This window comes from Cellulomonas sp. ES6 (genome assembly GCF_030053835.1).
GTDB lineage: Bacteria > Actinomycetota > Actinomycetes > Actinomycetales > Cellulomonadaceae > Cellulomonas.
In genome coordinates this window covers 284,660-338,589 of the sequence record NZ_CP125655.1, presented here as the reverse complement: position 1 = coordinate 338,589, position 53,930 = coordinate 284,660, and the positions used below count along the sequence as shown (strand labels likewise).

At 74.7% G+C, this 53,930-nt stretch carries 65 protein-coding genes (1 of these 65 cut by a window edge); 43 read left to right on the top strand and 22 right to left on the bottom strand.

Going from position 1 to position 53,930, the window contains the following annotated elements; translation table 11 throughout:
• Positions 1-883, bottom strand: the 5' portion of a protein-coding gene (locus P9841_RS01685; RefSeq protein ID WP_349306950.1) for an ATP-dependent DNA ligase. The gene continues 50 nt to the left of window position 1, outside the view; the window shows 883 of its 933 coding nt (coding positions 1-883); the start codon lies at positions 881-883; its stop codon lies off the left edge, out of view.
• Between the two features lie 76 nt (positions 884-959).
• Here P9841_RS01685 and ku point away from each other — a divergent pair, with 76 nt between their 5' ends.
• The 5 genes from ku to P9841_RS01660 all read left to right on the top strand — a co-directional run bounded on the left by ku (position 960) and on the right by P9841_RS01660 (position 5,608).
• Positions 960-2,069 (top strand): non-homologous end joining protein Ku, encoded by a 1,110-nt coding sequence (gene ku / locus P9841_RS01680; protein WP_283320396.1) that lies wholly within the window; start codon positions 960-962, stop codon positions 2,067-2,069.
• Between the two features lie 3 nt (positions 2,070-2,072).
• On the top strand, positions 2,073-3,116 hold the full coding sequence (locus P9841_RS01675) for a PHP domain-containing protein (RefSeq protein WP_283320395.1): 1,044 nt from the start codon (positions 2,073-2,075) through the stop codon (positions 3,114-3,116).
• A gap of 139 nt (positions 3,117-3,255) precedes the next feature.
• A complete protein-coding gene (locus P9841_RS01670) occupies positions 3,256-3,537 on the top strand; it encodes an HU family DNA-binding protein (RefSeq protein WP_222169356.1) in 282 nt (93 codons plus the stop codon).
• Between the two features lie 152 nt (positions 3,538-3,689).
• Complete coding sequence (locus tag P9841_RS01665) at positions 3,690-4,085, top strand: Fur family transcriptional regulator (RefSeq protein WP_283320394.1); 396 nt, start codon at positions 3,690-3,692, stop codon at positions 4,083-4,085.
• Positions 4,086-4,549: 464 nt separating this feature from the next.
• Complete coding sequence (locus tag P9841_RS01660) at positions 4,550-5,608, top strand: threonine aldolase family protein (protein ID WP_283320393.1); 1,059 nt, start codon at positions 4,550-4,552, stop codon at positions 5,606-5,608.
• Positions 5,609-5,669: 61 nt separating this feature from the next.
• Here the strand turns inward: P9841_RS01660 and P9841_RS01655 are convergent, their stop codons facing one another.
• Together P9841_RS01655 and P9841_RS01650 are read right to left on the bottom strand one after the other, a co-directional pair.
• Positions 5,670-7,520 carry a DEAD/DEAH box helicase gene (locus P9841_RS01655; RefSeq protein ID WP_283320392.1) on the bottom strand — a complete coding sequence of 617 codons (1,851 nt, stop codon included), beginning with the start codon at positions 7,518-7,520 and terminating at the stop codon, positions 5,670-5,672.
• 244 nt (positions 7,521-7,764) lie between these two features.
• Complete coding sequence (locus tag P9841_RS01650) at positions 7,765-8,190, bottom strand: CoA-binding protein (RefSeq protein ID WP_283320391.1); 426 nt, start codon at positions 8,188-8,190, stop codon at positions 7,765-7,767.
• 208 nt (positions 8,191-8,398) lie between these two features.
• Between P9841_RS01650 and clsA the strand changes: the two genes are divergently transcribed.
• From clsA to P9841_RS01610, 8 genes are all read left to right on the top strand, one after another.
• A complete protein-coding gene (gene clsA / locus P9841_RS01645) occupies positions 8,399-9,010 on the top strand; it encodes a cardiolipin synthase ClsA (RefSeq protein WP_283320390.1) in 612 nt (203 codons plus the stop codon).
• Positions 9,007-9,984, top strand: coding sequence for a DUF881 domain-containing protein (locus P9841_RS01640; RefSeq protein WP_283320389.1), 978 nt, complete (start codon positions 9,007-9,009; stop codon positions 9,982-9,984). Before clsA ends, P9841_RS01640 begins: the two co-directional genes overlap by 4 nt.
• The gene (locus P9841_RS01635; RefSeq protein WP_222169362.1) at positions 9,981-10,313 is read left to right on the top strand and encodes a small basic family protein; all 333 of its coding nucleotides are present in this window, start codon (positions 9,981-9,983) and stop codon (positions 10,311-10,313) included. The genes P9841_RS01640 and P9841_RS01635 overlap by 4 nt, the downstream gene beginning before the upstream one ends.
• Positions 10,314-10,316: 3 nt before the next feature.
• Positions 10,317-11,084, top strand: a complete 768-nt coding sequence (locus P9841_RS01630) for a DUF881 domain-containing protein (RefSeq protein ID WP_283320388.1) — start codon at positions 10,317-10,319, stop codon at positions 11,082-11,084.
• A gap of 119 nt (positions 11,085-11,203) precedes the next feature.
• On the top strand, positions 11,204-11,716 hold the full coding sequence (locus P9841_RS01625) for an FHA domain-containing protein (RefSeq protein WP_283320387.1): 513 nt from the start codon (positions 11,204-11,206) through the stop codon (positions 11,714-11,716).
• Positions 11,713-12,519 carry a transcriptional regulator FtsR gene (gene ftsR / locus P9841_RS01620; protein WP_283320386.1) on the top strand — a complete coding sequence of 269 codons (807 nt, stop codon included), beginning with the start codon at positions 11,713-11,715 and terminating at the stop codon, positions 12,517-12,519. Before P9841_RS01625 ends, ftsR begins: the two co-directional genes overlap by 4 nt.
• 79 nt (positions 12,520-12,598) lie before the next feature.
• The gene (locus tag P9841_RS01615) at positions 12,599-13,162 is read left to right on the top strand and encodes a bifunctional nuclease family protein (RefSeq protein WP_283320385.1); all 564 of its coding nucleotides are present in this window, start codon (positions 12,599-12,601) and stop codon (positions 13,160-13,162) included.
• Positions 13,163-13,303: 141 nt separating this feature from the next.
• A complete protein-coding gene (locus P9841_RS01610; protein WP_283320384.1) occupies positions 13,304-13,888 on the top strand; it encodes a MerR family transcriptional regulator in 585 nt (194 codons plus the stop codon).
• A gap of 388 nt (positions 13,889-14,276) precedes the next feature.
• On the opposite strand, the gene P9841_RS01605 is transcribed toward P9841_RS01610, so the two are convergent.
• Positions 14,277-15,041, bottom strand: a complete 765-nt coding sequence (locus tag P9841_RS01605; RefSeq protein ID WP_283320383.1) for a ParA family protein — start codon at positions 15,039-15,041, stop codon at positions 14,277-14,279.
• Between the two features lie 113 nt (positions 15,042-15,154).
• Here P9841_RS01605 and P9841_RS01600 point away from each other — a divergent pair, with 113 nt between their 5' ends.
• The gene (locus P9841_RS01600) at positions 15,155-15,829 is read left to right on the top strand and encodes an MBL fold metallo-hydrolase (RefSeq protein WP_283320382.1); all 675 of its coding nucleotides are present in this window, start codon (positions 15,155-15,157) and stop codon (positions 15,827-15,829) included.
• 46 nt (positions 15,830-15,875) lie between these two features.
• On the opposite strand, the gene P9841_RS01595 is transcribed toward P9841_RS01600, so the two are convergent.
• The 3 genes from P9841_RS01595 to P9841_RS01585 all read right to left on the bottom strand — a co-directional run bounded on the left by P9841_RS01595 (position 15,876) and on the right by P9841_RS01585 (position 18,551).
• Positions 15,876-17,153, bottom strand: a complete 1,278-nt coding sequence (locus P9841_RS01595; RefSeq protein WP_283320381.1) for an endo-1,4-beta-xylanase — start codon at positions 17,151-17,153, stop codon at positions 15,876-15,878.
• A 125-nt stretch (positions 17,154-17,278) separates the two neighbouring features.
• Positions 17,279-18,274, bottom strand: coding sequence for a LacI family DNA-binding transcriptional regulator (locus tag P9841_RS01590; RefSeq protein WP_283320380.1), 996 nt, complete (start codon positions 18,272-18,274; stop codon positions 17,279-17,281).
• 121 nt (positions 18,275-18,395) lie between these two features.
• A complete protein-coding gene (locus tag P9841_RS01585) occupies positions 18,396-18,551 on the bottom strand; it encodes a hypothetical protein (RefSeq protein ID WP_283320379.1) in 156 nt (51 codons plus the stop codon).
• A 350-nt stretch (positions 18,552-18,901) separates the two neighbouring features.
• On the opposite strand from P9841_RS01585, the gene P9841_RS01580 reads away from it, so the two are divergent.
• The 4 genes from P9841_RS01580 to P9841_RS01565 all read left to right on the top strand — a co-directional run bounded on the left by P9841_RS01580 (position 18,902) and on the right by P9841_RS01565 (position 21,355).
• Complete coding sequence (locus tag P9841_RS01580; RefSeq protein ID WP_283320378.1) at positions 18,902-20,017, top strand: AI-2E family transporter; 1,116 nt, start codon at positions 18,902-18,904, stop codon at positions 20,015-20,017.
• A gap of 79 nt (positions 20,018-20,096) precedes the next feature.
• Positions 20,097-20,432: a cupin domain-containing protein gene (locus tag P9841_RS01575; RefSeq protein WP_283320377.1), complete on the top strand. Its 336-nt coding sequence runs from the start codon at positions 20,097-20,099 to the stop codon at positions 20,430-20,432.
• Positions 20,433-20,551: 119 nt separating this feature from the next.
• A complete protein-coding gene (locus tag P9841_RS01570) occupies positions 20,552-20,998 on the top strand; it encodes a hypothetical protein (RefSeq protein WP_283320376.1) in 447 nt (148 codons plus the stop codon).
• Between the two features lie 63 nt (positions 20,999-21,061).
• Positions 21,062-21,355: a hypothetical protein gene (locus tag P9841_RS01565; protein ID WP_283320375.1), complete on the top strand. Its 294-nt coding sequence runs from the start codon at positions 21,062-21,064 to the stop codon at positions 21,353-21,355.
• An 11-nt stretch (positions 21,356-21,366) separates the two neighbouring features.
• Here P9841_RS01565 and P9841_RS01560 read toward each other — a convergent pair whose 3' ends face one another.
• Positions 21,367-22,251 carry an alpha/beta fold hydrolase gene (locus P9841_RS01560; protein ID WP_283320374.1) on the bottom strand — a complete coding sequence of 295 codons (885 nt, stop codon included), beginning with the start codon at positions 22,249-22,251 and terminating at the stop codon, positions 21,367-21,369.
• Positions 22,252-22,342: 91 nt separating this feature from the next.
• Between P9841_RS01560 and P9841_RS01555 the strand changes: the two genes are divergently transcribed.
• The 6 genes from P9841_RS01555 (at position 22,343) to arr (ending at position 26,519) form a co-directional block, all read left to right on the top strand.
• Positions 22,343-22,828, top strand: a complete 486-nt coding sequence (locus P9841_RS01555; protein WP_283320373.1) for a MarR family winged helix-turn-helix transcriptional regulator — start codon at positions 22,343-22,345, stop codon at positions 22,826-22,828.
• Positions 22,829-22,880: 52 nt separating this feature from the next.
• Positions 22,881-23,390 carry an RNA polymerase sigma factor gene (locus P9841_RS01550; RefSeq protein WP_283320372.1) on the top strand — a complete coding sequence of 170 codons (510 nt, stop codon included), beginning with the start codon at positions 22,881-22,883 and terminating at the stop codon, positions 23,388-23,390.
• A complete protein-coding gene (locus P9841_RS01545) occupies positions 23,387-24,517 on the top strand; it encodes a hypothetical protein (protein WP_283320371.1) in 1,131 nt (376 codons plus the stop codon). Before P9841_RS01550 ends, P9841_RS01545 begins: the two co-directional genes overlap by 4 nt.
• 284 nt (positions 24,518-24,801) lie before the next feature.
• On the top strand, positions 24,802-25,347 hold the full coding sequence (locus P9841_RS01540) for a hypothetical protein (RefSeq protein WP_283320370.1): 546 nt from the start codon (positions 24,802-24,804) through the stop codon (positions 25,345-25,347).
• A 153-nt stretch (positions 25,348-25,500) separates the two neighbouring features.
• Positions 25,501-26,100, top strand: coding sequence for a VanZ family protein (locus P9841_RS01535; protein ID WP_283320369.1), 600 nt, complete (start codon positions 25,501-25,503; stop codon positions 26,098-26,100).
• On the top strand, positions 26,097-26,519 hold the full coding sequence (gene arr, locus P9841_RS01530; protein ID WP_283320368.1) for an NAD(+)--rifampin ADP-ribosyltransferase: 423 nt from the start codon (positions 26,097-26,099) through the stop codon (positions 26,517-26,519). The genes P9841_RS01535 and arr overlap by 4 nt, the downstream gene beginning before the upstream one ends.
• A 70-nt stretch (positions 26,520-26,589) precedes the next feature.
• On the opposite strand, the gene P9841_RS01525 is transcribed toward arr, so the two are convergent.
• The 4 genes from P9841_RS01525 to P9841_RS01510 all read right to left on the bottom strand — a co-directional run bounded on the left by P9841_RS01525 (position 26,590) and on the right by P9841_RS01510 (position 30,793).
• On the bottom strand, positions 26,590-28,053 hold the full coding sequence (locus tag P9841_RS01525; RefSeq protein ID WP_283320367.1) for an MFS transporter: 1,464 nt from the start codon (positions 28,051-28,053) through the stop codon (positions 26,590-26,592).
• Between the two features lie 142 nt (positions 28,054-28,195).
• On the bottom strand, positions 28,196-29,296 hold the full coding sequence (locus P9841_RS01520) for an epoxide hydrolase family protein (protein WP_283320366.1): 1,101 nt from the start codon (positions 29,294-29,296) through the stop codon (positions 28,196-28,198).
• 52 nt (positions 29,297-29,348) lie between these two features.
• Complete coding sequence (locus P9841_RS01515; protein ID WP_283320365.1) at positions 29,349-29,852, bottom strand: CGNR zinc finger domain-containing protein; 504 nt, start codon at positions 29,850-29,852, stop codon at positions 29,349-29,351.
• Positions 29,853-29,956: 104 nt separating this feature from the next.
• Entirely contained in the window at positions 29,957-30,793 is an 837-nt protein-coding gene (locus P9841_RS01510; protein WP_283320364.1) for an oxidoreductase, read from the bottom strand.
• A 52-nt stretch (positions 30,794-30,845) separates the two neighbouring features.
• On the opposite strand from P9841_RS01510, the gene P9841_RS01505 reads away from it, so the two are divergent.
• Positions 30,846-31,391, top strand: a complete 546-nt coding sequence (locus P9841_RS01505; protein ID WP_283320363.1) for a TetR/AcrR family transcriptional regulator — start codon at positions 30,846-30,848, stop codon at positions 31,389-31,391.
• Between the two features lie 72 nt (positions 31,392-31,463).
• On the opposite strand, the gene P9841_RS01500 is transcribed toward P9841_RS01505, so the two are convergent.
• From P9841_RS01500 to P9841_RS01465, 8 genes are all read right to left on the bottom strand, one after another.
• A complete protein-coding gene (locus tag P9841_RS01500; RefSeq protein ID WP_283320362.1) occupies positions 31,464-32,462 on the bottom strand; it encodes a hypothetical protein in 999 nt (332 codons plus the stop codon).
• Positions 32,462-32,740 carry a sigma-70 family RNA polymerase sigma factor gene (locus P9841_RS01495; RefSeq protein WP_283320361.1) on the bottom strand — a complete coding sequence of 93 codons (279 nt, stop codon included), beginning with the start codon at positions 32,738-32,740 and terminating at the stop codon, positions 32,462-32,464. The genes P9841_RS01500 and P9841_RS01495 overlap by 1 nt, the downstream gene beginning before the upstream one ends.
• Entirely contained in the window at positions 32,724-33,059 is a 336-nt protein-coding gene (locus tag P9841_RS01490; protein WP_283320360.1) for an RNA polymerase sigma factor, read from the bottom strand. Before P9841_RS01490 ends, P9841_RS01495 begins: the two co-directional genes overlap by 17 nt.
• A gap of 145 nt (positions 33,060-33,204) precedes the next feature.
• A complete protein-coding gene (locus P9841_RS01485; protein WP_283320359.1) occupies positions 33,205-33,867 on the bottom strand; it encodes a response regulator in 663 nt (220 codons plus the stop codon).
• The gene (locus P9841_RS01480) at positions 33,861-35,114 is read right to left on the bottom strand and encodes a sensor histidine kinase (RefSeq protein ID WP_283320358.1); all 1,254 of its coding nucleotides are present in this window, start codon (positions 35,112-35,114) and stop codon (positions 33,861-33,863) included. The genes P9841_RS01485 and P9841_RS01480 overlap by 7 nt, the downstream gene beginning before the upstream one ends.
• 356 nt (positions 35,115-35,470) lie before the next feature.
• Positions 35,471-36,340 (bottom strand): AraC family transcriptional regulator, encoded by an 870-nt coding sequence (locus P9841_RS01475; protein WP_283320357.1) that lies wholly within the window; start codon positions 36,338-36,340, stop codon positions 35,471-35,473.
• Positions 36,341-36,428: 88 nt separating this feature from the next.
• Positions 36,429-37,898, bottom strand: a complete 1,470-nt coding sequence (locus P9841_RS01470; protein WP_283320356.1) for an MFS transporter — start codon at positions 37,896-37,898, stop codon at positions 36,429-36,431.
• 108 nt (positions 37,899-38,006) lie between these two features.
• On the bottom strand, positions 38,007-38,690 hold the full coding sequence (locus P9841_RS01465; RefSeq protein ID WP_283320355.1) for a MarR family winged helix-turn-helix transcriptional regulator: 684 nt from the start codon (positions 38,688-38,690) through the stop codon (positions 38,007-38,009).
• A 234-nt stretch (positions 38,691-38,924) separates the two neighbouring features.
• Here P9841_RS01465 and P9841_RS01460 point away from each other — a divergent pair, with 234 nt between their 5' ends.
• Positions 38,925-39,722, top strand: coding sequence for a DUF4184 family protein (locus P9841_RS01460; RefSeq protein WP_283320354.1), 798 nt, complete (start codon positions 38,925-38,927; stop codon positions 39,720-39,722).
• On the opposite strand, the gene P9841_RS01455 is transcribed toward P9841_RS01460, so the two are convergent.
• On the bottom strand, positions 39,719-40,327 hold the full coding sequence (locus P9841_RS01455) for a TetR/AcrR family transcriptional regulator (RefSeq protein WP_283321822.1): 609 nt from the start codon (positions 40,325-40,327) through the stop codon (positions 39,719-39,721). The two genes, P9841_RS01460 and P9841_RS01455, sit on opposite strands and share 4 nt — an antisense overlap.
• Before the next feature lie 113 nt (positions 40,328-40,440).
• Here P9841_RS01455 and P9841_RS01450 point away from each other — a divergent pair, with 113 nt between their 5' ends.
• The 8 genes from P9841_RS01450 to P9841_RS01415 all read left to right on the top strand — a co-directional run bounded on the left by P9841_RS01450 (position 40,441) and on the right by P9841_RS01415 (position 46,790).
• Entirely contained in the window at positions 40,441-41,232 is a 792-nt protein-coding gene (locus tag P9841_RS01450) for an SDR family oxidoreductase (RefSeq protein ID WP_283320353.1), read from the top strand.
• A complete protein-coding gene (locus tag P9841_RS01445) occupies positions 41,225-41,698 on the top strand; it encodes a nitroreductase/quinone reductase family protein (protein ID WP_283320352.1) in 474 nt (157 codons plus the stop codon). Before P9841_RS01450 ends, P9841_RS01445 begins: the two co-directional genes overlap by 8 nt.
• A gap of 80 nt (positions 41,699-41,778) precedes the next feature.
• A complete protein-coding gene (locus P9841_RS01440; RefSeq protein WP_283320351.1) occupies positions 41,779-42,648 on the top strand; it encodes an MBL fold metallo-hydrolase in 870 nt (289 codons plus the stop codon).
• Positions 42,645-43,130, top strand: coding sequence for a MarR family winged helix-turn-helix transcriptional regulator (locus P9841_RS01435; protein WP_283320350.1), 486 nt, complete (start codon positions 42,645-42,647; stop codon positions 43,128-43,130). Before P9841_RS01440 ends, P9841_RS01435 begins: the two co-directional genes overlap by 4 nt.
• Positions 43,127-43,540, top strand: a complete 414-nt coding sequence (locus tag P9841_RS01430; RefSeq protein ID WP_283320349.1) for a carboxymuconolactone decarboxylase family protein — start codon at positions 43,127-43,129, stop codon at positions 43,538-43,540. The genes P9841_RS01435 and P9841_RS01430 overlap by 4 nt, the downstream gene beginning before the upstream one ends.
• 762 nt (positions 43,541-44,302) lie before the next feature.
• Positions 44,303-45,358: a DUF262 domain-containing protein gene (locus tag P9841_RS01425; protein WP_283320348.1), complete on the top strand. Its 1,056-nt coding sequence runs from the start codon at positions 44,303-44,305 to the stop codon at positions 45,356-45,358.
• Positions 45,348-46,070: a hypothetical protein gene (locus tag P9841_RS01420; protein ID WP_283320347.1), complete on the top strand. Its 723-nt coding sequence runs from the start codon at positions 45,348-45,350 to the stop codon at positions 46,068-46,070. Before P9841_RS01425 ends, P9841_RS01420 begins: the two co-directional genes overlap by 11 nt.
• Positions 46,071-46,376: 306 nt before the next feature.
• Positions 46,377-46,790, top strand: coding sequence for a hypothetical protein (locus tag P9841_RS01415; RefSeq protein ID WP_283320346.1), 414 nt, complete (start codon positions 46,377-46,379; stop codon positions 46,788-46,790).
• A 1-nt stretch (position 46,791) separates the two neighbouring features.
• On the opposite strand, the gene P9841_RS01410 is transcribed toward P9841_RS01415, so the two are convergent.
• Complete coding sequence (locus P9841_RS01410; RefSeq protein ID WP_283320345.1) at positions 46,792-47,514, bottom strand: hypothetical protein; 723 nt, start codon at positions 47,512-47,514, stop codon at positions 46,792-46,794.
• Positions 47,515-47,651: 137 nt separating this feature from the next.
• Here P9841_RS01410 and P9841_RS01405 point away from each other — a divergent pair, with 137 nt between their 5' ends.
• The 9 genes from P9841_RS01405 to P9841_RS01365 all read left to right on the top strand — a co-directional run bounded on the left by P9841_RS01405 (position 47,652) and on the right by P9841_RS01365 (position 53,902).
• Positions 47,652-47,900 carry a hypothetical protein gene (locus tag P9841_RS01405; RefSeq protein ID WP_283320344.1) on the top strand — a complete coding sequence of 83 codons (249 nt, stop codon included), beginning with the start codon at positions 47,652-47,654 and terminating at the stop codon, positions 47,898-47,900.
• Positions 47,897-48,022, top strand: a complete 126-nt coding sequence (locus P9841_RS01400; protein ID WP_283320343.1) for a hypothetical protein — start codon at positions 47,897-47,899, stop codon at positions 48,020-48,022. Before P9841_RS01405 ends, P9841_RS01400 begins: the two co-directional genes overlap by 4 nt.
• Before the next feature lie 416 nt (positions 48,023-48,438).
• A complete protein-coding gene (locus P9841_RS01395) occupies positions 48,439-48,561 on the top strand; it encodes a hypothetical protein (RefSeq protein WP_283320342.1) in 123 nt (40 codons plus the stop codon).
• A 40-nt stretch (positions 48,562-48,601) separates the two neighbouring features.
• On the top strand, positions 48,602-48,808 hold the full coding sequence (locus P9841_RS01390) for a hypothetical protein (RefSeq protein WP_283320341.1): 207 nt from the start codon (positions 48,602-48,604) through the stop codon (positions 48,806-48,808).
• An 88-nt stretch (positions 48,809-48,896) separates the two neighbouring features.
• Positions 48,897-50,768, top strand: coding sequence for a hypothetical protein (locus tag P9841_RS01385; RefSeq protein ID WP_283320340.1), 1,872 nt, complete (start codon positions 48,897-48,899; stop codon positions 50,766-50,768).
• A gap of 85 nt (positions 50,769-50,853) precedes the next feature.
• Entirely contained in the window at positions 50,854-51,096 is a 243-nt protein-coding gene (locus tag P9841_RS01380) for a hypothetical protein (RefSeq protein WP_283320339.1), read from the top strand.
• Between the two features lie 9 nt (positions 51,097-51,105).
• A complete protein-coding gene (locus P9841_RS01375) occupies positions 51,106-51,264 on the top strand; it encodes a hypothetical protein (protein ID WP_283320338.1) in 159 nt (52 codons plus the stop codon).
• The gene (locus P9841_RS01370; protein WP_283320337.1) at positions 51,261-52,325 is read left to right on the top strand and encodes a hypothetical protein; all 1,065 of its coding nucleotides are present in this window, start codon (positions 51,261-51,263) and stop codon (positions 52,323-52,325) included. Before P9841_RS01375 ends, P9841_RS01370 begins: the two co-directional genes overlap by 4 nt.
• Positions 52,326-52,561: 236 nt before the next feature.
• Positions 52,562-53,902, top strand: coding sequence for a rolling circle replication-associated protein (locus P9841_RS01365; RefSeq protein ID WP_283320336.1), 1,341 nt, complete (start codon positions 52,562-52,564; stop codon positions 53,900-53,902).
• The last annotated feature ends 28 nt before the right edge of the window (positions 53,903-53,930 follow it).

Here is a 53,930-nt window from a genome sequence, read left to right as displayed (position 1 = left end):
CGACGGGCTGGCGCAACCGGCCGGACGGTGTGCGGGTGAGGTAGCGGACGTCGACCACGACGCGCGGCTCGACCCAGGTGCTGCCGCGCGCGTCGACGGGCTCCAGCCGCTCGGCGAAGGGGGAGGTGTCCCGCTCGAGCAGGGCCGTCGCGGCCGTCAGGTCGCGTGCCAGCCCGCCGCTCAGGCCGCTGCCGGCCCGGCAGAGGAACCGCAGCCCGCCGTCCGCGTCGGGCGCCCCGAGCAGCAGGGCCCCCAGGCGGCCGCTGCCGGTGCTCTCCGGTCGCCACCCGCCGACCAGCGCGGCGCGGGTACGGTGGTGCACGGCCTTCAGCCAGTCGCCCGAGCGCCGCCCGGGCTGGTAGCGGGAGGTCGCCCGCTTGGCGACCACGCCCTCGAGCCCCTGCGCCGAGGTCGCCTGCCAGAGCAGGGATCCGTCCTCGTAGACGGGGGACAGGCGCGCGGGCTCGGGCAGGTCGAGCGACTCCAGGGCGGCGCGGCGCTCGGTGAAGGGCCGGCCCGTCAGGTCCGTGCCGGCCAGCACCGGGACGTCGAACACCAGGTACGACACCGGCACGCGGCGGGCGAGCGCGGCGGCCCGCTCGCGGTCGCGCACGTGCATCCGCTCGGCCAGCGCCGGGAACGACGGCACCCCGTCGCGCAGGGCCACGACCTCCCCGTCGAGCACCGTGCCCGGGGGCAGCGCGCCGGCCAGCACCCCGAGCTCCGGGTACGCGTCGGTGGCGTCGCGGCCGTTGCGGCCGAGCAGCCGCAGGCGGTCCCCGGTGGTGTCGGCGAGGACGCGCACGCCGTCCCACTTCACCTCGAACCGCCACCCGGGACCGTCCGGGAGCAGGCCGGGAACCGCCGTCGGGGTGGCGAGCATGGGCTGCACGGGTCCATCCTGCCCAGGACACGACGTTCCGTCGCGGGGAGGCGCCGCGCCGGGGAGGGAGGCGACCGTGCGCGCGATCTGGAAGGGCGCCGTCGCGTTCGGGCTGGTCAACGTGCCCGTGAAGCTCTACGCCGCGACGGGCGAGCACGAGGTGCCGCTGCACCAGGTCCACAAGAAGGACGGCGGCCGCATCCGGTACAAGAAGTTCTGCTCCATCGAGGACGAGCAGGTCGAGTACTCCGAGATCGCGAAGGGGTACGAGACCGACGACGGGCAGCTCGTGGTCCTCACCGACGAGGACCTGGACCGGCTGCCGCTCGCGACCGAGCGCGAGATCGAGGTGCTCGAGTTCGTGCCGTCCGAGCAGGTCGACCCGATCCTGCTCGCCAAGACGTACTACCTGGAGCCCGACCGCACGGCCGCCAAGCCGTACGCGCTGCTGCGCGAGGCGCTCACCAGCACGGACCGCATGGCCGTGGTGAAGGTCGCGCTGCGGCAGCGGGAGTCGATGGCGGTGCTGCGGGTGCGCGACGACGTCATCTGCCTCCAGACGCTGCTGTGGCCCGACGAGGTGCGCGAGGCGGACTTCCCGATCCTCGACCAGGACGTGACGGTGCGGCCGCAGGAGCTGGCGATGGCGTCCTCGCTCGTCGAGTCGCTGGCGGGGGACTTCGACCCGTCGGGCTTCGAGGACCGGTACCGGGCGGCGCTCGAGGAGGTCATCGAGCAGAAGGTGTCCGCCGGCCGCACGCAGTCCGTGCCGCAGCCGGAGGAGCCCGCGGAGGAGGGCGGCAGCGGCGAGGTCGTCGACCTGCTGGCCGCGCTGCAGCGCAGCGTCGAGAAGGCGCGCGCGGGACGCGGCGAGGGCGCGGGGGCGGCGGCGGACGCCGGCACGGACGGCGCGGCGGCAGACACCGGCACGGACGCCGAGGAGGCGACCGGCACCACGGGCCGGTCGCGGTCCCGCAAGCCCGCCGCGTCCGGCGGCAAGGCCTCGTCGTCGGGCCGCTCCTCCGGGAGGACGGCCTCCGCGGCGAAGAAGCCGGCCGCGAAGAAGCCCGCGACCCAGGACGGCGAGGCGGCGCCGAGCGGGCGCGGCAGGTCGCGCTCCCGGGCGCAGGAGGAGGCCCCGGCCGAGGAGAAGCCCACCCGCACGCGCCGCAAGCGGGCGTCCTGACCCGTGGCCGACGGCACGCTGGAGACCGTCGTCGCCGCACTGCGCCGGGCGGCCTACCTGCTGGAGCGGGGCGGTGCGACGTCGTACCGCGCGGACGCGTTCCGCGCGGCTGTGCGGTCGCTCGAGCGGGCGGGGGAGGACGAGGTCCGGGCGCGGCTGGCGTCCGGCACCCTCACCGACCTGCCCGGCGTCGGCGCCCGCACCGCCGAGGTCGCGCAGGCCGCCGCGGCGGGCGGCCCGGTGCCGTACCTGGCCGACCTCGAGGAGCGGTACCCGGAGGCGGACCCGGGCGAGGGCGCGGCGCTGCTGGCGGCGCTCCGCGGGGACCTGCACGCGCACACCGAGGCCAGCGACGGCTCGACGTCCGTGCAGGAGATGGTGCTCGCGGCCCTGGACCTCGGGCACGAGTACCTCGCGGTCACGGACCACTCGCCGCGGCTGACGGTGGCGAACGGGCTGTCCGCCGCCCGGCTGCGGGCGCAGCTCGACCAGCTGGAGGCGCTCAACCGCGCGATCGCCCCGTTCCGGGTGCTCAGCGGCATCGAGGTCGACGTGCTCGACGACGGCTCGCTCGACCAGGAGCCGGAGCTGCTCGACCGGCTCGACGTCGTGGTGGCGTCCGTGCACTCCAAGCTCCGCATGGACGGCGAGGCGATGACACGCCGGATGCGTGCCGCCGTGGCGAACCCGCGCGTGGACGTGCTCGGTCACTGCACGGGACGGCAGCTCACCGGCCGGCGGCAGCGGCCCCCGAGCGAGTTCGACGCCGCGGCCGTGTTCGCCGACTGCGCGGAGCACGGGGTCGCCGTGGAGGTGAACTGCCGCCCCGACCGCCTCGACCCGCCGCACGCGCTGCTCGAGGTCGCGGTGGACGCCGGCTGCCTGTTCACGGTCGACACCGACGCCCACGCACCCGGTCAGCTCGCGTGGCAGGCGGCGGGGTGCGCCCGGGCGGCGGCCCACGGCATCGGGCCCGAGCGGGTCCTCGACGCGTGGCCGCTGGACCACCTCCTGGGGCACCTGCGGGGCCGCGACGTCGCTCCCTGAGCGACACTCCGACCGCGTGGCGTTGGGGGAAGCGCCCTGCCTGCCGTTATGGTCGTCCGCGTCGGTCCGCCGGATGCTGACGCCCCACGCAGGCGCCGAGCGGCCCGCGCACCCCGTTCGAACACATAGGAGCACATCCGTGAGCGTGAACCGCACCGAGCTCGTCCAGGCCATCGCTGCCAAGGCCGGGCTCACCAACACCGCTGCCGACGCGGCCCTCAAGGCCTTCCAGGAGGTCCTGGTCGAGCAGCTCAGCGCCGGCGAGAGCGTGACCATCCCGGGTCTGCTCGCGGTGTCCCGCGCCGACCGCGCCGCCCGCACGGGCATCAACCCGCAGACGGGCGAGAAGCTCGAGATCCCCGCCGGCTACCGCGTCAAGCTCACCGCCGGCAGCGCCCTCAAGCGCGCCGTCGCCAGCTGAGCGACCCGCACCCGCACCGCGAGCCGGGGTCCCCACGGGGGTCCCGGCTCGCGGCGTCCCCGGGGACTGCCACCGGGTCGCGCGATGTTGAGTATCATGGTCAGTCGCCCGTTCGGGGCGGTGCCGGAGGGAGAGCAGCCACGATGGCGGTCATGCAGCGCAACACCAGGCAGCGCGCCGAGATCCTGACGCTCCTGGACGACCTCGACGAGTTCCGCAGCGCCCAGCAGCTCCACGACCTGCTCAAGGGCCGCGGGTCCACCACCGGGCTGGCGACCGTCTACCGCGCGGTCCAGACGCTCGCCGACGCCGGCGAGGTCGACGTGCTGCGCTCCCCGGAGGGCGAGGCCGTCTACCGGCGCTGCGTCCGCCGCAGCCACCACCACCACCTCGTGTGCCGCTGGTGCGGCAAGGCCGTCGAGATCGACGGCCCGGGCGCCGAGGCCTGGGCCGAGCAGGTCGGGGCCGCCCACGACTTCTCGGACGTCGAGCACACCATCGAGCTGCTCGGCACCTGCGCGGACTGCCGCGCCGCGCGCACCGCGTAACCCGCACGCCCTGTGTAGCGCGCACACCCTGTGTAGCCCGCACGCCCCACCCCGCGCGCACCGTGCAGCCCGCGCCCCGGGCACCCGCACGCCCCGCCCCGCGCGCACCGCGTAACCCGCGCCCCCGTACTCGCACGCCCCGCCCCGCGCGCACCCCCCCGGCCCGCCCGCGCGCACCCGCCCGCCTGCCTCCCTCGAGATGACAGGACACGCGCGGGTTCCGCGTCCGCGCGTCGGCGTGTCCTGGCATCTCGGCGATCCGCACCGCGGACGGGCCGCGCGGACCACCCCCGCACGCTCAGGCCGCGTGGCCCCCGCGCGCACGTCCGCGCGCCTGCCTCCCTCGAGCTTCCTCGAGACTCCAGGACACGCGCGGGTTCCGCGTCCGTCCGTCGGCGTGTCGTGGCATCTCGGCGGTGCGTGCCGCGGGCGGGCCCGATCCCGGGCTGCGGCAGGATGGGCGCGTGGACAGACTGCACGACGCCGACCGACGCGAGCTGGGCTCCGACAACTACGCCGGGGTGCACCCCGAGATCCTGGCGGCGCTGGCCGTCGCCAACGAGGGCCACGTGCCCGGCTACGGCGCGGACCCGTACACCGCGCACCTGCAGGACGTGCTGCGCGGGCACTTCGGGCCGGACGCCGCCGCCTACCCGGTGTTCAACGGGACCGGCGCGAACGTCCTCGCCCTCCAGACGATGCTGCCGCGCTGGGGCGCCGTGATCTGCGCGGAGACGGCGCACATCAACACGGACGAGAACGCGGCCCCGGAGCGCGTCGGCGGGCTCAAGCTCCTCACGGTGCCGACGCCGGACGGCAAGCTCACGCCCGAGCTGGTGGCCACGCGGGCGCACGGCTGGGGCGACGAGCACCGCGCCCAGCCGGGCGTCGTGTCGATCACTCAGGCCACCGAGCTCGGCACCGTCTACACGCCCGACGAGATCCGCGAGCTCGCCGACCACGCCCACTCCCTGGGGATGCGGGTCCACCTCGACGGCTCGCGGCTCGTGAACGCCGCCGCCGCTCTCGACGTCCCGCTGCGGGCCCTCACCACGGACGTGGGCGTCGACGTCGTCTCGCTCGGCGGGACCAAGAACGGCGCGCTGTTCGGCGAGGCGGTCGTCGTGCTCACCCCGGACGCCACGCCGGGCATCGGGTTCCAGCGCAAGGTCGACATGCAGCTCGCGTCGAAGATGCGCTTCGTGTCGGCGCAGCTGATCGCCCTGTTCGAGGGGGACCTGTGGCTGCGCTCGGCGCGGCACGCGAACGCGATGGCCGCCCGGCTCGCCGCCGGGGTCGCCGACGTCCCCGGTGTGCGGGTCGTGCAGCCGCGGCAGGCGAACGCGGTGTTCGCTGCCCTGCCGCCCGGCTGCGCCGACGCCCTGCGCGAGGTCCGGCGGTTCTACGACTGGGACGCCGCGACGGGCGTGGTGCGCTGGATGTGCGCGTTCGACACCCGCGAGGAGGACGTCGACGCGTTCGTCGACGCCGTGCGCGAGGTCGTCGGCCGGTCCGCCGCCTGACGCGCGGACGCCGGGCCGCACCGTGCGGTGCGACCCGGCGTCCCGGTCGGGCGGTGGCCGTTCAGCGCGGCGTGGCGGTGCGGCGCGGCCGCGCGTCCCGGGCACCGGCACGCGGGTCGCGGGCGTGGTGCACCGGTCCGCGGGACGCCCCGCGCTCCGGGCGCGCCGCGCGCGGGCCCTCGTCCACGCGGATGCGCAGCGGGCGGCCGGCGACGCGGGCCCGGCCGATGCGGTCGAACGCCTCGGGCGTCAGGCCCGCGGGGATCTCCACCAGCGAGAACGTCGAGAAGATGTCGATCTTCCCGAGGTCCTTGCCCTGCAGGCCGCCCTCGTTGGTCAGGGCGCCGACGATGGCGCCGGGCTGCGCGCCGTGCTGCTGCCCGACGGCCAGCCGGTAGCGCAGCGCGCCGGTCGGCCGCGCCGGGTTGCGGCGGCGGTCGCCGTCGGGGCCGGCACCGCGGTCGGAGCGCGGACCCCGCTCGCCGCGCTCGGGGGCCAGGCGCGCCCGCGACAGCGCGTCGTCGAGGTCGTCGCCGTCCGCAGGCCGGGGCGCGGGGCCCTCGTCGCCGACGGCCAGCGCCGCGAGCACGGCCACGAGCTCGGCGGTGTCGACACCCGGGTTCGCCGCGAGGAAGTCCGCGACGGCCGTGCGGTACAGGTCCAGCCGGCCGGCCTCGGCGCGCGCGGGCACGCGGCCCAGCAGCGCCGCGACGCGGTGCGCGGAGACGTCGGCGGGGGAGGGGATCTCGATCTGCGCGAGGCGCTGCCGGGTGGTCCGCTCGATCGCCCGCAGGCGGCCCTGCTCGTTCGGCGTCACGAACGTCAGCGCCTCGCCCGTGCGACCCGCGCGGCCGGTGCGCCCGATGCGGTGCACGTACGCCTCGGGCTCGCCGGGCACGTCGAAGTTCACGACCAGGCCGATGCGGTCGATGTCGAGGCCGCGCGCGGCCACGTCGGTGGCGACCAGCACCGTGATGGCTCCGCTGCGCACTCGCTCGACGATCTTCTCGCGGTCGGACTGCGCGACGTCACCGGAGATGTAGGCGGCGGCCACGCCGCGCTCCACCAGCGACACCGCCACGTCCTCGGCGGCGCTGCGCGTCCGCACGAACACGATGGCCGCCTCGGCGGACGAGACGGCGAGCACGCGGGCGAGCGCGCCGGCCTTGTGACGGAACGGCACCACCGCGTACGTCTGGTGGACGCTCGAGACGGTGGACGACTGCCGGGCCACGCTGATCTCGACCGGGTCGGTCAGGTGCTGCGCGGCGACGCGGCGGATGGCCTGCGGCATGGTCGCCGAGAACAGCGCCACCTGCTTCTGGGCGGGCGTGGCGGACGCGATGCGGTCCACGTCCTCCGCGAAGCCCATGCGCAGCATCTCGTCGGCCTCGTCCAGCACGAGGAACCGCACCGCGTCGAGCGTCAGGGAGCCGCGGTCCAGGTGGTCGATGACGCGCCCGGGCGTCCCGACGACCACCTGCGCGCCGCCGCGCAGCGCGCGCTGCTGCGGCAGATAGGGCGCGCCGCCGTACACCGGGACGACCTCGAGCCCGGGGATGCGGGCCGCGAACGACTCGAGAGCCTCCGCCACCTGCATGGCGAGCTCGCGGGTCGGGGCCAGGACGATCGCCTGCACCTCGCGGCGCTCCGGGTCGACGGCCGCGAGCAGCGGCAGGCCGAACGCGGCGGTCTTGCCGGTGCCGGTCTGGGCGACGCCGGTGATGTCGCGGCCGGCGAGCAGCGCGGGGATCGCCTCGGCCTGGATGGCGGTCGGGGTCGTGAAGCCGAGCTCGTCCACGGCGGCGCGCAGGGCGGCGGGCAGCTCGAGGTCGGCGAAGGTGACCGAGGGGCCGTCCGCGGGGGTCGCGTCGGCGGAGGAGGGCAGGGCAGGGTCGAGCACGGACGTCATCGGGTCAGCACCGTTTCGTGTCGCTGGGGGAGCTGCTGGTCCGGCCCGGACGGCCGGTCGCGGTCGCACTCCCACACCCACACATCACGAGGCCGCGCGGGGACCGGGAACGGTCGGGCGGGACCTCGGCACGCACATCACGGGAACCTGCGACGAACTCCGAGTCCTCCCATGGTACCGCCGCGGGGCGCCGGGGCCGGGGAGCGGGCGTGGTGACCTCGGGCACAGCGCCCGCCCGCGCACGTCAGCCGAGCCCGAGCCGGCGCCCCTCGATGGCCGGGCACGCGTCCATGACGACGTCCAGCCCGGCCGCGGCCGCCCGGGCCGCCGCGGCCTCGTCGACCACCCCGAGCTGCAGCCACACGGCGCGGGCACCGGCGGCGACGGCCTGGTCCACCACCTCGCCCGCGAGCGAGGAGTTCACGAACACGTCCACGACGTCGACCGGTCCCGCGGCGGCGACCGCCTCGGCGACGGTCCGGGCACCCGGCGCCCCGTGCACCGTCTCGGCGCGGGGGTGGACGGGCACGATCCGGTGCCCGAGGTCCTGCAGGTAGGCGGCGACGCCGTACGCGGCGCGTGCCCGGTTGCCGGAGAGCCCGACCACGGCCCAGGTGCCGGGCGTCGTCAGCAGGCGGCGCACCACCGCGGGGTCGTGGACGTGGGCCATGCCCGTCAGGGAACCACACGGTGCGGGGCGGCGCGCGGGACGGTCGTCCGGGCCGGGGGCGGCGCGGCGACGCGGCGGCCTGCGGCGCGGCGGCGTGTCGGGCGCCCGCCTGCTCCGCGCCTGCCGCCGGCGTGGCGCGGTGGCCCCGGGCGGTCCGGGCCGGTGCGTAGGATGGGGCGTTGATCAGCAGCGACAGGCAGGAGCGGGCGTGGCCGAGCGCGACGTGGTGAGCGACCGCGTGCTCACCGTGCCGAACCTGATCAGCCTGGTCCGGCTGCTGATGGTGCCGGTGTTCGCGGTCCTCATCGCCGCCGGGCACGACGGCTGGGCGCTGGTCGTCCTGGCCGTGTCGGGCGCCAGCGACTGGCTCGACGGCGTGCTCGCGCGCCGGCTCGGTCAGGTGTCGCGGCTCGGGCAGGTGCTCGACCCGGCCGCCGACCGTCTCTTCATCCTCGTCACGCTGCTCGGCCTCGCGGCCCGCGGCGTCGTGCCGTGGTGGCTCGTCGTCGTCCTGCTCGCGCGCGAGGCCATGCTCCTCGTGATGCTCGTCGTGCTCGCGCGGCACGGCTACGGCCCGCTGCAGGTGCACCTGGCCGGCAAGGCCGGCACGTTCGCGCTCCTGTACGCCTTCCCGCTGCTGCTGCTCGCGCATTGGGGCGGCATCGTGGGCGACCTCGCGTCCGTGCTCGGCTGGGCCTGCGCGTGGTGGGGCATCGCGCTCTACTGGTTCGCCGGGATGCTGTACGTCCGGCAGGCGTGGCTGCTCGTCGGGCGCCGGGGCGGTGCGGACGCGGGGGAGCCCCGCACGGTGGCCGTGTGACGTCCACGGGCGGCGACGGGGGCACCCCGCCGTCGGGGGCCGCGACGCCGTGGCCCCGGCGCCCGGACGCCTCGATGTCGCTGCTGACGGAGGTCACGCGCAACCCGCTCGACCCCGAGTACCGCGAGGCCGCCGAGCGCCGCGCGCTGGCCGGCCACCCGCGCCGCCGGTGGGGCCCGGGCACGGTGGCGGTGGTGGCGATCGCGGTGCTGCTGGGCGTCGCGACCACCTGGTCGGTGCTCGCGCTGCGGGCCCCGCAGCCGTCCGCCCTCGCCGCGCGCGAGGTGCTCGCCGGCCAGATCGACGAGCGCAGCGCCGAGGTCGAGCGGCTGCGGGAGCGCAGCGCCGAGCTCTCCGCGGAGGTCGCGACGCTCCAGGAGCAGGCGCTGTCGGCGGCCGAGTCCCCGCTGCTCGACCGGCTCGCCGCGGACTCCGTCGTCTCCGGAGCGGCCGCGGTCCGCGGCGAGGGGCTGCGCATCACGCTCGAGGACGCCGCGCAGGTGGCCGGCGACGAGGACCCGGACTCCCGGGTGCGGGACTCCGACCTGCAGATCGTGGTGAACGGCCTGTGGGCGTCGGGCGCCGAGGCGATCGCGGTCAACGGCCAGCGCCTCGCCACGACGACGGCCATCCGCACCGCCGGTGACGCCATCCTGGTCGACGTCGTGCCGCTGGTCGGCCCCTACACGATCGAGGCGATCGGCGACCCGCAGGACCTGCAGACACGGCTGGCGCGGACGTCGGGCGGCCAGCTGCTCGCCGTGCTGCAGTCGACGTACGGCATCCGCACGCAGGTGTCGTCGCAGCGCGAGCTCGACCTGCCGTCCGCCGCGACGACGACGCTGCGCTCCGCGCGGCTGCCCGAGGGCGTGGAGATCGTGCCCGGCACCCAGGACCCGGGACCCTCCGGGGTGGCGCTCGGGTCGGGCACACTGGCACCGGACGACGCGCACGACAGCGAGGGGGACCTGTGATCGCGGTCATCGGACTGCTCATCGGCGTGGTGGCGGGCCTCGTGCTCGAGCCCACCGTGCCCGCGGCCCTGCAGCCTTACCTGCCGATCGCGGTGGTCGCGGCGCTCGACGCGCTGTTCGGCGGCCTGCGTGCGGTGCTCGACGGGCTGTTCGACGACCGGGTGTTCCTGGTGTCGTTCCTGTCGAACGTCGTGGTGGCGGCGCTGATCGTCTTCCTCGGCGACCAGCTGGGCGTGGGCTCGCAGCTCTCGACCGCCGTGGTCGTCGTCCTCGGCATCCGGATCTTCTCCAACGTCGCGGCGATCCGCCGCCACCTGTTCAAGGCCTGAGCGGTGTCGACGCCCGACGCCACGCCGGCCGCCCGCCCCGCCACGCCGGTCGTCGGCTGGCGCGCGCTGGCCCGCGCCCTGCGCCCGCGCGCGACACCGGCCCAGGCGCTGACCGGTGTGCTCTGCGTCATGCTGGGCTTCGCGATCGCGGTGCAGGTCCGCCAGACGAACACCGCCAGCCTGTCCACGATGCGCGAGACCGAGCTGGTGTCGCTGCTCGACCAGACGACGCGGCAGGCGGACGAGCTGCAGGACCAGGTGTCCGAGCTCGAGCGGACGCAGCAGGAGCTCCGGTCCGGCTCGACGAGCCGTGAGGCGGCGCTCGACGCCGCGACCCGCAGCGCCGCCGCGCAGGGCATCCTGTCCGGCCGGCTGCCGGCGGAGGGCCCGGGCGTGACGGTGACCGTCCGGGACCCCGAGGCCCAGGTGTCCGCCCTGACGCTGCTGAACCTGCTGGAGGAGCTCCGGAACGCCGGGGCCGAGGCCGTGCAGCTCAACGACCAGCGCCTGACCGCGTCCTCGTACGTGCTGGGCACGGACGCCGGGATCGAGGTGGACGGGACGCTGCTCTCGCCGCCGTACCGCTGGGTCGCCATCGGGGACCCGGACACGATCGCGACGGCCCTGGCGATCCCCGGCGGTGCGCTGGCGAAGGTCCAGATCGACGGCGGCCAGGCGTCGGTGCAGACGCAGGACCTCGTCCAGGTCACCGCCACCCGCACCGTGCCGGAGCCCCAGCACGCCACCCCGCGGTCGCCCGAGCAGGGGTGACACCCGCAGGGACGCACGCCACCCGACCGCGGGCTGTGCCGGGCGGCCCTGCGGCATCTAGGCTGTCGGGGACCCCGGTGCAGGTCGGGGCCGGTGCAGCAGCAGGTCTGGAGACTGGCATGAGCGACGAGCAGCAGGCGCGGGGCGTCACGCCCCCGGCGGCGCCCGACGGGGCGACGGCGCCCGCGGCCCCTGACACCACGATCAGCTTCGGCTCCCTCGGGGCGCTGGACCACGAGGCCGGCGGCCCCGTCGGGCTGACCGCCGAGCAGGCGGCTGCCGTGCAGGCGCTGCCCCCGACGTCCGCGCTCCTGGTGATGCAGCGGGGGCCGAGCAGCGGCGCGCGGTTCCTGCTCGACGCCGATCGCACGCTGGCGGGCCGCAGCCCGAGCGCGGACATCTTCCTGGACGACGTCACGGTGTCGCGCAAGCACGCCGAGTTCGTCCGGGAGCTCGACGACTTCGTGGTCCGCGACGTCGGTTCGCTCAACGGCACGTACGTGAACCGCGAGCGGATCGACTCGGCGGTGCTGCGTGCCGGCGACGAGGTGCAGATCGGCAAGTTCCGCATGACGTTCCACCCGAGCCCCGCGGCGCGCCCCGGAGCGCAGCCGGCCGGTCCCGCGCAGTGAGCCCGGCGCGTCCCGCCCGGCGCCCGGAGCCCGACCAGCAGCAGCCCGGCACGGGCGCGCACGAGCAGCCCGCCGACGGTCTTCGCGAGTCGACCGGTCCGTGGCCGCGCGGGCTGTCCCGGCACGCGACGATGCGGATCTCCGACGTGCTGGCCGCGCTGCGGATCGAGTTCCCGGCCGTCACCAACTCCAAGCTGCGCTTCCTCGAGGAGCAGGGTCTCGTCGAGCCGGTGCGGACGCCCTCGGGCTACCGGCAGTACAGCCCGGCGGACCTGGAGCGGCTGCGCTTCGTGCTGCGCGAGCAGCGCGACCGGTACGTGCCTCTCAAGGTGATCGGGGAGCGCCTCGCCGCGCTCGACGCCGGCACGGAGACCGAGCCGCTGGCGCCGTCGCTGATCGTCACCGAGGACGGCGTCCCGCGCACCGGCGCCGTCGACGCCCGGTACACCACGGCGGCCCTGGCCCGGGACGCGGCGGTGGACGAGAGCCTCGTCACCGACCTGGTGCAGGCGGGCGTGCTGCGGCCGTCGCCGTCGGGCCACCTCGACGCCTGGGCCAAGGACGTCGTGGTCGCGGCGGCGGCGCTGGCGGAGCACGGGATCGAGGCGCGGCACCTGCGGGCGTTCCGCAGCGCCGCCGACCGGCAGGTCGACATGGTCGAGGCCGTGGTGGCGCCGTGGCGGGGGCAGTCGTCGCCGTCGGCGCGCGGCCGGGCGAGCACCGTCGCGGCGGAGGTCGGGGAGCTGTGCACGCGGCTGCACACCGCGCTGGTGCGCGCGGGGGTCGCGGACCTCACGCCCTGACCGCGTGCGCCCGCGCCGTCCGGGCTCGGCCGGGGCTCGACCGGTGCGCCGAGGGTCGGACGGTCGTAGCGTGGGGTGCATGCACGAGGACGACCTGGTCGAGCTGGAGGTCCTCGGCGTGCGCCGGCACCCCGGCGACGACGAGCTCGTCGTGCTGCTCCTGGAGCCGGTGGGCGAGCTGATCGTCCCCATCGCCATCGGGCCGGCGGAGGCCGGGGCGATCGCGACCGCCCAGGCCGGTGTCGTGCCGCCGCGGCCGATGACGCACGACCTGCTGCGCGACGTGCTGGCCACGCTCGGGGTGCGGGTCCGCCAGGTGGAGATCACGGAGCTCGTCGGCGGCGTGTTCCACGCGGCGCTCGTGCTGGGGGACGGGTCCACGCGGGTCGACGCCCGGGCCTCGGACGCGATCGCGCTGGCCGTACGGGTCGGCTGCCCGGTGCTGTGCGCCACCGACGTGCTCGCGGAGGTCGGCGTCGAGGCGGCACCGGCCGACGACGAGGACCAGGAGGCGGGCAGCCCCGAGGAGCAGGTCGCCCAGTTCCGCGAGTTCCTGGACCAGGTCTCGGCCGAGGACTTCGAGCGCGGAGAGCCCGGAGAGCAGGGGGACCAGGGCCGGGGTTCAACCTCAGGTGGAGGGTGAGACACACCGTGCGCGACACGCCGGGAACCGCGGGTGGCGCGGTCGTTGACCGCCCCCTGACCCGGCCCTAGCGTTGCACCAGGACAGCACAGATCCGTGGCGCCGCACCGGCGGCTGCGGGCGCGACGAGCGGAGGACCCCGTGACCGGCACCGAGCAGACCGCAGAGGCGGCCGGAGGGGTCCCCCAGCGCGCACAGGGTCTGCTGTTCGGGGACGACCTCCCGGACCTCGACGTGACCACCGGCTACCGCGGGCCCACCGCCTGCCGGGCCGCGGGGATCACCTACCGCCAGCTCGACTACTGGGCCCGCACCGGCCTCGTCGAGCCGTCCGTGCGTCCCGCGACCGGGTCGGGCACGCAGCGCCTGTACTCGTTCCGCGACATCCTCGTGCTCAAGGTCGTCAAGCGGCTGCTCGACACCGGGGTGTCCCTCCAGCAGATCCGCACCGCGGTCGGCCACCTGCGCGAGCGCGGCGTCGAGGACCTCGCGCAGATCACGCTCATGTCCGACGGCGCGAGCGTCTACGAGTGCACCTCCGCGGACGAGGTCATCGACCTCGTGCAGGGCGGCCAGGGCGTCTTCGGGATCGCGGTCGGCCGGGTCTGGCGCGAGGTCGAGGGCACGCTCGCCGAGATGCCGACCGAGCGGGCGGAGGACGACCACCCCGTGGCGCACGCCCACGACGAGCTCGCCGCCCGCCGCGCCGCCCGCACCGCCGGCTGACCCCACCCACCCCCGCCTTTCGCGCGGGCACCGCTCCGCATCCGCCCCCGCCCGCCCGCACCAGCGCGTCCGCACCTGCACCCGGGCGCATCCGCAGCTGCGCACATCCGCACTCGGGCGCTTCCGCACCTAGGCGCGTCCGCACCGTCGGAGGCTCCGAACGTGCTCGGAGGGTGCCGCGTGTCATCGGAGGTCTCCGCGGACACCTCCAACTCCGCGTGGACCCCTCCCACGCCGTTCGGAGCCTCCGACGGGGATGCCGTCGGGCACAGGGGCCGAGGGGGCACCCGGGGTCGGTGGCCCCCAGGGTGCGGGTGGCCCCCAGGGTGCGGGTGGCCCCCAGGGTGCGGGTGGTCTCGGGGCGCGGGAGGTCTCGGGGCGCGGTGGGTCAGGTGCGCGGTGCGCGCAGGGCCCGGTCCAGCAGGTCGTCGAAGGCGCTTGCCAGCTCGCGTGCCCCTGCTCCGGGCCAGGCGTGGACGGGCTGCGCCGCTCCCTGGGCCTGCTGCAGGGCGGCGCGCTCGGGCACGAACGGCGTGAGCACCAGCGGCCCGTAGAGACCCCGGAGCTCCTCGAGCCGGAACGCCTGCTCCACGGAGCGGGCACGGACGCGGTTCACCACGACGCCGAGCGGCTGCAGCTGCGCCGCCGGGCCACGCCGCAGGTCGTCGATGGTCCGCATGGCCCGACCCACGGCGGTCACCGAGAACAGCCCGGGCTCCGTGACGACCACCGCGCGGTCGCAGGCGGTCAGCCCCGTGCGGGTCAGGCCACCGAGCGACGGCGGGCAGTCCACCAGCACGAGGTCGTAGTCGTGCACCCACGCGAGCGCGAACCGGAGGCGGTCCAGGTCGTCCCCGTCACGGCTGTCGTGACGGGCGGAGGCCGCGGAACCGACCAGCACGTCCAGGCCCGCCTCCGCCCACGCGCTCGGCGAGGTGGCGGCGGCGAGCGCCTCGGCCGAGGGCGCGTCGAGCACATCCGCCACGTCCCCGCCCGCGGGAGCGGTGGCCAGCGCCAGGGTGCTGTCGCCCTGGGGGTCGAGGTCGACGACCAGCGTGCGCAGCCCGCGCTCCAGCGCCGCGGACGCCAGGCCGAGCGTCACCGACGTCTTGCCCACGCCGCCCTTGAGCGAGCACACACCCAGCACCAGCACAGGCACACCGTAGCCGCCGACCAGCGTCGTCGCGGAATCGACCGGCCCCGGCGTCCGGTCGCCGCGGTCCCGCACGGCTCGACGCGGGGACGCTGCGGGGTGATGCTGGCTGCATGCCCGGAGCCCTCACCCTGACCCACTGGGGCCACGCCTGCGTCCGCCTCGAGCGCGACGACCGGCGCCTGGTCCTCGACCCCGGCGCGTTCAGCGACCTGTCCGTGCTGGGGGACGCCGACGCCGTGCTCGTCACGCACGACCACCCGGACCACGTCGCGCCGCCCGAGCTGGTCGCGGCGGTGCGTGCGCGGCCCGGGCTGGAGGTGTGGGCGCCCGGCACGGTCCTCGACCGCCTGGCCGAGGAGGGCGCGCCCCGCGACCGCCTGCACGTCGCCGCCGACGGCGACCGGTTCACCGCCGCGGGCTTCGACGTCCGGGTCACGGGGGAGTGGCACGCCGTGATCCACCCCGACGTGCCGCGGATCGCGAACGTCGCCTACGTGGTCGACGGCGCGGTGCTCCACCCCGGGGACTCGTTCACCCCGCCGCCCGACGACGTGGAGGTGGACCTGCTGCTGGTGCCGGTGGCCGGCCCCTGGATGAAGGTCGCGGAGGCGGTGGACTACGTCCGTGCCGTGCGACCGCGGCTCGCCGTCCCGGTGCACGACGCGATCCTGGCGGACGCCGGGCGGGCGCTGGTGGACCGGCTGGTGGGCGGGCTGGGCGGCGCGCAGGAGTACCGCCGCGTCACCGCCGCCGAGCCGCTCGTGTACGAGCCGCCGGTGCGATGACGCCCGGGCCGCCGGGGCTGCCGGGCCGCCGACGTCGCCCGCGGCCTCACGCCGGCGCGGTGAGCCGGGCGTCGACGTCCGCACCCCCGGCGGCCAGCGTCACGGACGCCTCGCCGCGGCCGTCCGCCGTCACCCGGTAGTCGCCGAGGTACCCGTCGAGCACGAACCGCCCGTCGGCGTCGGTGCGCACCGGGGTCGGCCCGAGCCACCACGCGCCCTTGACCAGGCCGTGCAGCGCGTCGTACGCGGGTTTCGGGGTCCCGTCGGTCCGGACGAGCCCGGCGGGCGCCCCGAGCCACGCCCCCGCGTCGCCGAGCCCCCAGTACGTGACGACCTCCACGGCCGGGTGCCCGAACAGCGTGCGGTAGTGCCGCGCGACCTCGTCCGCCTGCCGGGCCTCGCCCTCCGGCGTCGACGGCCACGACGGCACCTGCCAGTCGTTGAGGTCCTCGATCTCCGGCGGCATGAGGTCGCCGGACACCAGCGTGGTCTCGGTGAGGTGCAGCGGGAGACCGAAGCGGGCGAACCGGTCGAGGACGCCGAGGGTCCACTCCTCGCCGCGGTAGCCCTGGTGCATGTGCGTCTGCAGCCCGAGCGCGTCGATGCGGATGCCGGCCGCGAGGCAGTCCTCGACGAGCCGCTCGTAGTCGGCGGACAGGTTGAAGTCGTTGAGCAGCAGCGTCGCGCCGGGGTTCGCCGCCCGCGCCGTGTCGAAGGCGAGCCGCGCCGTCGCGACCCGGCCGTCCCGGGCTGCCAGGCGCGTCAGCCCGTTCGGCTCCTTGTCGAACACCGGCATGATGACGACCTCGTTGATCGCGTCCCACGTGTCGACCAGGCCGCGGAACGCCGTGACGTCCCGCGTGATCCGCTCCCGGACGGCGGTCGCGACGTCGTCCTCCGGCAGGTCGCGCAGCCACGCGGGGGCCAGCGTGTGCCAGGCGAGCGGGTGGCCCTTGACGGCCACGCCGCGCTCGGCCAGCCACCGGGCCGCGCGGAGCAGGCGCTCCGTGTCGGGCCGGCCGCGCTCGGGCTCGAACCGCGCCCAGTAGAACGGCAGGGTCGCGGTGTTGAACACGTCGAGCCAGAGCTCCACGAGTCCCGGCAGGACGTCGGCCGGCGGGTCCTCGGGCCCGGGCTGCTCGCCGGCGGCGAGCGGGATCACCTCGAACGCGGTGCAGCCGAACCCGAAGGCGTGCCGCGTCTGCGCGACGGTGACCGTGGCGTCCGCGAGCGGGAGCCCGTCGGCGCCGCGCACGGTGACGACCGCGCGCGCGCCGCGGTGGGCGAGCTCGGGGGACCGGGGGGCGACGGCTGCGTCGGTCATGCGGTGCACTCCTTCGTGCGGGGCGGGGTCGTGCGGGCGGGGGTCGTGCGGGCCGGGGTCGTGCGGACGAGGAACTGCGGCCGACGTCGTGCGGACGGCGCGGCCGGGAGCGGGCCGGCGACGCGTCAGAGCGGCGCCGTCGACCCGCGGCGGACCAGCGAGGTCGGCAGCCGCACGTGCGGCTCGCGGACCTCGTCGCCGTCGAGCAGCGCCGTGAGCAGGGTGATCGCCGCGGCACCGAGCTGCTGGATGGGCTGGTGGACGGTGGTCAGCGGGGGCTCGGTCTGCGCGGACTCCGGGATGTCGTCGAAGCCGATGACCGAGAGGTCCTGCGGGACCCGCAGGCCCAGCTCGCGCGCGACCTCGAGGGCGGCCATCGCGGAGAGGTCGTTGGCCGCGAACACCGCGGTGGGGCGGTCCGGCAGCGACAGCAGCTCGCGCACCGGCTCCCGGGAGGACTCCTTGCGGTAGTCGCCCGCGCGGACCAGGTCGTCGTCCACCGGGACGCCCGCGTCCGCCATCGCGGCACGGAAGCCCTGCTCGCGCAGGCGCGACGACTCCAGGTCGGCGCGCCCGCCGACGAACGCGATGCGGCGGTGGCCGAGCTCGAGCAGGTGCTGGGTGCCGATCACGGCGCCGCCGTGGTTGTCCGAGTCGACGGTCGGCAGCCCGGTGGGGCCCGTGTGGGGGTCGATCGCGACGACGGGGACGCCGTTGCCGGCCTCGACGACCGTCGGCGTCACGAGGACGGCGCCGTCGATGAGCGTCCCGCTCAGCCGGGAGAGGTAGCGGCGCTCCCACCCCTCGCCGCGGCCGTGCAGACCGCCGGTGTAGGCGAGCAGCTCGTACCCCGAGTCGGCCAGCGCGCCGGCCGCGCCCTTGAGGATCTCGGCCGAGAACGGCTCGAACTCGGCGACGAGGATGCCGATCACGTGCGTGCGGTGCGACCGCAAGGAGCGGGCGACGAGGCTGGACTCGTAGCCGAGCGCGTCAATGACCTCCATGACGCGGGTGGTGGTCGCCTGCGCGACGCCGTACCGTCCGTTGATGACCTTCGACACCGTCGCCACGGAGACGCCCGCGGTCCGCGCGACGTCGGTGATGGTCACACGCTGCCCCATGCGGTGATCGTAGCGCCCTGACAACGTTATCGATATCGATTTAGGTCCCGGGTCGTCGCGCACGCCCGTCGCGATCCGGGGCCACGGTGCGCTCGGACCCGTCCTGCCGAACCCCGCCGGGTCAGGCCCCGGTGCCGGGCCGCGGGCGCATCGCCGGGTCCACCGCGAGCCGCAGCGCGACCTCCAGCGGCAGCCGCGTGCGGCGCCTGCTGCGCCGGGCCAGCAGCTCGGCGCGCCGCCGGGCGCGGGTGTCGCCGGACCAGCCGTCTCTCGTCATGCGACCAGCCTGCCGCCGCAGGGCCGCCCGCGTCGTCGCCCCCGGGTCGGATCCGCGGCACGACGGGGGTCCACCGCAGGGTGGAGGTCACTCCGCCCGCGGCTGCACGGCACGGCTCACGACCGCGGGGCGCGCAGGCGCACGTCACGGCGGGGGACCGCGGGGTCGCACGGGACGGCGCGGAACCGCGGGCCGCGCCGCCGCCCCGGTCGCGGCCTCGCGCCCCTGCCCGTAGCGTCCGAGGTCCGGGCCGCGCCGTGCCCGGGACGAGCCGAGGAGGACGCGTGGGCTGGTGGGGACGGGGACGTCAGGGGCGGGACCCGCAGGGCGCCCCGCCCGCGTCGACCGCCGTGCCCCCTGCCACCGGGCACGCCCGGGGGGTGGCGTCGCTGTGGTCCGACGGCCTCGGGCGCGTGGCCACCCGCTCGCTCCAGGTGCTGGCCGTGACGGCCGTCGCGGTCGTCGTGGGCTACGTGCTGACCCGTCTCACGCTCGTCGTCATCCCGGTGCTGATCGCCCTCGTCCTGGCCTCGGCCATCCACCCGCTCGTGTCGTGGCTCCGGCGCCACCGGTTCCCGTCGATGCTGGCCACCTGGGTGGCGCTGCTGCTGGTCGTCGCCGTGCTCGCGGGAGTGCTGTGGGCGGTCGTGCGGGCCGTCGTCGACCAGTGGGACGAGCTCGCCGACCAGGCCGTCGACGGGTTCGCCGAGCTGCAGGACTCGCTCACCGCCCTGCCGGTCCAGATCTCGCAGGAGCAGATCGAGGACGCCCGCACCGCGGTCACGGACTTCCTCACGTCCTCGTCGTTCGGCGCGAGCGCCGCGGCCGGGGTCTCCGCGACCGCGAACTTCCTCACCGGGTTCGTGCTGATGCTCGTCGTGCTGTTCTTCTTCCTCAAGGACGGCCCGCGCATCTGGGAGTTCCTGCTCCGGCCGTTCGAGGGAGAGCACTACGCCCGCGCGCGGCGTGTCGGGACGCGCACGGTGAGCACGCTCGGCGGCTACGTGCGGGGAACGGCCATCGTGGCGGCGGTCGACGCGGTCGGCATCGGGATCGGCCTGCTCGTCGTCGGGGTGCCGCTGGCGATCCCGCTCGCGGTCCTCGTGTTCCTGCTCGCGTTCATCCCGCTGGTCGGCGCCACGCTCGCCGGCGTCCTGGCGGCGCTCGTCACCCTCGTGGCCAACGGCTGGGTCGACGCGCTGATCGTGGTGGCGATCGTGGTCGTCGTGAACCAGCTCGAGGGCGACCTGCTCCAGCCGGTGGTGATGGGCCGCTCGCTGCGGCTGCACCCCCTGGTGATCCTCGTCGCGCTGACGATCGGCACCGTGGTCGCCGGCATCACGGGCGCCGTGCTCGCGGTCCCGGTGGCGGCCTCGATCTGGGGCGCCGTCCAGGTGTGGAACGGCGAGCACGAACCCGCACGACCGGCCCGGCAGAAACGCCCCGAGACCGTCGCGGGCCGCTGACCCGCCGGATCGCCCCGCGCGGCCGGTCCGCACGTGCCAGAGTGGACCCCGCCCGCCGACGACGACGGAAGGACGCCGCATGGACACCCAGCAGCTCGCCCAGGACCAGCTCGCCGCCGCCCACGAGGACCCGCACGGTCGCTCCGCGCAGATCATGGTGCACGACGGCCCGCTGCGGCAGACCGTCATCGCGCTGACCCGCGGCACCCGCCTGGCGGAGCACAACTCGCCGCCGGCGGGGAGCATCCTCGTGCTGCGCGGCACCGTCGGCGTGAGCACCGGGGAGCGCGTCGACACGCTGCCCGCCGGGTACCTGGTCACGCTCACCCACGACCGGCACGCCGTCGAGGCCCTGAGCGACGCGGCGATCCTGCTGACGACGGTGACGGGCACCGGCGAGCCGTCGCACGGCTGACCTGCCCCCGCCCACCCCCGGACCGGCGGGACCGCGCCGGCATCGCGCCGGCACCGCGCTGGCACCGCGGCGTCCCGGCACGTCATGCTGGACGCCTGCCGACGAAGGGGACGACACCGATGGCCGGTCACGACGAGGACGAGGGCACGTTCAGCGACGCCGAGCGCGCCGCGATGAAGCAGCGGGCCGCCGAGCTGCGCGCCCAGGCCGGCGGGACCGGCTCCGCCAAGAAGCAGCGCGAGGCGCAGGCGTGCCTCGACGCGATCGCCGCGTTGACGGACAGCGACCGCCGGATCGCCGAGCTGCTGCACGCCGTCGTCACGCAGGAGGCCCCGCACCTGGACCCGAAGACCTGGTACGGCTTCCCGTCGTACGCCCGTGACGGGAAGGTCGTCGTGTTCTACCAGCCGCGCGCGAAGTTCGGGACGCGGTACGGCACGGTCGGGTTCAACGAGGACGCCCTGCTCGACGACGGCGTCTTCTGGCCGACCGCGTTCGCCGTGCTGGACGTCACCGACGACGTCGAGGCCCGGCTGCGGGAGCTGGTCCGCACCGCCGCGGGCTGACCCCGCACCGGGAATCGCCCCCGCCGCCGGCCCACGCGGCGCTACGGTCGGCGGGGAGAGGCGGTGGTGCGCGTGTTCCTGCTGGTGACGGTCGCCGGTGTCGCGCTGGGCATCGGGTACGCGACGGCGGTCGGACGGCGTCCGGGCCTGCGGGACCCGCGCGCGTGGGCGCTCCTGACGCCGGTGTGGGTCGCGTACGCCGTCGTCCTGCTCACGGGTGGCGTCACCGGGTCGCCCGCGCAGGCGGTGCAGGCCGTCGCCCTCGGGTCGCTGGTGGAGACGGCCGCGGGGACGGTGCGGCTGGTGGCGTCCACGCGCCGCGGGTCCGCGGCCGGTGCCGGGCCGCGGACCCCGTAGCGGCGGCAGGGTCAGCCGTCGACGCGCTCCAGGAACGCCAGGACCGCGGACGCCAGCGCGTCGGGGGCCTCCAGCGCCACGTGGTGCCCGACCCCGTCGAGGAGCACCGACCCGACCGGGCCCCGGACGACCTGCCCGAGGGTCGCGGCCGTGAACGGACCGCCGGAGCCGCCGACGGCGAGCGCCGGCACGGTCACCGGATGCGCGGCCACGAGCGAGCGCAGATCGTCCCCCTCGGTGAGCAGCGAGCGGTACAGGCCTGCGGCCCCGTTCCAGCCGCCCGGCCGGCCGTACGTCCGGGCGAGCTCCGCGACGTCGGCGTCGGTGACGGCGCCGGGGACGGCGGTCATCGTCGGGAAGGCCCAGGCGCCGAGCACCTCCCGCTCGCGACCCGCCAGCAGCAGGTCGGGGATCCCGGGCGCCGCCAGGACGCCGATGTGCCAGGAACCGCCGTGCGTCACGTCGGCGAACGCCTCGAGGCCGTACCCCGCGAGGCCCATCTCGACGGCGACGAGGCTCGCGACGTCCTCCGGGTGCTGCGTCGCGAGCCGCAGGACGGCGCCGCCCGCGACGTCCTGCGCCAGCACGTGCACGGGTCCGAGGCCCAGCGTCTGCACCAGCGCGTGCAGGTCGTCGGCCGCCACGGCGCTGCCGAACGCGTCGTCGGCGACCGCGGAGTCACCGAACCCCCGCAGGTCGACGGCCACCACGCGGTGCCGCGCGGCGAGCAGGGGGAGGAGCCGGTGGAACGCCCACCAGGTCTCGGGGAAGCCGTGGACGAGGAGGACGGGCGAGCCCTCCGCGCCGGCGGTGACGTGGTGCAGCCTCGTGCCGCCGACGTCGGTGAGGTGGTGGACGACGCCGGGGATCGTGGCTCCGGGGTGGGGGACGGGCACGGGGACCTCCTTGATGGACAACCGGGTTGTCAGCCTGCGGTGTGCGCAACGTGGTTGTCAATACCCCCGGCCCGCCTCTAGGCTCGACGCCGTGCCCGTCCCGACCGAGACACCCCCGACCGACCCCGCCGCGGGCGTGCGCCTCGCGCTCCTGCTGCTGGGGGCCTTCGAGCAGCTGGTCGACGAGGTCGTCGCCGAGCTCGACCGGCAGGGTCATCCCGGCGTGACCGCGAACCTCGAGTTCGCGCTCGCCGCTGTCGCCGACGGCGCCGACAGCGCCTCCGCCCTCGGGCGCCGGCTCGGGACCAGCCGCCAGGCCGCGGCCAAAACCGTCGCCACCCTCGAGCAGCTCGGCTACGTGGAGCGCGTCGACGACCCCGCCGACGCGCGGCTCAAGCGGCTGCGCGTCACCGCGCGCGGGCACGAGATGACACGGATCGGTGCCGCGACCTTCGGCGAGCTGCGGGCGCGGTGGGCCGCGACCCTGTCGCCCGGGACCGCCGACCGCGTCGAGGAGGCGCTGGCGCAGCTCGCCGGCACGCGGGCCCCCGGGGCGCAGGGGACGGGGGCCGGCTGACGGGTCCGCCGTGCCGACCCAACGTTCCGCGGCCCCCAGGACTTGGAGGGGCATGAGACCTCCGCGGGACGCCGACCCACCCCCCGACTTCGCGACGTGGTACGCCGCGGAGCTGCCGCGCACCTGCCGCGCGCTCGCGCTCGCCGTCGGCGACCCGGGCCTCGCCGAGGAGGCCGCCGCCGAGGCGTTCGCCCGGGCGCTCAACGCCTGGGGCACCGTCAGCCGGATGGAGCGGCCGGGCGCCTGGGTCTACACCGTCGCCCTGAACGAGGTGCGCCGGACCTGGCGCCGCGCCCAGCTGGAGCGCCGCTACCTGCAGCGCCTCCGGGACGAGGGCGTGCCGCCGCCGGCCGCCCCGGACGACGCCCTGTGGCGGGCGGTCGCCGACCTGCCGCACCGCGCGCGCACCGCCGTCGCGCTCCGCTACGTCGCCGATCTGACCGAGCCGCAGGTCGCCGAGGTCATGAACGTCTCGCGCGGCACCGTCGCGTCGACGCTCTCCGCCGCCCGCCGGCGGCTCGCCGCCGTCCTGGAACCCACCCGTGAGGAGCTCGTCCGATGACCACCGACCCGCTGGACCGCCTGGCCCTCGTCGACCCCGTGACCCCCGTCCCCGACCTTCTCGGCGTGCAGCGGCGCGCCCGCGCCCTGCGGCGCGCCCACCGGCGCACCCGCCTGGTCGGCGGCACCGTCGCCCTCGCCGCGGCGCTCACCGTCGGCGGGGTCGTCCTGCCCCAGCTCGGCGGTGACGGCACGGGCGTCCATCCCGGTCCCGCCGCCGTCGCGCTCGGCCTCGGGGTGGCCCCGGCCCGGGCGGCGGACGTCGCGGCCGGGTGCGGCACCGGGCGCGCCGACTGGGTCGACCCCGCCGGGTGGGCCGCCGACCCCCGCATCACCCGCGCAGCGACCCTGATCGACGCCGCGCCGTGGCCGCTCGCCAGCGCCGGCGTCCACGAGACCACGATGGACTGCCCCGACGCCGTGCCGGTCGCGGTCCTGCTCGCCACCGGGCCGCAGCGCGGGGTGTCGGTGTGGTCGCAGGTCGCCGACCCGTTCCCGGCGGGCACCGAGGGCGTCACCGACGTCCGGGTGCGCGGCGTCGACGGCCGGCTGCGTGACTTCGGCGGCGGCCTCCTGCTGAGCTGGGTGGACGCCGACGGCACCCGGTGGATCGTGAACGGCAGCGGCATGACGCCCGAGGACCTCGTGTCCCTGGTGGACGGCCTGCAGCTCGACGGCTCCCGGGTCGACACCGGACGGTTGCCGGCGGGCTACGAGCCGGTGCCGGTGCCCGATGCCCCCGCGAGCCCGGTCACGCGCCGGTGGTGGGTCACGTACGGGGACACGCAGCCCGTCGAGGCGCAGGACGGCGTCGCGAAGGCCCCGCTGGGAGCCGGCGTCGAGCTGGAGTCGCGCGTGGCGACCGCCCCGCCCGAGCTGGCCGTCAGCTACTGGGCGGCGGAGACGGTGCTGGTCGACGTCGACGGCCACCGCGGCGTGTTCACCCCCTGGGGGCAGCCGGGCGTCGACGTCGGCGGGTGGCTGACCTGGGTCGACCACGGGATCGAGTACCGGCTCTCCGGGGCGCTGCCTGTCGAGCAGCTCGCCGCCCTGGCCCGCGCTGCGACGCCGGTCGCCGTGGACGACGCGCGGCTCGCGGGTCTGCCGCAGACGCCCGGGGAGTCCTGACCGGAGGGGGCCAGGCGGTGCGCGGCGACGTCACTGGCCGTCCGGCCTGGTCCGAGTACGTCGTCGTGGAGACCGACGCCGGTCCGCTGCGGTTGGGCGGCTTCGACGTCGGCGTCCCGGTCCTCGTCAGCCGGATCCAGGCGTGGGCAGGTGTGGGTGAGCAGCCGGCGGACCCGCACAGCGGATGAGCCGCTGGAGCGAGCCTGTCGCCCGCCCGCACTACACCGTGTGGTGCAGACGTAGACTCGGCGGCGTAGGGTCGGACGCCGACGACAGGGGGAGCGATGACGGCACCGCACGACGGGTCCGCGCCGGGCGACGCGCACACGGCGGACGACGCCGCCACCCGGGCCGGCCGGGCCGCCGCCCTCAAGGAGCGGGTGTACGTGTCGTTCACGGCGCTGGCGGTGATCATCACCCTGCGGGCGCACGACACCCACGCGAGCGCCGGCACGGCCGCCGGGACGCTGGCGGTCGCCGTCGCGGCCACGGTCTGCGCGGTCTACGTCGCCGACCTGCTCAGCCACATGGTCGTCCACTCGCACCTGCCGGACCGCACCGAGCACCGGCGCATCGTCACGGGGACGCTCGGCGCCGCGTCCGTCGCGCTGCCACCCCTCGTGTGCATCGCCCTGTCCGGCACGGGCCTGTACCCGACGTCGGCCGGGCTGCTCGCCGCGATGGTCGTCACGGTGGCCACGCTGACGGCGGTCGGGGTGCTGGCCGTCCGCAACCTCGACCTGCCGCCGCTGCAGCGCCTCGTGATCCTCGCCGCGGAGGCCCTGCTGGCGGTGCTGGTGCTGGCGCTCGGCGTCCTGGCGCACCAGTAGCGCGCCTCCGTCCGTGCTGGTGCCCCGTGCTCGCCGGCACGGGCGACGGCCCCGGCTGACGCACCGGTCCGACCACGGGTGGATGCCCGGCGGGGCAGTCGCCTGGCAGCCTGGCGCGTGGCGGGCGTCCAGCCGCGGCGCCGCCGGTCCTCGATGAAAGCGCAGGTCGTCGTGTTCCACCAGGTCCCCGTCCTCCCGGTCGTCGTCCCGCTCGCCGCGGTCGTGCTCGCGGCGCTGCTGTGGTCGCTGCACCGGACCCGACGGCTCACCGCGCCGCGGGCCGTCGTCGCTCTCGTGCTGTGCGTCTACGTGGCCGGCGTCGTCGCGAACACGGTGTTCCCGGTCTTCACGGACAAGCCGGCCCGCTCGGGGGCGTGGGGCGACGCCCTGGCCCTCGTCCCGTTCGCGCACTACGAGGTGGCCGACGCGCTCATGAACGTGCTCGTGTTCGCGCCGCTCGGTGTGCTGGTGGCGCTGCTCGTCCCCCGGGCGCGGTGGTGGACGGCCCTGGTCGTGTCGGCGGTGTTCAGCCTGGGCATCGAGCTCACGCAGTACGTCACGGCCGGCCTGCTCGGCGGCGGGCACGTGGCCGACGTGAACGACCTGCTGTCGAACGTGGCGGGCGGGGTGCTGGGCTTCCTCGTGCTCGCGGCGCTGGTCCGGGTCCCCGCGGTCTCCGCGCTGGTCGACCGGTTCCGGTGGCCGCCGGTCACCACCGGGGCGCGGCCCTCGGGCGTGGCGGTGGGCGCGTGAGCGCGGGACCCGACGAGGGGCCGTTCTTCCACGGCACGCGGGCCGACCTGCGCCCCGGCGACCTCCTGACGGCGGGGTTCCCGTCGAACTACCGGCCCGAGATCACGATGAACCACGTGTACTTCACGTCGCGGGTGGCCGGCGCCGGCCTCGCCGCGGAGATCGCCGCCGAGCTCGCGCCGGGGGACGCCACGCCGCGCGTGTACGAGGTGGAGCCGCTCGGCCCGTTCGAGGACGACCCGAACGTGACCGACAAGAAGTTCCCGGGCAACCCGACGCGGTCGTTCCGCACCAGCGAGCCGCTGCGGGTGGTCCGCGAGGTCGACGACTGGCCGCGGCTGAGCCCCGAGGACCTCGCGGCGTGGCGCGAGCGGCTGACGGTGCTGCTGTCCGACGGGGGCGGCGAGATCGTCAACTGAGGGCCCGGGACGGCCCGTGCCCCGGGTCGCCGCCCCGGCCGCCGGGTCCGGCGGTCACGTGGCGGCCTCGTCAGCCCCCGGCGGACCCCTGTCGCGCCCGGACGAGGCCGACGGTCACCAGGACGCCCGCCACGAGCGTGAGCGTGCCCCCCGCCGCGTGCACCACCCCGCCGAACTGCGCGACCTGCTGCGGGGTCCACGCGCCCGCCGACACGTCGCCCGTGACCAGGGCCGCGAGGAACGTCCCGCCGACCGCGACGCCGGCGGCGGTGGCGACCTGGGCCGCGGTGTCCGCCAGCGCCGCCCCTGTCGTCGTCCGGTCGGCCGGCAGGCCGCGCATGACGTTGGTGCCCGCGACCACACCGTTGACGCGCATGCCGGCCGCGACCAGCACGAGCGCGAGGGCGACCCAGGCGTACCCGCGCCCGCCGAGCACGACGTAGGTGAGGAGCCCGAGCACCACGGTCAGCGCGCTGAGCGAGGCGGCGCGCTCGAGGCCGAGCCGTCGCATCACCGGCCGGATCAGGAACCCGCCACCGATCAGCACGACCACCTGCGGCAGGGTGCCGACGGCGGCCCGGGCGGGGCTCCAGCCCCAGGCCAGCTGCAGCTGCAGGGTCACGAGGAAGCCCAGTCCCGCCGTCGCCAGACCCGTCGCGGCCTTGAACGCGAGGCCGGACGACACCAGGGGGTGGGCCACGAGGCGCAGGTCGAGCAGCGGGTGCGGTGTCGACCGCTCGCGCACGACGAAGGCCGCTGCCGCCGCGAGTGCCCCTCCGGTGACCGCCCACGGCAGCCAGGCCGGCGCACCGGCCTCGGTGAACAGCACCGGCGCCACGAGTGCCAGCACGACCGCCGCGGTACCGAGCACGCCGGCGGGAGCGTCGGCGGGGGACCGGTGGAGGTCGGCGAGCGCGTCCGCGGCGACGCCGCGCCGGATGCACACGAACGCCAGCGCGGCGACGGGCGCGTTCACGATCAGCAGCGCCTGCCAGGGCGCGACGGCGAGGAGGAGGCCGCCGACGGTCGGACCCAGGGCGAGCCCGACCAGACCGACGGTCGAGATCACCGTGGTCGCGCGGACGCGCAGCTCGTCGGCGTCGAACAGGCGGAACGCGAGCGCCAGCGACCCGGGCGTCGTCATCGCCGCGGCCACCCCCATGACGGCCCGCACCGCCACGAGCTGCCAGATCGTCGTGACCGCCCCCGTCGCCAGGGCAGCGGCCGCCAGCAGCACGAGACCGGCGAGCATCACCCGGCGGCGGCCGACCCGGTCGGCGAGGGCGCTCAGGGTGAGCATCAGCCCGCCGAACACCACGGCGTAGGAGCTGGTCACGAGCTGGAGCGTCGCCGCCGACGCGTGGAGCTCGCGGCCGATCGTCGGCAGCGCGACCGTGAGGACCGCGTTGTCGAGCATCTCGACGAGGAACACGGCGGAGAGGCCGAGTAGCGCGACCCGGGCCTCACGCAGGCTGCGCGGCGGTCGGCGCGGGGCGGGCAGCGGGACGACGGGGACGCGGGGCTGCGCACGCACGGGCACTCCTTCGAGGAAGAAGTGGCGGCTCACCCGAGTCCGCGTGCGCGCGCCGTCCGCGGTGCGGCCGGCGTTTTTCCTTCGGCAGGAGCATAGTCCCCGGGCGGGCGCCGCGACGGCAACCGCGAGCGCGGGGCACGCGTCAGGCCAGGCTCCTGATCGCGTCGGCGACCGCGCCCGGGTTCTCCCAGGCGGTGAAGTGCCCGCCCCGCCCCAGGCGCTCGAAGGAGCGGATGTCCGTGTAGCTCTTGTCGCCGAGCGACCGGGGGTAGCCGCGCTCGTGCGTGTTGACGAGCAGGGCGGCGGGCACCGTCACGACCGGGTGGAGGTCGAAGTCGGCGGGCTCGGCGTAGGACCGGAAGCTCGTGCCGATCGACCGGGTGAACCAGTAGAGCGACGTGAGCGTCAGCAGCTCGTCCACCGCGATGCCGTCCAGCCCGGTCGCAGTGCCTCCGTCGCTCCACGCGGCCACCTTCTCGGCGATCCAGGCGAGCAGGCCGGCGGGGGAGTCGAGCAGGCCGACCGCCAGGGTGTCGGGCCGGGTGCCCTGCTGGTGCGCGTACCCGGTCTCCTCGGGCCGGTAGGTGCCGGCGAGGAACGCCTGCTCGCCCTCGTCGAGCTCCACGCCCGCGCGCTGCTGCGCGGAGAACGACGGGTGGGAGGCGACGATGCCCGCGACGTGGTCCGGATACAGCCCGGCGAGCCAGTCGGCGACCGGCGCCCCGATGTCCTCGCCGTAGACGAGATACCGCTCGTGGCCGAGCCCGTCGGTCATCATGTGGTGGAACAGCTCGGCGACCCGGCGGGCGGAGAACGGCTCCCGCAGGGCAGGGGAGTGCACGTAGCCGGGGAGTGACGGCGCGACGACCCCGTGGTCGCCCGCGAGCGCGTCGGCCAGCGGCACCATCTGGGCGTAGGTGTACGGCCACCCGTGCAGCGCGAGGACCGGGAGCGCTCCCTCGCGCCGCGCGGGTCGCCAGAGGGCGTGCAGCTGCGCGCCGTCGCCCGTGAGGAGGAGCTGCCGCTCGCGCCCGAGGCGTGCCTCGACCGCGTCCCAGTCGAGCGCGAGCCACCTGTCCACGAGGCCGCCCAGGACGTCCACGGGGATGCCGCGCTCCCACGGCCGGCCCGGCTCCTGCGCGGGGAGACGTGTCCGCTCGAGCCTGCCGCGCAGGTCCTCGCGCTCAGGTCCCGGCACGCGGAACGCGAGGTCGCCGGTGTGCCAGCGTCGGCCCTGGGGCATCGGTGTCTCCTTCTCGGTCGGCTGCGCGGGTCCCGGGTGGGAGCCGGGCACGTCATCCACGGCGGTCGGCGCGGTGCCGGCGCACCCGGTCGCGGGTCGCGCACCGGTCGCAGCAGAACGTGCGGGTCCCACCCGGGGACCCGTCGAGGAACGGCGTGGTGCACGGGTCGCTGGCGCACCGGCGGATCCTGCGACGGCACCCGCCCGCGACCGCCTCCATCAGCGGCACCAGCACCTCGGCCCAGACGGGACCCGCGGGGTCCGCGCCGAGCGAGGTGAAGCGCACGCCGGAGCGGTCGGCCGACGGGGTGATCCGGTGGGTCCGCGCGAGCCCGTCCAGGAGGGACAGCGCGTCGTCGTCGGTGCCGTCCAGCAGGACGGCACCGAGGACGTCGCGGACCGCGCGGGCGGCGCCGTCGTCCACGAGGCGGGCCGCCGTGGGCGCGACCGGGGACAGCAGCGAGCGGAAGGCGTCGACGTCCAGCTGGTCCGGCCACGGGCCCTCGGGGCGCGTCGCCGCGACGGCGAGGAGCGCGGAGACGGTGTCGTCGTGCACGCGGCGAGGCTACCGTGCGTAACGGTGTCGGGGCACATCGGGGCGTTACGCCGCCCGTGCGCGTGCCGTCGGCGCCGCCGCCGTGACGACCTCGCCGCCCGACGTCACCGCCGTGCCCGCGGCAGCCCGCTGACGCGCACGATGAGCCGGTCGTACGCGCGGTCCCCGAGCCAGCGCCGGGCCAGGACGGCCGCCCGGGCGGCGCCAATCGCGTAGCGGGTGCGCGGCCTCCGGGCGGTCGCGGCCGTCGTGATGACCCGGGCGACCGTCGCCGAGGGCGTCAGGCGGGCGGTCCCGGTGTGGTCGTACCCGGCGGCGAGCGGGACGGCCAGCCTGGCGTAGGGCCCGGAGCCCGACGTCTCGCGCAGCAGGTGCGCGGCGATCCCGCCCCACTCGGTGTCCGTCGGCCCCGGCTCCACCACGACGACGTCGATCCCGAACGGCGCGAGCTCGATGCGCAGGCAGTCGCTGATCGCCTCCAGCGCGAACTTCGTGCCGTGGTACCACGAGCCCAGCGGCGTGTGCGCCTTGCCGCCCCCGGACGTCACGTTGACGATGCGGCCACGGCCGGCGTCGCGCATGTGCGGCACGACGAGCTGGATCAGCCGCGCGGCGCCGAACACGTTCACGTCGAACTGGCGGCGGCCCTCGTCGAGCGGCGTCTCCTCGAGCGAACCGAGCGAGCCGTAGCCCGCGTTGTTGACGAGCAGGTCGATCCGGCCGGTCTCCGCGAGCACGCGGTCGACCGCGGCCGCGAGCGTCGCGTCGTCGGTCAGGTCCATCGGGAGGGGCCCGACCCCCTCGTCCGCGAGCGCGGCGAGGCGTTCCACCCGCCGGCCGGAGCCGTACACGGTCCAGCCCTGCGCGTGGAGGGCGCGGGCGGTCGCCGCGCCGATGCCGGAGGTCGCTCCGGTCACGAGTGCTACCTGGTGGGTGTCCATGGCGTAGAGTGAACCACAGTTCACTTAAGCCGTCCGCGGAGGAGGAGCGTCCATGGCCGAGGTCCCCCGACGAGCGAATGCGGTACGCAACCGGGCCCGCATCCTCGACGTCGCGCGCGCGCTGCTGGCCGAGCGCGGCACGGCCGTGGGGATGGACGAGATCGCCGCAGCGGCCGGCCTCGCCGTGGGCACGCTGTACCGGCACTTCCCGAACAAGCGCGACCTCGTCGTGGCGGCGCTCGGGGAGACGCTCGTGGAGGTGACGGACGAGATCGACGCCGCGGCGAGCAGCATCCGGTCCGGCGCACCGGCGGGGGAGGTGCTCGAGGCCCTGCTCGCCGACGGCGCCGGGGCGGAGCGGCGGCTGCACGCGCTCAAGGAGGCGGCGGTCCTCCTCGGTCACGACAGCCACGCCACGCCCGCGATGTCGACCATGACGCGTGCGATCGAGGGTCTGCTGGCCGCCGGCCGGGACCGCGACCAGATCCGGGCGGACATCGGCGCCGACGACATCTACCTGCTGCTCGCCAGCGCCCCCCGCGACGAGCGCCGCTCCCGGTGGGTGCACCTCATGCTGGCGAGCATCGTGCGGGCGTGACGCCACGCCGGCGCGCCACCTGCCGCCGGGCCGGCATCGCCGGGAGACCCGCGCCCCGGCGACGCCGCCCCGTCAGCCGGCCGCCGGCCGCGGCCCGCGGAGCGTCACCTGGATGCTCCCGCCCACCTCCAGGTCGACCCGGGTGCACGCCGCCGCGGGATCCTCGACGGCGCTGGTCGGCCAGTGGTGCGCGGTCCCGAGCGCCTGGGCCACGACCGCCTCGGCCTCCGTGAGGTCGAGGCAGGTGTCCGCGATGCCCGTCCGGAGCTCGTCGCGCAGCTCCAGGACCTCGGGCACCACGTCGCCGCGCGCGACCAGCGTCTCCAGCGACTCGACGGGGCCGGTCGCCACCACGGTCAGCCGCCGCCCGCCCGCGTCGACGACGACGCCGGCGCACGCGCCCGTCCCGGCGTCCTCGTCCACGTCGACCTCCCAGTCCCCGAGGGACAGGCGGTCCAGCTCCGCCTGCGCCGCCGCCGCGGCCGCCGCCGGGTCCAGGCACCCCGTGACGGGCCCGTCCACCAGGTCGTGGACCGACGACTCCAGCTCCTGCGCCGCCAGGTCCGCCGGGCCGGCCGGGTCCAGGAGCTCGGCGCCGTCGGGCACGCGGTCGCGCGGCACGACGACCACCGGGTGCCAGGCGTCCCGGAACGCCACCGGGTCCTCGATGGGCGGCAGCCCGGCGAGCTCCTGGTAGCGGGCGCAGTCGGCGACCGGGTCCCCGGTGAGCGCCGGCCCGCCGCTCGTGAGCTCCCCGGTCTCCCCGAGCGGCCCGTAGTCGAGCGAGCAGGTGATGCCGTCGGCGCCCCCGTCGGAGCCGTACCAGTCCTGGTAACCGGCGTAGGCCGCGCCTCCTCCCACCAGCAGCGCCAGGGCGCCGCCGACGGCGGCCGCGCGCCGGGCCCACCGGCGGGGGCCGCGCACCGCGGGCCGGGCCCCCGAGGCCAGCACGGCGGTGCGCAGGGCGAGCAGCGCATCGGGGTCCACACGATCCAGGTCGGCGCGCGCCAGCGGGTCCGCCGCGCGCAGGGCCGTCACCAGGTCGTCCGTGCTCGTGCCGTCGTGCTGCATCACGCCTCCTCGGTGCTGGGTCGGACGGTGGTGGCGAGCCGGGCGCCGCGCGCCCGGCCGTCCGGGGGACCTGGTTCGCCGCCGTCGGCGGCCCGCTCGTCCCGACGCAGGTCGGTCACCAGGTCCATCTGCTCCCGCAGCCGACGCCGGGCGCGGTGGAGCCGCACGCGCACCGCCGCCCGCGACACCCCCAGCACCTGGGCGATCTCGTCGTGCGCCAGCTCCTCCCACGCGAGCAGGCGCAGCACCTCCTGGTCCGCGTCAGGCAGGCGCCGCATGGCCGCCAGCGCCGGGGGGCTCCGGCTCCGCGGGCTGCGGGACCACCTCCGTGAGCTGGTCGCGCAGCCGGTCCGCCAGGGCGTCCCGCCGCCGCTCGCCGCGGTAGTGGTTGGCGAGCACCCGCCGGGCGACCCCGAACAGCCACGGGCGCGCCGCCTCGCCGGCCGGGACGTCGTCCAGCCGCCGCCACGCCACGAGGAACGTCTCGGCGACCACGTCGGCGGCGTCGGCCGGGTCGCTGACCCGCCGCAGCGCGTACGCGAGCAGCGGCCGGTGCGTGCGTTCGAACAGTGCGGCGAACCGCTCGTCCGGTGTCATCGTCGCCCTTCCACGTCGGGGAGCCTTCCACCTCCGACGTGTCCGGCAGGCGTCCGGGCGTTACAGCCCCCGGCCCACCTCCGTGCGCGCCCCGGCACCCGGGGGGGCAGGAGGTCCCGGACCGGCCGCGGGCGCAGCGGCGCCGCTACGCCATCCCCGCGCGGTGGGCGAGCACGACCACCTGCGCCCGGTCCCGCGCGCCCAGCTTCGTCATGGCGCGGTTGAGGTGCGTCTTGACGGTGAAGGGCGAGATGAACAGCTGCGCGGCGATCTGCCGGTTGTCCGCGCCCTGGGCGGCCGCGGCCACCACGTCGCGTTCCCGCGCGGTCAGCGTGGCGATCCTGCGCGCGAGGTCCTCGTCCTGCGTGTCGCGCGCCTGCCGCCCGGAGGCGTCCTCGACCACGACGCTCAGGGCGTGGGCCGACAGGGCCGCGCGCCCGCCCGCGACCGCGAGGACGGCCTCGACGAGCTCGTCGGGTCCCGCGCTCTTGCCCAGGAACCCCGAGGCGCCGGCACGGAGCGCGGCGACGGTCTCGGCGTCCCCGTCGAACGTCGTCAGCACCAGCACGCGGGTGTCCCGCAGCCGGGAGTCCCGCCGCAGGCGACGGGTGGCCTCCACGCCGTGGAGCCCGGGCATCTGCAGGTCCATCAGCACGACGTCGGGGCGCAGGTCGACCGCCTGACGCACCGCGTCCGCGCCGTCGGTCGCCTCGCCGACGACCACGATCCCGTCCGAGCCGTCCAGGATCGCGCGCAGGCCCGTACGCATCATCGCCTGGTCGTCCACCAGGAGGACCCGCGTCACCACGTCGCGTCCGGCTCGGTCGCGTCGGCGCGCCGCACCGCGTGCCGGGTCCGCGGGAGCCAGGCGTGCACGGAGAACGAGCCGGCGTCCGCGCGGAGCTCCAGCGACCCGCCGGCCTGCTCGACGCGCTCGCGCATGCCGACCAGGCCGTAGCCGGCGGCCCGCCGGCTCCGCAGGTCGGCCACCGGGTTGCTCACGTGGACGGCGACGGCGTCGCCCTCGTCGGCGACAGCCACCGTGACGCCCCCGGCACCGTGACGGTGCGCGTTGGTCAGCGCCTCCTGCACGACGCGGTAGAGCGCCGCGCCCACCGCCGGGTCGAGCCCGTCCAGGTCGACGTCGACGTCCGCCACCACCTCGTCACCGCGCGCCGCCGCCTCGGCGAGCAGCGCCGGCACCCCGGACGCCGAGGCGCGCCCCGTCACCGGGTCGTCCGCGGGCGCGCCCGACCGGAGCACCGCGACGATGTCGCGCAGCTCCAGCAGCACCGCCCGGCTCGCGCCTCGCACCTGCTGCAGGGACTCCTCGGCGCGGCCCGGGTCCGTGCGCAGGTGCCGTTCCGCGGCACCCGCCTGCACGTTGATCGCGGCGATCGAGTGCGCCACCGCGTCGTGCAGGTCGCGTGCGATGCGCAGCCGCTCGTCCGTGATGTGCCGGGCCGTCTCGCTGGCACGGGCGGCGCGGACCGCCGCCGCCTCGTGCTCCAGGGCGAGCACGTAGTCGAGGTTCGCACGCACCGCGGAGCCGAGCACGAGCGCCAGCGCCGTCCACGTGGTGACGGTCAGGAACGACACCAGGAGCGTCGTCCCGTCGCCCGCCGCGGCGATCGTGAGCGACTGCACGACGAGCACGACGACCGCCAGCGCCGGGACCGAGCGGCCGCGGACGTGCATCGCCGCACTGAACAGCGCCGCGCAGGTGAGCACCGCGTACACGGTCGGGTCCGCGCCGAGCGCCGCGGCGACGACCGACAGCATGCACACCACGCCGGTGGCGACCCGCAGGTGGCGGCGTCGCAGCGCCAGCACCACCGCGACGGCTGCCAGGACGACGACCTCCGCGACGCGGCCGTCCCGGACGAGGAGCGCCCCGCGGACGACCACGGCGACCAGCAGGGCGACGTCCAGCACGCCGTCCCACAGGTCCTCGTCGCCGGGCCGCCGGAGCCCGGGGCGGGGGAGCGCGAGGCCAGGGAGGCGGCCGCCGGTACCCGCGCGCGCCGGAGGGGACGGACGGTCGGCGGGCTCCATCAGCCCCCTTCCGTCGTGGTCGAGCCGATCGTCGTGGAGCGGCCGGCTGCGTCCAGCATCCACGACCCCGACGCGGCCGTCACGCCCACGCCCTGCTCCGGGGCCGAGATCAGCCCACCGGCGTAGGCGGGTACTGCGGGCGCAGTACGCCGGCCGGCCGCAGGGCCGGCCGGACGGTCAGCCGCGCGCCCGGATCGTCGCGTCGAGCACGCTCACGAGCTGCGCGAGCCGGGCCGGGATACCGGTGGCCGGCGTGCACGATGGGCTCGCCGAGGACGTGGAGCCGCTCGACGTGCCCGAGGCGCTCCGGAGCCCGCGGCTCGCGCGGGGGCCGCGGGCTCCGGTGCGACGACCCGTCAGGCGGCCTCGACGGGCAGCCAGAGCTCGACGGTCGCCGTGCTGAAGTCGTCGGCGCGGTCGAGCACCGCGACCAGCTCGGGCCCCGGCCGCAGGCGCCACGGGTTCGACGGGAACCACTCGGTCGCCGTGGCGGCCCAGAGGTCCTGCAGCGTCGCCGGGTAGGAGCCGGAAGCCCGGAACACCGCCCACGCCCCGGCCGGCACGGGGAGCACGTCGAGGTCGGCGGGCACGTCCACCTCGTCCGACACGGCCACGCCGTGCAGGTAGGTCAGCTCCGTGCCCTCCCGGCGGTCGGGGTCGAGGTCGGCGCTCACGGCGAGCAGACCGCGCGGCTCGGTGTCGCCGAGGGCCTTGAGACGCTGGTGCTCCTGCGGGGCCAGCGACGCGACGTGCCGCTGGATCGCAGGGTTGACGCCCTCGTGCACGAGGGGGACACGGGTGGCGTGCCCCACCAGGCGGAACGCGGGGCGGGAGTCGATGCGGACGTCCATGGGTGATGCTCCTTCGACGGTCAGGCGGAACCTCAGGCGAGGCTGGCTGCGGAAGGGGCCACCGTCACGTCGCGCCCGGCCCGGGCTGATGCCGTGCACGGCCTGGAACGCCCGGCCGAACGCCTCGGCCGACCCGTAGCCGTAGCGCACGGCGATGCCCAGCAGGTCCTCGGACCGGCCCACGACGTCCGCCGCGGCCACGGTCATCCGCCGGCGGCGCACGTACTCCGAGAGCGGCATGCCCGCCAGCGACGAGAACATGCGCCGCAGGTGGTACTCGGTGGTCCCGACGGCACGCGCGAGGCGGGCGACGTCGAGCTCCTCGGCGAGGTCGGCCTCGACGAGGTCCACGAGCCGGTTGAGCGAGGTGATCACGGTGCTCCCTTCCGCCGACGACTCTGGCGCGTGCGGACGCCGCACGACCCGATCATCGCCGTCCGGTGCGATCAGGAGCGGCACCCGCTCAGTGCTCGTCGGCGCTGCGCGAGCTCGTCAGGGACCGTGCGCCGAGCAGGCCGATGACGGCCACGACGACGGCGAGGACCAGGTACGTGACGCGCTCGCCGCGGAAGAACGAGTCGACCAGCGCCGCGGGCCAGTCGCCGTCGGGGAGCACGGTGGTGACGAGTGCGGCGATGAGGGTGCCGGTCAGGGCGGTGCCGAACGAGGTCCCGATCTCCTGGGTCGTGTCGTTCAGCGCCGCGCCGAGGGACGTGCGGTCCTCGGGCACGGCGGCCATCAGCGCCACGGCGCAGGTGGTCATGAGCGTCCGCAGGCCGAGCGAGAGGCCGAGCACCGAGACCGCGACGGGGAGGTAGCCCAGGCCGCTGCCGACGGCCCACGCGAGACCACCGAGACCGGTCGCGAGGAACCCGACCCCGATCGTGCAGGCCGTGCGGTGGCCGTAGCGCCGGATCAGCCCCTCGGACACCGGCGTCCCGCCGATCATCGCGACGACCATCGGCAGGTTGGCCAGTCCCGCCTGGAGCGGGCTCCAGCCGAGCGCGTACTGGAAGTGCAGGATCAGGCCGAACATGACGCCCGCCATGGCGACGGACGACGCCACCTGGACGACCGCCGAGCCCCGCACGGTGCCGGAGCGGAACAGCGCGAGGTCGAGCATCGGCGCGCGGGCGCTGCGCTCGCGCCACACGAAGCCCACGACGGCCGCGACCGCCCCGGCCGCGCACGCCAGGGTGGTCGGCGCGAGCCAGCCGTCGCCCACGCCCACGGTCAGCGTCTCCATGGTCAGCCCGATGGCGGCGACGGACAGCAGCGCGCCCGGGAGGTCGAGCCTCGTCCGGGTCAGGCCGGCCGGGTCGTCCGCGGGGACGCCGAGCCGGATCCCGATCGCGGCGATCAGCGCGATCGGGGCGTTGACGACCAGGAGCCACTCCCACCGCACGTGGACCAGGGTCGTGCCTCCGAGCAGCGGGCCGAGGACGAACCCGGACATCCCCACGACGATCATCACGGTGACCGCCCGCATCCGGACCGTCTCGTCGTCGAACAGCCGGAACACCAGGGAGTTCGTGATCGGCGCCATGGCGGCCGCCGCGATGCCGAGGGCGGCGCGCAGCAGGATGAGCTGGCCGGCCGAGTCGACGAGGACGACGAGCAGGCTGGTCAGGCCGAAGGCGACGAGTCCGACGTCGAGGACCCGGCGGCGCCCGAAGCGGTCGGCGATCGACCCTGCGGTGAGCAGCAGGCCGCCGAAGGTCAGCGAGTAGGCGCCGGTGACCCACTGGAGCGCCGTCGTGCCGGCGCCGAGGTCGCGGCCGATCGTCGGCAGCGCGATCGACAGGAGCGTGTTGTCGACCATCTCGACGAAGAACGCCAGGCACAGGGCGGCCAGGGGGATCCAGGCGGCGCGGAGCGAGGGGTAGGTGCGCGCCGGCGCTGCGGTGGGCACGGGCTGGGTGAGTGCGGACACGGGGGACCTGCGATTCGGGGTCGGAGGGCATGACGGGGCGGGGCGGCGCCCGGGCGGGGGCCACCCTCGGTGGAGCGCCGGCGTGCGACGACGCCGGCGCGCGCCGGCCTACCGGCCGTCGGTGGAGCGCGGGTGACCGCCGTCCGGACGGTCGGGGCGGCCGCCGTCGGCACCGCGCCGGGCGCCGCGGCCCGGGAACCGGTCCCCGTGGCCGCCCCAGGGTCCGCGGCCGCCGCGGGGACCGAACCCCGCCGGACGCGACCCGGGACCGAAGACGGGACCGCCGCGACGGTCGAACGCGCCCATCTCCTCGAGGCGACGCATGCGCTCCTCCATGGCGAGGGCGAAGTCGTCGTGCTCCGGGTCGAGGCCCATGCGCTCGGACAGCGCCGCGATCAGCCGGTCGAGGTAGCCCGACAGGGTCTGCTGCTCCTCGTCCGTCAGGCACGCGAAGATGTCGGTGTCGTCCGGGGACTCACCCTGCTCGACGGAGCGACCCGCGTCCGTGAGGGTGACCAGCATGACGCGGCCGTCGTCCGGCGACTGAGCGCGCGTGACGTAGCCGGCCTTGACCATCTTGCCGATCAGCTCGTTGAGCGAGGCCGTGGACATCCCGAGCACGGCGGCGAGGTCCCTGGTCGGGATGTTGTCCTTCAGCTTCAGCGCGGCGAGCAGACGCCCCTGCCCGCGCGTCCTGTCCGCCAGCGGGCCGCGCCCACGGAACGACCGCGCGCGGTGGTGGTTCGTCAACCACATGAGGCGCACGAGCTTCACCCTGAGGTCCTGGGTCACGAGAGCTCCCGATGTTCGATGGGTACCAGATCTACAGGTACCCGCTGGACCGAATCTATGGGTACCTGTCAAACCTGTCAACACCGGGATCCCGACGACAGCGCAGGAGCACCGCGCCCCGGCGACGCCCTGGCCCGAGCGGCGTCACCGCCCACCTCGGCCGGCCCCGGGTCCGACTGCGGGTCCGACTGCGGGTGGACGACGGCACCTCGCGCCGGCCACCACCATGGCCCGGTGCCGTTCACGCTCGCCCATCCCGCCGCCGTCCTCCCGCTGGCCCGCCGTCCGCTCGTCCCCGCAGCCCTCGTCGCCGGCGCGCTGAGCCCCGACGTGCCCTACTTCCTGCCGCTGCGCAGATCGGCCGACGCCTGGTACGAGCCCGTCGTCAACGCCACGACCACGCACAGCTGGCCCGGGGCGCTGACGGTGGCGGTGCCGACCGCGGCGGTCCTGCTCGGGCTGTGGCTGCTCGTCCGGGAGCCCGCGCGCACGGTGCTCCGACCGGACACCCGCCCGGCGGGAGAGGGCACGCCCCGCTCCGGGACCGCCGTCCGGGTCGCCTGGGTCGCCGTCTCGCTGCTGCTGGGGGTGCTCACCCACGTGGTGTGGGACGCCTTCACGCACGGGGACGGCGTGATCGTGCGGAACGTGTCGTGGTTCCGGGAGCCGCTGGTCGGCGACGTGCCCGCCGGCCGGGTCCTGCAGCACCTGAGCACGGTCGTCGGGCTGCTGGTCCTGGCCGTCTGGGCCGCGCGAGCCGTCACGGCGTGGCACCGCGGGGGAGGCCGGCTGCGGCTCGATCGGGCCCGCATCGCGGTCGTGACCGCACTGGTCGTCACAGGCGTCATCGGGGCGGTGCTCGGCGGCACGGCCGAGGCCGGCTCGGGGCCCGAGGGCGTGCTCTCCGGGGCCGCGAAGGCCGGCCTGGCGGCGTCCGCGGCCGCGGTCCTCGTCGCGGCGGCGCTGTGGTGGCTGCTGCGGGCGCGGACGGTCGTGACGCCGCGCAGCCCGCGACCTGCGGGTCGGCGCTAGCGGTTCCCGTAGCGAGCGGACATGGTCAGCGCGGCCTCCTCGACGGCGCGGGCGACCTCACCCTCGTCGGGGCCCCAGTCGGGGAGGAACATCCGCGGCCACAGCACGAAGGTCGAGATCATGCCCAGCATCTGGGTGGCTGCCATCGTCGGGTCGTCGACGGCCAGCGTCCGCGCCCGGGAGGCCGCCGCGAGGTAGGCGCGCACCTCCTCGAAGAAGGGCATCTTCCCGAGGTCGAACTGCCGGCGCCCCAGCTCGGGGGACGTCGGCGCCTCGCTGATCACGAGGCGGAACAGGTCGGCCATCCCCGGCCGGGTCAGCAGCTCGGCGTACAGCGTCCCGAGAGCACGCAGCCCCGCCTCGGGGTCGGCGGGGTCGAGGTCGGCGGGCCGCGCCTGCGGGGTCCACACGTCGGTGACGATCGCGTCGAACAGCGAGTCCTTCGTCGGGAACCGCTTGAACAAGGTGGACCGGGAGACTCCCGCGGCCGCGGCGACCTGCGCCAGGGACGTGCGGGCGAACCCCTGGGTCCCGAAGAGCGCGGTGGCGGCGGCGAGGATCGCGGCCCGCTTGTCGGCGGCGACCTGCTCGTGGAACGACGACATCCCTGGCACGGGACGGGAGTCTACCGGCGGGCGAGTGGCTTGACTCGCCTCACACGCGGGGTGACGATGGCGTGCAGCGAGTCACTTGACTCGCCTCACGGGAGGGAACCACCATGACCGAACGCTTCAGCGGGGAGGTCGTCCTCGTGACGGGAGCCACCGGCGGGATGGGCGCGTCCCACGTCCGGGGTTTCCACGGCGAGGGTGCGCGGGTCGTCGTCGCGGGTCGCCGGGACGACGCGGGCGCGGCACTCGTCGACGAGCTCGGCGCCCGCGCCGTGCACGTGCACCTCGACGTCACCGAGCCCGAGGACTGGGGGAGTGCGGTCGCCGTCGTCGAGGCGGCGTTCGGCCCGATCTCCGTCCTGGTCAACAACGCGGGCCTGCAGACACCGCCCGCGCCGATCGAGCACACCGACCCGGCCGACTGGGCGCGCGCCCTCGCGGTCAACACGACCGGCACGTTCCTCGGCATCCGTGCGGTCACCCCGTCGCTGAGGCGGGCCGGCGGCGGGTCGATCGTCAACGTCGCCTCGACGATGGCGAACGTGGGCACCGCGCTGTTCGCGCCCTACACAGCCGCCAAGTGGGCCGTCCGCGGGCTGACCCGGACAGCCGCCCTGGAGCTGGGCCGCGACCGGATCCGGGTGAACTCGATCCACCCCGGGGTCGTCGCCACGCCGTTCGTCACCGAACCGGTGCCCGGCTCCGAGACGGTGGTCGCCGACGCCTTCTCTCCCGACGCCTTCGCGGTGCCTCGGCTGGCCGAGCCGCACGAGGTCACCGACATGCTGCTGTGGCTGACGTCCCGCGAGGCGGGCTTCGTCACCGGCGCCGAGTTCGTCGTCGACGGGGGACTGCTGCTGGGTCCCGCCCTCCCGGAGGAGGCCACCGCCCGTGCCTGATCCCGGGACCGCTCGAGACGGCCGACCGGACCGTGCGGCCGTCAGGGCGGCGCTGTCCATCGACCGGCGGTCGAGTGCTGCCGCGCGCACGATCGACCTGACCACCACCGGAGCACGCTCCGGGCGCCCGCGCAGGATCGAGATCTGGTTCTACCGCGCGGGCGACGACCTCTACCTGACCACGACGCCGGCACGCCGCCACTGGTACGCCAACGTCCGGGCCCACCCGCGGATCGTCGTGCACCTCAAGCACGGCGTCCGGGTCGACCTGCCCGCCACCGGGGTCGTCATCACGGACCCCGTCGAGCGTGAGCGGGTGCTGCGCGAGATCGTCGAGGAGCTCCGGCACCCCGACAACCGCGGGGGAGTCCAGGGGATCGTCGGCGCGGTCGAGGACTGGGTGAGCGGGAGCCCGCTCGTCCGGATCGACCTCGACGACCGCTCGCTGCTGCCCGGCGGTCGGTGAGCACGTCGTCGGTCAACCCCACGCCGACGGCGCACCGATATGCTCTTGCTTCGGATGATCTGATGTCGTACGTTCGCGCCATGCCTCGTTCCCGGACCGTCGCCACCTGGGCCCTGCCGCTGCCCGACGCCACACCTCCCGCGACCATGCGCCTGCACCAGCTGCCGACCGGGACGTACACGACCCGTGCCGCCCTGGCGGTGACCGGGGGACGCCTCCGCGACCGCCGGGAGCTCGCGGCCACGGCGGTGCTCGTCCAGCACCCGGACGGCGACCTGCTGGTCGACGCGGGCTTCGGTGCGGGCATCGACGACCACGTGCGCATGCTCGCCCGCATGGAGCGTGCGCCGTACCGCCGGACCCGGACGGTCCGGGAACAGCTCGACGCGGCCGGGTACGACTACTCGCGTCTGCTCGGCGTGCTGGTGACGCACGTGCACTGGGACCACGTCAGCGGCCTCGACTCCCTCGACGTCCCGGTCTGGCTCACCAGCGAGGAGCGGGCCTACGGCGCCACCGACCCGCACGGGGCGGTGTTCCGCTCCGTCTCCCGCGACCACGAGATCCGCGAGTACGAGATCGACGGGCCGCCCTACCTCGGCTTCGCCGCGAGCCACGACGTCCACGGCGACGGCTCGGTGGTCGTCGCCCGGGCCGGGGGACACACGCCCGGGTCGGTCGTGGTGTTCGTGACCCTGCCCTCGGGCGCGCGCTACGGGTTCATCGGGGACCTGACCTGGCAGCTCGACGGGATCACACGCGGGGCGGAGCGTCCGTGGCTCCTGCGGCGCGTCGCCGACACGGACGCCGCCGTCGTGCGCGCCGGGCTCGACCGCAGCATCGCGCTGCGCGACGTGGTGCACATCGTCCCGTCGCACGACGTCTCGGCGTACGCGCCGATCCCCGTGCTGGCGGCCGGCGCCGACGACCAGCCGGGGCTCGAGCCGTGAGCGCCACGCCCGACCGCGCCGCGGGCCACCCGTCGGCGTACGGTCCGGGACCCGACTCGGAGATGACGTGGCTGCTGCACCGCGCGGCGCAGCGCATGCGCGCCGTCACCGGAGCCGCAGCAGCGGCGCACGGCTGCTCGCTGCGCGACCACATCGTGCTCAGCGCGGTCGACAAGTCGCCCGGACTGACCCAGATCGAGCTCGGGCGAGCCCTCGGCATCGACAAGACGACGCTGACGAGCGAGCTGGACCGGCTGACCCGCGCCGGCCTGGTCGAACGGCGCGTCGACCCGCGCGACCGCCGTGCCCGCGTCATCGCGCTCACCGACGCCGGCGACGAGGTGCGCGCGGCGATCGCAGCCGACGCCGAGCGCGCCGAGGCGGCCGCACTCGCCCCCTTCGACGCCGACCAGGTCGCCGCGATGCGCGCGATGCTGTTCGAGCTGATCGGCACCACCGACGACCCCGGCACGTCGCTGTGACGGCCGATCCGCCCGACAGCCGGGTCGCGCGGGGGCGCGCGGTGTACGCGCGCAACCTCGGTCTGCCCGAGGCGGAGATCGAGGCGCGGATGAGCGATCGGTCGGGGACGCTGTTCACCACCGAGGCGTACGCCGCGGCCGGCGGGCCGGCATGGCGCACCGACGAGCTCACGGACCGCGACAGGAGCATCGCCGTCATCGCCGCGCTCGTGGGTCAGCACGTCACGGACGACCGGCTCGACGTCTACCTGGGGCTCGCGCGCCGCAACGGCGTCTCGGAGGACGGGCTCGAGTCGCTCATGGTGCTGCTCGCCTCCTACCTCGGCCAGCCGAGCACCTCGCTCGGCGCCGCCGCCGTCCGACGGACGCGGCAGCAGACGCCGGGCGGCGGTGGGGGAGACCGGGCCTGACGTCCGGCGTCACCGAGGTCCCGGCCCGCTGCGTCGTGCCGGCACGGTCACGGCAACCCCTGCGTCTCGGCACCGGTCGTGCTCGACCGTCGAGGAGAGGTGGAACGTCCGGGGGCGGGTCGACGCGCTCAAGGCGGTGGCTCTGGTCGTCGCGCGGTGCGCGGCCGTCGCGTCGGGAGTGGGGGCACGACGTCTGACGTCCTGCCGCGCGTCGAACGTTACTGGCACCTCTGCGTATCAAGATCGGTCGTACTCAAGACCTCGCAGCGCTCGTGCGCCAGTGCGCGCCACGGTTGAGCGCGAGTCCCCGGCGGCCGGCCGGCTAGGTGTTCTGCTCGGTGAGCTCGAGTAGTCCGTTGCGGGCAGGTGAGCGAGTGGTCGTCACGGCGGGCCGAGGCCATCACGACCGTGGCCACCAACTCCCAGCTCAGGGGCACAACGTGCCATGGGACGTCGCTAGCCGCACCCACCTCCGCCGTTGTGAGCGCCGGCTGCACTCTCCGCTGTGCGCTCGGCAGCACTGGCGTCGTCGACCGGTGGGCATCTCGAATCGACCTACGCCGCTGCGGTCAACGCCACGCCCGTGCCGCTCGCGGACCGCACCCCGCCGGAGAGGCTCACATCGTGTCGACGCCACGCCCCGAGTCTCCTGGCTGGGAACTCCTCGACCTCGGAGCTGAGCCGCGATCACTCGGGCGATCGGCTAACCAGTCAGACCGGAGACGGGCCGCCTGACTCCGCGTGAGTCAGTACGCTTCCAGCATGGCATCCGAGGAATTTGAGGGACTCGAAGACCAACTCGGTATCGAGCGCAGGAAAGTGGACGTGGCGACCGTCAACTTTTCTGTGCGTGAGTTGGTGCGCATGTACGAAGACGGCGAGCTCAATATCGCGCCTTCATACCAGCGGAAGTACCGATGGCCGAGCCGCGTAGCCTCGGTGTTTGTGGAGTCGGTTTTTCTCGGATTGCCAATTCCTCCAATCTTTGTTGCGACAAACGACAACTTCGATTGGGAGGTGGTGGATGGGGTGCAGCGGATCTCGACTCTTATCCTCTTTCTGAGTGAAGACGTGGGAGTGCGAAAGCGAGTCGGCCGAGAAGAAGCGTTGCGATTGAAGGACCTTGAAAAACTCTCTCAGCTCAACGGAACCGTTTACACGGACTTGCCCGTTGGGATCAGGCGCTATTTTGCTCGGCAGCCACTTCAGGTCATCTCGCTGACAGACAAGAGTGACAAGGCCGTGCGGTTCGACCTGTTCGAACGACTGAACACTGGATCGATCTCACTAACACCGCAAGAGGTGAGATCGGCTGTATATGAGGGGCAGTTTATCGACTTTGTTGAGGACCTGTCGACCAACCCCGCCCTCGCTTCGCTGCTGAAACTCCAGGAAGCCAATCAGCAGGACGGAACCGCCGCCGAGCAGGTGCTGAAGTTCTTCGCTTACAAGAATGACCAACCGTCGTTCCGGGGTGCGGTCACTCACTTTCTGAACGAGTACATAGCGAAGACCGACGCGAAGTTCGACTATATCGCAGAACGGGAGCTATACGAGAAGTCGGCGCGATTTCTTGCGGAAGCTGTAGGTGGCCCATTTCTGCGACGCAATACCCCTGTCACCCCGCTGGTCCAGTTCGAGGCCTGCATGATCGGGATTGCTAGGATCTACGAGTCCGGAGCGGACCCCGTTGTGCCGGCCATTGACTGGCTCAACGACACCGAGCTCGTGGCTGCGAGCACAGGCGGCACGAACACTCGGGCGATGCTCTCACGCCGCGTCGACAGGGCGAAGGCGATCTTCTCCGGTGAAGCATGACTCTGAGGCTGCCCTACATTTCACCGACGAGGCAGCAGCCCGCATCTCGGAGTGGCGGCGTCACCTGATCAATCTCGCGGACGGCAAGCTGTCCGGAATACCCGAACGGAGTTTCCTAGGTCGCGAAATGCGCGCCGCGGCCGTCGTGGCGACGATGGCGGAACTTGAGGCTCTGCTTCGCGAGATGATGATCGCGATTGGCGCTCACGTTAATTCGACGAGCATACTCACCAAAGATTTGACGCCATCCCTTCGTACGCTCGCCGCAAACTCCAGGTTTGAGAGTATGCGGTACTCTTCGGATCACGAGGCAATATGGAATGGTCGGCTCGAGGTAACTGGGCTAGATGCATCGCTGGAGCGAGTCAATCTACCGGGGAAGACGCGCAGTTCCCCTCAGCCGCCATTGGACGGTCGAACTATCCAGGTGCGTCACATCGCGATCGTGTGGCGCGTCCTTGGGCTCACTGATCCTATTCCTCGCGCTTCGGTGGTAACGGCCCTGAAGAAGTTGACGCAGATCCGCAATGATGTTGCGCACCGAAACGTAGATATAGCGCAAGTCTTTTCGGAGGCAGGTCGGACGGCGCGCGAGATCGCCGGCTATCTCGACGAGGTCGTGCTTCTTGTGCTGCACATCGGGGTCGAGTGGTCCGAGTATCTGGAGCAAGAGCGCTTCCGAGTGAATCGCCCCGCGCGTCCGGGGGCATAAGTCTCGCGCGTGGGGCGCGCGGGATCTATGTGCGTTGACAGCGAAGTCATCTGCCGGACCGATCGAAATATGTCCAAGGGAGGATGCTCGGGCCTTTGCGCACAGTTCAACCGCATTAGTCAGAACTAGGCGTTGAACCGGCTCCGATGTGCCGAAAGCTGGGCCGGTGACCGAAGCGGCCCCCGGGGTCGCCGCAGCAGCGGGCGCGGTGCGCCCTGGCCTGGGACCCCGCCGCCCCTGTCGCCCGTTTGCCAGGGGAGGGGGCAGCGCTGCCTAGTTCCGACTGTACTGCGACGCTCGGTGCCCATGGATCCGACCGAGGTCGCGCTGCATCGTGTTCGGGTGGCGCACCTGCGCTGGCGCCTGTCCGCGCTCGACCACGCGCGTGCGGTAGTCGCGGCGCTCGAAGTAGGAGCCGATCTCGCTGAACTCGTCCCGGACGCCGACCTTCAGTCGGATGCGGAACTCCCTTGGGTGGCTGACGACGCGGTCAGCATCGCGCTCCCGGCGGGGTTCGACGGAGCGTCGGTGCGCGAGCTCGGCGAGCGTTACGCGGTCGGCGAGCTATCTGAGGACCAGTTGTGCTCACAGCTCACTCAATGGCGTGCCCGGCACGGTGTCGACGAACGAGAGCACCGTCAGGAAGTTGGGCTGCTGTGGGTCGACGAGTTGATCGATGAGCCGCTGTGCCGGCGGCTGCAAGAGCCGCTCGTCGAGTAACTCAGATCGTGTATGGCGGCGCCGCGCGCGGCGCGACTGCTTGCCGGCCGACGCAGCGGGCCCATGCGCCGCCGGCGGCTTGTTGGTGGGCGAAGGCGATTGCGTGGCTGTACCCGAGAGCGTCGGCGACGACGGACGGCGGGAGCTCCGTGACCAACTCGTCGAGCGCTCGGTTACGGGCACCTTGGAGGTTGATGCCGAGGTCTCGAAGGCGGATCATGACCGTCTGGGGGTGCAGGTAGCGGCCCGCGCTGGTGCTCGGGAACATCCAAGGGCTCTGCTCGTTGCCGGTGGCGAGGTTGGGTCGGCTGTTGAGGTGCGCCCGGACTAGCCCGGCGAACGGTTCGGGCAGGGGAGTGGGCGGTCTGCCAAGATCGATGGTCATGCCGGCGGTGGAGTCGCGCACCGCGTCGACGCGCAGCGCGGCAACCTTCACTCGGGGTTGCGCGAGCAGCAGCAACAACATCCCCGCGGTGCGGTAGGGCAGCGACTCACTGGTCCCGACGAGCATCTCGCCGATCCAGGCGGTGCGTTGCTCCTGGGTGATGGCGGGCCGTGAGCGCGGCGTTCGATATGGGACCTCCAGTCGCGGACTCAGTCGGTGGCGTCGGGCGAACACCATGAAGGTGCGGATCGCGTGACGGGTGCTCGGACCGGACTGCAGGTAGGCGTCGACATCTTCCTGTCGGCAGGTGGATAGGGTGGCGCTGGTCGCGTGTTGCATCAGGTGCAATACGCAGACCACGATCTGACATAACGTCCATTATCGGCTTGTCAAGTGCGGCCGCTGACCAGGGGTTTCGCGAGCCCGGCTCGCTCGTGGAGGTTCACGGCACCGGCGCTGCGTACGCCGATCACGCCGTGCGGACGTTCCTGACGATCCGCGAGTTGCACGGCGCTGACTCGACGTCGCCGGAGTCGGTCCGGCTGTGCGCGCGGATGGCGCGGCGGATCGTGCTCGATCAGCTCGTGGAGTTCTGCGAGGCCGGTGTCGACGGCCCGGACCGCGCGCTGCTGTGTGACGCCGTGACGTGGCTCGGTGTGCTGATCGCTGAGCCGCACGCATGGGCTGTAAGCGTCGCTCTGGCGGATCGGCAGGTGGAACGATGATCCGTTTCCTGCTGGTCTCCCTGGCGGAGGTCGTCGCTGTCACGGCCGCCGTCGGGCTCATGGCGTGGGCGGATCGTGACCGCCCGGCCGCGCGCGGTGAGTTCCTGCGGGGGGTGCTGTGACGTGGCCGGCCTCGCTCGGGCTCTCCGGAGCGTGGGGGCCGGCCTCCGTGCCCCTGTCGCTCGTGGAGCCGTCTCCGGAGCCCTCGGCATCGTCGTCCTCGCCGTCGTCGCTCCCCGAGCCGGTGCCCTCGTCCTCTCTGCCTGCCTCGGAGCCGGCTGCTACTACGCCGGCTACTACGGGCTGCGGTGCGCCGGACGTCCCGTGCGTGGTGTCGCTGTCCGCGGACGCGATGCAGCTCGCGCTGGGGTTCGCGGTGATCGGGGTCGTGCTGGTGCTGCTGAGCGCGGTCACAGCGGTGCGACTGCTGACGAGGTGACGGGCTCGTGATCGTGGAGTTCGTGGCGGCGGTGGGCGCCTTCCTTGTCGCCCCGCTGGCCGTTGTGTGGGCCGCTGACGCTGCTAGCAAGGCGTCGCGGTGGATCTGACCGGCGCGGAGTTGTTCGCGCAGATGGTCACCGGAACTGCCGTCGCGGTGGCGGTCGGTACAGCCGTGGCGCTCCTGTACAAGGTGCGGGAGTGGAGCGGCGCCCACGGGTGAGCGACCGCTCCCCCGTTCGTTTCAACTGGAAGGAAGAACCATGCTCCCCATCCTCCTGGCCGTCGAGCCGCCCGCCCCGGGCTCGGGTGTCTCCGCCGTCTTCGACGCGGGGCAGACGGAGCTCTCGACGGCGGTGCCGCTGATCGTCGCGGGCGTCGCGGCGATCCTCGGCCTCGCCTGGGTGCTGCGGTCGGTGTTCATCGCCAACCGTGCCGCCAAGAAGGCGTCGCAGCAGGTCGGCTCCTGAGCCACCTGTCCGCCGGCTGCCCGGCGCGCCCTCCCGAACGGGGCGCGCCGGGCAGCGCCCCACCACTCTCCGCGAAGGGACCCTGACCGTGCTGGTGCACCTGCGACGCATCTCGACCGTCGTCGCCGCTGTTCTCGTCGGCCTGGGCCTCGTCGTGCTCGACCCGCATGCTCCCGCTGCGATGGCGTACCAGGCGCCGCCGCCGATCACCTGGAACCCCGGGGCGGTCGGGACGCAGCCGAACGTCATGAACCCTGGGCAGTGGGACTCCTACCTGAACGCCAACCCGAACAAGGTCGTCGGGAACACGGCTACCACGGGCGCCGGCGGCGGCAAGGTCGGGCTGCGTGGGTTCGGCGGGTCCGCCGCTGCGGCCGTCGGGGGCTTCGTTGTCGGGACCGAGATCGGTACGGGCCTTGCGACGGCGCTCGGCCTTCCGACGACCGGCTCGTTCTGGTGTGACCTCGGGGCGCTGTTCGGCACCTGCGGCGCCGCTGCATCGGTCGACTACGTGGTCAACTCGGACGTGGCGGGCCTGGCGAATCCGCCGGGATGGGCGACGGCGAATCACGCGACGGTGACTCTGGTGGGTACGACGACGTACCCCGGTGACTACTGGGCCGATGCGACCGTCACCGTGCAGGTCGACGCCGCACCTTCGTGGCACGAGAGCGGCTCGGTGAGCGTCACGGCGGTCACCTCGGGCATCTGTCACGACGTCGCCGCGTCCACCGGGGGCCAAGGTCCGGGCGGGCTGTTCGTCTACGGGGTCCCGCGGACGAATCCAGGTGTCGCCCCGACCGTGCTGTCGAGCGCGTCACTGGCTCCATCTGCTGGGTGCACCGGTGCGCCGCAGCAGCGTTCGCGCACGTTGACCGTGGGGTCGGACTGGCTGTTCGTCCGGGCTGAGGTGGTCGTTGGTGGTCAGAGCGTGGGTGAGGCGACGTATCAGCCGGTGCGTACGCTGCGCTGGTACCCCGAGGCGTCGCCAGAGCGTCCGCCGGCCGTCGAACCTGACCCGCAGCGGTGGTGGAAGAGCACGTGGCAGTGCTCGGCCGGCACGCCGGGCGGTTCGCAGCAGTCGTCCCCGTTCCGCGAGTCGGACCCGGAGTGGCCCGGCTTCCCCTCGGCGCAGTGCGACCCGGGCGCCGTGGTGACGTCGCTGCTGGTGCAGCAGATCACGGAGGGCCTCACCGATGCCGTCACGGTGATCGACTGGACGGCCGATCCGGGCTACGTCGAGTGGGCGAACAGCAGCTGCGCGGGTGGTGGCTGCACGCTGCTGCTGTCGCGCATCGATCAGGTCACCGGTGCTCGGGTGTCGTGCTTCTCCAACCCGACCCTGTGCGCCTCGTGGGCCGCCGACCCGGCGCGCGAGCAGAACTACGAGTGCACGTACGGGGGCTCGGTCGTCGCCCTTGAGGACTGCCTGGTCTACGCCCCGACGTTCCAGACCGGCGGTGCGAACTACGCCGACCCGGAGGGCAATGTGGACCCGGACGCCGGCACCGATCCCGGGACGGACCCGGGTAGCGACCCGGGCTCTGAGGACTGCCCGCCGCCGTTCTCGTGGGCCAGCGCGTTCAACCCGTGGTGGTACTACAAGAGCACCCTGTGCGCGCTCGAGGACGCCTTCGTGCCGACGCAGAGTCAGGTCAAGGTCGAGCAGATCGGGCAGGCGCTCCAGACCAAGACACCGGTTCCCGAGCTCGGGTCGATCTCGCAGGCGCTGGCGCCGCCGTCGTCCGGCAGTGAGTGCCTGGTGCTGTCCCTGCCGATCGCGTTCGTGATCGGTCACGATCAGCCGCTGCTGGACTCCTGCACCTGGTCCGACCCGGTGTCCCGGCTGCTGCGTGACTACCGGCCTCTGTTCACGGTCGTCGTGTGGTTCACGGTCATCGCTCCCCTCGCCTGGTGGGCGTGGAAGACGTACGCACCGGGATCCACGGGGACCGCGTGAGCGCCCCCGTTCAGCGGCACGCGGCCGCACGGCGCGCAGCGTCGCGCGACCGCGCGCCCCAGACCGAGCAGCACAGGGGGTACCGGTGATCACAGACGCGCTACTCGCTCCGATCCTCGCGGCCGTGCAGTGGGTCGTGGACCTCCTGCCGGAGGGGCACGCGCTCAACATCGGCCCGGTCGAGGTGGCGTGGAAGGCCGTGCGTCAGGCCGACTCGCTGGTCCCGATCATGGGCCCGACCGTCGCGATGCTCGGGCTGCTGTCCGCCGTCGTCGTCTTCGTGATCGTCCGGCTGCTTCTGACCGTGTGGAACCTGATCTGGCCGTAGGAGGTCCCCGTGGTGTTCCTGTTCCTCGCCTGCCTGGCCCTCGGGCTCGTCGTCGGCTTCGCCCGCCGGCGTCGCGCGGTCCGCCGGGGTGGGCAGCCCGTGGTGGTGGAGAGTTCGGCCCTGCTGCCGTCGCGCCTGCGCGACCCGGAGACGGGCGAGCTGCTGTGAGCCGGCCCGGCCCGGAGTTCCCGTGCGTGCGCCCGGAGGGGCTGCGGGACCGGTGGCGGTACTGGCGTGCCGGCGTCGACCGCACGAAGAGCATGACGGCCGCCGGCGTGATCGCGAACACGCCGATCTGCGCGTTCGTGGGCGGCAACGGCGGCGGCAAGACGCTCGCCGCGGTGTACGCGGTGCTGCCGACGCTGCGCGGGTCGCGCTGGACGTGCGAGAACCCGGACCACCTGCACACGCACTCCGCGTCGTGCACGTCCCGGGTCATGCTCTCGACGGAGCCCACCGCGGTCTGCGACTGCGAGACCGAGTGGGAGAACACCGACGACGGCCGCCGCGTCACGGTCCTGGCAGAGGGCGGCACGACCACCGGCATGCGGCGGGTGCTCTCCACCGTCGAGTTGCGGGACGTGACGGCTCCCCCGTTCTCGCTGCGGAACCCGTCGCCGTACTACGACCGGCTGCGCTCGTTCGTGCAGCTCCTCGGTGTCGAGCACACGGACGTGCTCATGGATGAGGTCACGGGCGTCGCGTCGTCGCGGTCGAGCATGAGCCTGCCGGTGCAGGTCGAGAACCTGGTGCAGCAGCTTCGGCGCCGGGACGCCCGGCTGCTGTGGACCACGCCGGACTACGGCAACGCCGACCTGCGCATCCGGTCGGTGACGCGCGGCGTCGTGCTGTGCCGGGGCCGGTTCGCTGTCGAGCGGCGTGGGGTGTGGGCGCAGGCTCGGCTCTTCCGCTGGACGATGTTCGACGCCTCGGAGTTCGACCGGTTCACGGTCGGGAAGCGTGAGCGCCTGGTCCCGGTCGCCCGGCAGTCGTTCTGGCGTCCCGGTCACATCGCGGAGCGCGCGTACGACACGGCCGCTGCGGTGACGCAGCTCGGCGCTGCCGCTGAGGGTGGCATGTGCTTCTCGTGCGGTGGCCGGCGCTCTGCTCCGGCGTGCACGTGCCCCAGCGACCCGGACCGACTCCCGCCGGGCGTCGTGGAGATCGTCACGCCGTCCGGGTCGCGCAAGCGTCTGGTCGACGCGGCCGCTGCTGGCGGTGCCGCGTGAACCGACCACGGGCGCCAGCCGGGTAGACCCGCTCACCGTCCTGTTCACCCCTCCCCCGCGCCAACGGGGGCCAAACGTCAGGATCGCGGTTGTCTGCTCTGCTGGAGCGGACCGGCCCCGTCGCACCCGAAGTCGAGTTCGATCGGCTGACGGCGGGGCTGGTTCCGCACTCGTTCCCGTCCCGCGACGACGCGGAGGCGGCTGCACGGTCCCTGGGGGCCGCGTACGGGCCCGTGGTGGCCCAGGACGTCCTGGACGTCAACGACGGCGCCGTGTGGCGCGACGCGTACGTGTACGACGCCACAGGGGCCCCCGTGGTCGGGGCCGATGGCCGCTACGTGCGTGAGCGGTACATGGTCGGCGGCGCCCCGCTGCTGTCGGCGTCCGCCGGCCTCGGGCTGGGCGAAGGCAGGACGTTCCGGCTCTCGGTCTCCCCCGGCACCATCGGCCTGCGCACGTTCGATGCCGTGCGCGCTGAGGCTCGCGCCGAGCGGGAGCGCACCGACCCCCGCGCGACGGTGCTGAGCCTGTATGACCCGGAGCACGGCGACGACGCCGGCCAGGTCGACCTGGTGCACATGACGCCCGACGCGCTGTTCGCTGGCGGTCCCGTTGACCAGGGTTGGATCACCCCGCGCCCCGGCCGGGTGATCGCGGAGTGGTCCGGCCGTAGCCGCGCGCGGATGTTCACCACGGTGCCGCAGCTCGACCTGTCCGGGTGGACCCCCGACAGCGGCGACCTTGCGATGGTGACTCTGACGCTGCCCGGTCAGTGGCAAGAGGTCGCCCCGACCGGCCGGCACTTCAAGCGCATGATTGAGCGTCTGCGGTCCCGGATGACCCGCGCCGGCCTGGACGTCCGGTGCCTGTGGAAGTTGGAGTTCCAGCGTCGCGGGGCCGCGCATTGGCACGCACTGATGCGGGTGCCGGCGCTGGTCGACGGCGAGCGGTATGAGGAGTGGCTGTCGCGGACCTGGGCGGAGTGCGTCGGGGCCGACAACACGCGTTGCCACGGGCTGCACGGGCTCGACAAGCGGGTCCCCGTCCACGACGACGGGCTGACCTCCTGCAGCTGCACGGACCGCGACACCGAGTTCGCCCGGAACCTGGCCGGCGGGACCACGGTCAAGATGTCCGGCCAGCGGTTCAGCGACCCGCGCCGGATCAGCACGTACTTCCTCGGGCACAGCTCGAAGCACGCGGACGGCAAGGAGTACCAGCACATCGTGCCCGCGCTCTGGCGCGCTGACGGCGCCGGGCCCGGGCGGTTCTGGGGCTACTGGGGGCTCAAGCGCGGCACCGTGGAGGTCGACCTGAGCCAGCGCGAGTGGTACGCCGTGCGGCGGATGCTCCGCCACGTCCACCGCGCCCGCGCGTGGCGGCTCGACCAGGCCGCGCAGCGCCGCGCCGGGTACTGGGCTCGCATGGGCGAGGCGCCCGCCCCGCGCAAGCGCTACAGGCTCCGCAACCTCGGTGCCGCCGGCACGACGTCGCTCGGCGGCGGGACGGTCGTCGTCAACGACGCCATCGCGCTGGCGTACGACATCGGGCGTGCCCTCGCGGTGATGCGCTCGTGACAACGCGGGTTGTCACGCGTAGCGCTGC

What these genes read in the sequence shown, in the direction of transcription:
- P9841_RS01600 (WP_283320382.1), top strand. Translation starts at nt 15,155, where the DNA reads ATGCCCGGAGCCCTCACCCTGACCCACTGGGGCCACGCCTGCGTCCGC.
- P9841_RS01585 (WP_283320379.1), bottom strand. Translation starts at nt 18,551, where the DNA reads ATGACGAGAGACGGCTGGTCCGGCGACACCCGCGCCCGGCGGCGCGCC.
- P9841_RS01480 (WP_283320358.1), bottom strand. Translation starts at nt 35,114, where the DNA reads ATGGAGCCCGCCGACCGTCCGTCCCCTCCGGCGCGCGCGGGTACCGGC.
- P9841_RS01495 (WP_283320361.1), bottom strand. Translation starts at nt 32,740, where the DNA reads ATGCGGCGCCTGCCTGACGCGGACCAGGAGGTGCTGCGCCTGCTCGCG.
- P9841_RS01590 (WP_283320380.1), bottom strand. Translation starts at nt 18,274, where the DNA reads ATGGGGCAGCGTGTGACCATCACCGACGTCGCGCGGACCGCGGGCGTC.
- P9841_RS01570 (WP_283320376.1), top strand. Translation starts at nt 20,552, where the DNA reads ATGGCCGGTCACGACGAGGACGAGGGCACGTTCAGCGACGCCGAGCGC.
- P9841_RS01520 (WP_283320366.1), bottom strand. Translation starts at nt 29,296, where the DNA reads ATGCCCCAGGGCCGACGCTGGCACACCGGCGACCTCGCGTTCCGCGTG.
- P9841_RS01655 (WP_283320392.1), bottom strand. Translation starts at nt 7,520, where the DNA reads ATGACGTCCGTGCTCGACCCTGCCCTGCCCTCCTCCGCCGACGCGACC.
- P9841_RS01510 (WP_283320364.1), bottom strand. Translation starts at nt 30,793, where the DNA reads ATGGACACCCACCAGGTAGCACTCGTGACCGGAGCGACCTCCGGCATC.
- P9841_RS01415 (WP_283320346.1), top strand. Translation starts at nt 46,377, where the DNA reads ATGGATCCGACCGAGGTCGCGCTGCATCGTGTTCGGGTGGCGCACCTG.
- P9841_RS01665 (WP_283320394.1), top strand. Translation starts at nt 3,690, where the DNA reads ATGCAGCGCAACACCAGGCAGCGCGCCGAGATCCTGACGCTCCTGGAC.
- P9841_RS01540 (WP_283320370.1), top strand. Translation starts at nt 24,802, where the DNA reads ATGACGGCACCGCACGACGGGTCCGCGCCGGGCGACGCGCACACGGCG.
- P9841_RS01575 (WP_283320377.1), top strand. Translation starts at nt 20,097, where the DNA reads ATGGACACCCAGCAGCTCGCCCAGGACCAGCTCGCCGCCGCCCACGAG.
- P9841_RS01595 (WP_283320381.1), bottom strand. Translation starts at nt 17,153, where the DNA reads ATGACCGACGCAGCCGTCGCCCCCCGGTCCCCCGAGCTCGCCCACCGC.
- P9841_RS01505 (WP_283320363.1), top strand. Translation starts at nt 30,846, where the DNA reads ATGGCCGAGGTCCCCCGACGAGCGAATGCGGTACGCAACCGGGCCCGC.
- P9841_RS01390 (WP_283320341.1), top strand. Translation starts at nt 48,602, where the DNA reads ATGCTCCCCATCCTCCTGGCCGTCGAGCCGCCCGCCCCGGGCTCGGGT.
- P9841_RS01550 (WP_283320372.1), top strand. Translation starts at nt 22,881, where the DNA reads ATGAGACCTCCGCGGGACGCCGACCCACCCCCCGACTTCGCGACGTGG.
- P9841_RS01615 (WP_283320385.1), top strand. Translation starts at nt 12,599, where the DNA reads ATGCACGAGGACGACCTGGTCGAGCTGGAGGTCCTCGGCGTGCGCCGG.
- P9841_RS01500 (WP_283320362.1), bottom strand. Translation starts at nt 32,462, where the DNA reads ATGCAGCACGACGGCACGAGCACGGACGACCTGGTGACGGCCCTGCGC.
- P9841_RS01650 (WP_283320391.1), bottom strand. Translation starts at nt 8,190, where the DNA reads ATGGCCCACGTCCACGACCCCGCGGTGGTGCGCCGCCTGCTGACGACG.
- P9841_RS01535 (WP_283320369.1), top strand. Translation starts at nt 25,501, where the DNA reads ATGAAAGCGCAGGTCGTCGTGTTCCACCAGGTCCCCGTCCTCCCGGTC.
- P9841_RS01400 (WP_283320343.1), top strand. Translation starts at nt 47,897, where the DNA reads ATGATCCGTTTCCTGCTGGTCTCCCTGGCGGAGGTCGTCGCTGTCACG.
- P9841_RS01490 (WP_283320360.1), bottom strand. Translation starts at nt 33,059, where the DNA reads ATGACACCGGACGAGCGGTTCGCCGCACTGTTCGAACGCACGCACCGG.
- P9841_RS01425 (WP_283320348.1), top strand. Translation starts at nt 44,303, where the DNA reads ATGGCATCCGAGGAATTTGAGGGACTCGAAGACCAACTCGGTATCGAG.
- P9841_RS01450 (WP_283320353.1), top strand. Translation starts at nt 40,441, where the DNA reads ATGACCGAACGCTTCAGCGGGGAGGTCGTCCTCGTGACGGGAGCCACC.
- P9841_RS01545 (WP_283320371.1), top strand. Translation starts at nt 23,387, where the DNA reads ATGACCACCGACCCGCTGGACCGCCTGGCCCTCGTCGACCCCGTGACC.
- P9841_RS01410 (WP_283320345.1), bottom strand. Translation starts at nt 47,514, where the DNA reads ATGCAACACGCGACCAGCGCCACCCTATCCACCTGCCGACAGGAAGAT.
- P9841_RS01625 (WP_283320387.1), top strand. Translation starts at nt 11,204, where the DNA reads ATGAGCGACGAGCAGCAGGCGCGGGGCGTCACGCCCCCGGCGGCGCCC.
- P9841_RS01440 (WP_283320351.1), top strand. Translation starts at nt 41,779, where the DNA reads ATGCCTCGTTCCCGGACCGTCGCCACCTGGGCCCTGCCGCTGCCCGAC.
- P9841_RS01455 (WP_283321822.1), bottom strand. Translation starts at nt 40,327, where the DNA reads ATGTCGTCGTTCCACGAGCAGGTCGCCGCCGACAAGCGGGCCGCGATC.